Origin of the sequence: Sinorhizobium alkalisoli (assembly GCF_008932245.1) — a bacterium.
In the GTDB taxonomy this organism is placed as follows: domain Bacteria; phylum Pseudomonadota; class Alphaproteobacteria; order Rhizobiales; family Rhizobiaceae; genus Sinorhizobium; species Sinorhizobium alkalisoli.
In genome coordinates this window covers 795,140-852,251 of record NZ_CP034910.1, presented here as the reverse complement: position 1 = coordinate 852,251, position 57,112 = coordinate 795,140, and the positions used below count along the sequence as shown (strand labels likewise).

Sequence of the window (57,112 nt, the reverse complement as noted above, 5' to 3'; positions counted from 1 at the left end):
TGGCGGCTCCTCATGAACAACAGGCTCGCCGCCGCCGGCTTCTTCCTACTGCTGGCGATCGCATTCATCATCCTGCTCGTGCCGCTTTTGCCGCTGCCGGACCCGGATGCGACGGCGCCGGCCAACCGGCTGAAGCCGGTGGCGACCGCCGGCCACCTTCTCGGGACCGACCAGCTCGGCCGCGATATCCTGAGCCGACTGCTGTGGGGCACGCGCGTCTCGCTTGCTCTGGGCTTCACCGCTACGCTGATCGCCGCCGTGATCGGGTCCACGATCGGCATCGTCGCCGGCTATGCCGGCGGGCGCGCGGACAACCTGATGATGCGCGCGATCGACATGCTGATGGCCTTTCCCTATATGCTCCTGGCCCTTGCGATCGTGGCCGCACTCGGGCCGGGGCTGCTGAACGCCCTCTATGCCATCGCCATCGTCAATATCCCATTCTTCGCGCGCAATATCCGTGGCGCGACTGTGGGGCTTGCCCATGCCGAGTTCATCGACGCGGCGCGCCTTTCCGGCAAGGGACAGCTCTCGACCGTCTTGACCGAGGTGCTGCCGAACGTGCTGCCGGTTATCGTCATCACCATATCGACGACCGCAGGCTGGATGATCCTGGAAACTGCGGGCTTGAGCTTCCTTGGCCTTGGCGCCCAGCCGCCGCAGGCCGATCTCGGCTCGATGCTCGGGGAAGGACGTGCCCAGCTCTTCACCGCGCCGCATGTCTCGATCGTGCCAGGCATGACGATCTTCCTCATCGTCATCAGCCTCAACTTGCTTGGCGACGGCATCCGCGACGTGCTCGATCCGCGCCTCAGATCCGGTACTCTCGCCCGCCCCGGCTCGAAGACCGCGATCGCAAAGGATCGACTGGCGCCAGCCAATTCGGCGCCGGATGCCGCGCTCGCGATTGAAGGACTGGAGACGGGCTTTAGCGGGGGAGACGCCTTCACGCCCGCCGTGAACGGCGTGTCGCTTCAACTGGGACGCGGCGAGTGCCTCGGCATCGTCGGCGAAAGCGGCTCCGGCAAGAGCGTGACCGCGCTTTCCATCATGGGCCTCGTCGCCTCGCCGCCGGCCCTTATCCGCAACGGCGCGATCTATCTCCATGGGGAGGACGTGCTCTCCATGTCCGAGGAAAGGCTCAGGTCCTGTCGCGGCGCTCGCGTCGCTTATGTGTTCCAGGATCCTCTCATGTCGCTTCACCCGCTTCTTCCAGTCGGCCGCCAGGTAGAAGAGGCTATTGCGGCGCATCAGCCGATCGGCGCCTCTGAACGGCGGGAAAGGGCGATAGCGCTTCTGGAGAAGGTCGGCCTACCGGACGCGCGTGAACGGGCGGCTCAGTTTCCGCACCAGTTCTCCGGCGGGCAGCGCCAGCGCGTCGGCATTTCGATCGCGCTCGCAAATGATCCGGACATCATCATCGCCGACGAGCCGACCACCGCGCTCGACGTGACCGTTCAGGCGCATATCCTCGACCTCTTGCGCCAGTTGCAGCGCGAGCGCGGCATGGCACTGCTTTTCATCACCCATGATTTCGGCGTAGTCTCGGGACTCTGCGACCGGGTCGCCGTGATGAAGGATGGCGAGATCGTCGAGACGGGAGAGACGCGGCGGGTGCTCTCCAATCCGCAGCACGCCTATACGAAGCGGCTTATCGCCTGCGTGCCGGAACTAGGCACGGGAGCGGACTTCCTCGACCGGGTGTCCGGCCTCTTCGCCGCGCGCCAGCGGGAGGGCACGGCATGAGTGCCGCCGCGATCGAAATAAACGACGTGACCAAGGTCTTCGGTGGCGGACACACGCTTCTCGGGCGGTCGCCTCACGCGGTGACCGCCGTCAACCAGGTCTCGCTTGCGGTCGGCCGCGGCGAAACGCTTGCCGTCGTCGGCGAGAGCGGGTCGGGCAAGAGCACGCTTGCCCGTATGCTCGTCGGCCTGGAGGAGCCGACCTCCGGGACCTTGCGGATCGGTGGTCGCGATGCCGCCGAGCTTCGGCGTGCCGGTGCGCGGGGCTTCGGCAAGATGATCCAATATGTATTCCAGGACCCGATCGCCTCGCTCAATCCCCGCAAGACCATCGGGCAGATCCTCGATACGCCGCTGAAGTTGCTCTGCGGGTATAGTGGCGCGGAGCGACGACACCGCGTGGCGGAACTGCTGGACGCAGTGCAGATGCCCGGCGACACGCTGCGGCGCTATCCGCACGAATTCTCCGGCGGCCAGGCGCAGCGGATCGCGATTGCCCGGGCGCTCGCCGCGGAAGCGGAGATTTTCGTGCTCGACGAACCCGTCAGCGCGCTCGACGTCTCCGTGCAGGCGCAGATCCTGTTGCTGTTGCGTGACCTGAAACGGCGCTTCGGCCTCTCCTATCTCTTCATCAGCCATGATCTCGCCGTCGTCGAGGCGATCGCCGACCGCATTGCGGTCATGTATCGCGGACAGACCGTCGAGATCGGGCCGGCGGCCCGGCTTTTTGCCGATCCGCAACACGCCTATACCAAGCGGCTCATCGCCAGTGCGCCCCGGATCAGGAAAGAATAACGGCATGACCGCCACAATCGAAAAGACGAAACCCATCAGCGAGGACGAAAAGCGCCTCTACGTGCCGGCGGAGCGGACCCGCCGCAGGCCGGAGGCGATCGCCGAGCGGATTAAGGACTTCATCCGCACGGAAAGACTCCTGCCCGGCGATCGACTGCCGCAGGAAAAAACGCTGATCGAAGAATTCAAGGCCGCCAAGGGCACCGTGCGCGAAGCGATGAAGACGCTCGAAACGCAGGGCCTGATCTACACCCGCAGCGGACCCGGCGGCGGGGCCTTCGTCGCCCAGCCTTCGGCCCAGCACGCCATGGAACTGCTTGGTGCCTATTTCTTCTTCGACCAGCCGAACCTTTCCGAGATCTACGCAATCCGCAAGGCGCTAGAGCCGGAAATCGCTGGGCTGCTTGCCGGCCACCTTCGGCCTGCACAGCTTGCGGAACTCGAAAGCACGATCAGAATCTACGACCAAACACCGGAAAATGTCGACGAACAGTATCGCCAGCGCGTCGCAGAGCTCGACTTCCATTCGCAACTCGCACAGCTCTGCCCGAACCGGCTGCTCGGCTTCCTGTGCGGGCTGATGCACAATCTCCTGCGCGATCTGCCGCTCGCACGCCGGATCTATGCGGATCCAAAGCCGACCTCGCGCGAGGAGGGATTGCTCTTCCAGTACCGCCTGATGGCGGCGCTGAAGGACGGGAGAAGCGAGGAGGCCCGCGCGATCGCCCGCGAGCACATGGACTTCGCGGAACGCTACATGCTCGCGCGCGCGGAAGCGCTTGCCAATGAGGAAAACGAATGAGCTCCGATCGGGAACGATCGGCGGCCCCGCGCATTATCAAAGACGTGCGACATCAGGGCCGCGGAGATCACCGCGGCCCTGATCTTGTAAGAGTACCAACAAAGGAGGTTTCGACCCAATTCATGTGTGGAATTTGCGGTGAAGTCAGGTTCGGCGGCGGTTTGCCGTCGGTTTCGGCAGTTTCGGTCATGGCCGACGCGCTCAGCCCGAGAGGGCCGGACGCGGCCGGGCTGGTGGTGCACGCCAATGTCGGGTTGGGGCATCGACGATTGAGGATTCTCGACCTTTCCGACAAATCCCAGCAGCCGATGGTCGACGCCGCACTCGGCCTCTCGATCGTCTTCAACGGCTGCATCTACAACTTCCGCGAACTGAGGGCCGAGCTCGAAGAGAGGGGTTACCGCTTCTTCTCCGACGGCGACACCGAAGTGATGCTGAAAGCCTGGCACGCCTGGGGCGAGGATTGTGTATCGCGCTTCCATGGCATGTTCGCCTTCGTCATCCACGAGCGTGACAGCGGCAGGCTCGTCATGGCGCGAGACCGCTTCGGCATCAAGCCGCTTTATCTCGCCGATGTCGACGGCGCATTGCGCTTCGCCTCGTCGCTGCCGGCGGTCGTCAAGGCGGGTGGCGTCGACACCGCCATCGACCGGGACGCCCTCCACAATTACATGACTTTTCATGCCGTCGTGCCCCCACCGCGCACCATCTTCCGGGGCGTGCGCAAGCTGGCGCCGGCCACAATCCGCGTTTACGAGAAGAACGGCAGCTTCAAGGAGCGCCGCTATTGGGATCCGCCCTACCGGCGCCAGACAGGCGACGCGGCCATCAGTCGCGGGGAATGGCAGGAGCGGCTTCTCTCGGCGCTGCGGCTCGCCGTCAAGCGGCGCATGATCGCCGACGTTCCGGTTGGCGTGCTGCTTTCCGGCGGCGTCGATTCCAGCCTGATCGTCGGACTGCTGGCCGAAGCCGGGCAACGCGGTCTCATGAGCTTCTCCGTCGGCTTCGAGGAGGCGAACGGGGAAAAGGGCGACGAGTTCGTCTATTCCGATCTGATCGCGGAACATTTCGGGACCGATCATCACAAGATCTTCGTGCCCTCCGCCGATCTGATGGAGGCCCTGCCGGGAACCATCGCGGCCATGTCCGAGCCAATGGTCTCCTACGACAATGTGGGCTTCTACCTGCTATCCAAGAAGGTCTCGCAGCACGTCAAGGTGGTGCAGTCGGGACAGGGAGCGGACGAGGTCTTCGGGGGCTATCACTGGTACCCGCCACTGATGAGTTCCAACAATGTCGTCGCCGACTATGCCGGCGCCTTCCGCGACCGTTCGCACGAAACCTTGGCAGCCCAGCTTTCGCACGAGTGGATGCCGGACCGTGACGTTAGTGGCGATCTCCTCGAGGCGCACCTGTTGCGCGACGGCGCCGACACGGCGGTCGACCAGGCGTTGAGACTCGACAGCACCGTCATGCTGGTAGACGACCCGGTCAAACGCGTCGACAATATGACCATGGCCTGGGGATTGGAGGCGCGCGTACCCTTCCTCGATCACGAACTGGTGGAATTGGCGGCGCGCATTCCCCCGGAAGAGAAGCTTCGCGACGAGGGCAAGGGAATCCTGAAGGATGTCGCGCGAAAAGTGATCCCGAGCGCGGTGATCGACCGCAAGAAAGGCTATTTCCCCGTGCCGCAGCTCAAATATATCGCCGGCCCCTATCTCGATATGTTGCGCGACGCGCTGTCTTCGCAGGCGGCCCGCGAACGCGGGCTCTTTCAGCGCGCCTATCTCGAAAGGTTGCTGGACAGTCCGCTCGAGCACATCACGCCGCTCAAGGGATCCGAGCTCTGGCAGGTCGGGCTGCTGGAGATGTGGTTGCAGGCCCAGGAGGTGTGAGATGAAGAAACTCGGCCAAGCCCCTACCCCTCGGCAAAAGCCGAGAGGGAACCGAACCGTCTCCCACCGCCTCACCCGGCCGCGGGCGCCGGTCGGCCCCGAGCCCGGCGTACCGCGCGACCGCAGACAAGAGCCGGCGACGGAAAACCGCAACGTGACGCTCGATTGCGGCTGGGGTCGCCTGCTCTTTGCGCAGACCTTCGACAGCGACGAGGCTCTGGTTGGGGAATTGCGCGAGGAAGCGCCCCAGAGCCGTGACATCGCCTTTTACGTGCGCGACCCGCACGTGCTCCTATCGCTCGCCCCGCAGGAAATCTTCCTCGATCCATCGCACACTTTTCGCCTCCAACTGTCGAACTATCGCGGCGGTGGCGGACGGCGCCTGAGAGGCGTCACCATCCGCCGAGTAGCCTCGGAGGCGGATGCCGAAGGCATCAATGCCGTCTATGCCGCCTGCGGTATGGTGCAGGTGCGCTCGGACTTCTTTTCAAGCGAACGCGACAACCGCGCGGTCACCTATTTCGTCGCGCAGGACGATACGAGCGGCCAGATCGTCGGCGCGGTGACCGGTATCGATCACCGGCATCTCTTCAGCGATCCAGAACATGGAGCATCGCTCTGGTGCCTCGCGGTCCATCCCCAGGCCCGTCAGCCCGGCATCGGCGAGCGGCTGGTTCGCAAGCTAGCCGAACACTTCCAGGTGCGCGGGCTCGCCTATGTGGACCTCTCGGTCATGCACGACAACGAGCATGCGATCAGTCTCTATGAAAAGCTGGGGTTCCGTCGCGTGCCGATCTTCGCTTTGAAGCGCAAGAATGCAATCAACGAGAAGTTCTTTGCCCAGCCGATCCCGTTCTACGAGGGGCTCAATCCCTATGCGCGGCTGATCGTTGACGAGGCACTCAGGCGCGGCATCCATGTTGAGGTGACGGATGCCGAGGGCGGCTTCTTCAGGCTTTCACATGGCGGCCGGACGATCCACTGCCGCGAAAGCCTCTCCGATCTGACATCGGCCGTCGCCATGTCGATCTGCGACGACAAGGCGGTGACGCGCCGCCTCGTATCCACCGCCGGCCTAGTCGTACCCGAGCAGATTTCGGCCGACGTCGGCGACGATGAGAAGCGGGCATTTCTCGAAACGCACGGCAAACTGGTGGTCAAGCCCGCCTGTGGTGAGCAGGGTCGCGGCATCTCGGTCGGCGTGGCGTCGATGAAGACGCTGCACGCGGCGATCGAGCAGGCGAAGACGGTCTCGGAGCGGGTGCTGCTGGAGGCCTATTTCGACGGCGAGGACCTGCGGCTGGTGGTGATCGACTACAAGCTCGCCGCCGCCGCCATACGCAGACCGCCGCGCATTATCGGCGACGGCGAGTCGCCGATCCGCAAGCTCATCGATATCCAGTCGCGCCGCCGCGCGGCGGCCACCGGCGGCGAAAGCCGCATCCCCGTCGACGGAGAGACCGAGCGTTTCCTGGCCGAGCAGAATCTCGATCTCGACACCGTGCCGGCGGAAGGGCGGGAGATCACCGTGCGCAAGGCGGCGAATCTCCATACCGGCGGTACGATCCACGACGTGACGGCCAAGGTGCATCCGGAACTCGTCGCCGCTGCCTGCCGTGCGGCGGAAGCCATCAGAATACCGGTCGTCGGCGTCGACTTCATCGTGCGCGATCCTGAGAAGTCGGACTATGTGTTCATCGAGGCGAACGAACGGCCGGGACTTGCCAACCACGAGCCGCAGCCGACCGCCGAGCGATTCGTGGACCTCTTATTTCCGGGCAGCCGCGCATGGCCTGACGGCCAGTCACGGCCCTGAAACAAGCAACGGCCGGGCGCAAAGCCCGGCCGTTCGAAATTCTGGCGGTGGCTGCCCTATTCCGCGATCGCAAGATTCTTTGCAGCGATGCGACGCTTGGCGCGACGCGAAAGATAGAGGGGCAGGATCGCTACCAGCAGCGCCATGCACCACAGGACGATGCAGATGGTGCTGCTGAACAGGATCGACAGTTCGCCGCCGCTGATCGCCAGCGCATTGCGCAGGTTGACCTCCATGACCCGGCCGAGCACGAAGCCGAGAATGATCGGCGCCATGTCGAAACCGGCCTTGCGCAGAAGCCAGCCAACCAATCCGATACTCATCATCAGATAGATCGAAAAGACCGAGGAGTGGGCGGAGTAGACGCCGACGATCGACAGCACCAGGATGCCCGGCACCAGGAGCCAGTTCGGCACCGTCAGGACGCGGGCGAAGATCTGCACCAGCGGCAGGTTGAGCGCCAGCAGGATCAGGTTGCCGACGAAGAGCGAGGCAACCAGGCCGCCGACGATCTCCGGACGCTCGACAAGCAGCATCGGGCCGGGCTGGATGTTGTAGAGCATCAGCGCACCGAGCATGACGGCGGTCGTGCCGGAGCCCGGAACGCCGAGAGTGAGCATCGGCACGAAGGCGCCGCAGGCGGTCGCGTTGTTGGCTGCCTCGGGTGAAGCAAGCCCGCGCACGTCGCCCTTGCCGAACGTGCCTTCGGTATCGGAAATCCGCTTGGCGGTCGTGTAGGCGATGGCGCTCGAAACCGAAGCGCCCGTTCCCGGGAGCACGCCGACGACGAAGCCGAGCACCGAACTGCGCAACGTGGTGCCGATGCTCTTGACGACATCCGACATCCGCGCCGTCATGCGGCCGAGTTCGCGGATCACGGTCATGCCCCTGCCCTGATGTTCCAGGATGATCAGCGCTTCGGAAATCGAGAAAAGGCCGATGACGAGCACAACGAATTCGATGCCGTCGCCGAGTTCCGGTTCGTTGAAGGTGAAGCGATAGGCCCCCGAAGTCGCGTCGAGGCCGACCGTTGCCAGCATGAGGCCGAGCACGCAGCCGATCAGCGTCTTGGCAGGCTGGCCGCCGACCATGGAACCGAGCGTCGCAAAGGCGAACAACATCAACACGAAATATTCAGCCGGACCGAAGCCGATCGCCAGACCGGAGAGGAGCGGCGCGAAGAGGGCAAGACCGATCGAGCCAAGAATGCCGCCGACGAAGGAAGCGAGCCCCGAAAGCGCAAGCGCCTCACCCGCCCGGCCCTGCCTCGCCATCGGATAGCCGTCGAGAGCCGTCATGACGGCGCCGGCGTCGCCCGGGACGTTTAGCAGGATGGAGGAGATGCGCCCGCCATATTCGGCGCCGCAGTAGATGGCGGCCAGCAGGATCATCGTGCTTTCCGCCGGCAGTCCCATTGTGTAGGCGATCGGAAGCAGAAGCGCGATGCCGTTGATCGGGCCGATCGCCGGCAAGGCACCGACCATGGTGCCGATGAAACAGCCGACGAAACCGATCAGGAGATTTTGCCAGGTCAAGGCGACGGCAAAGCCTTGCCAGAGATATTCGAGATTCATGGACGTGACCTTTCCGGTTTTAGTCTCGCGATCAGCCGAACAGCGCGCCGGCCGGCAGATAGACTTCCAGAAGATAGGAGAAGACGAACCACCATAGGGCGGCGTGACCGACGGCGCCGATCAGCGCCTTTGCCGGCGGGGCGCCGAAAACAATGGCGGCGCCGAGGGTGAGGATGAAGATGGAGGCGGCAAAGCCCGCCGGCTCGAATAGTGCGACGGCAACGACCATCACCACCGGCACGGCGAGGACGCGCGCGAGCAGCGGCCCCGTGGGGAAGCCTTCGGCGAAGCCGGGCGAGAACCAATACCAGACGCTCAGCAGGCCGAGAATGACGGCAAGTGCGGCGGGAAAGACCCTCGGCCCGAGCGGGTCGGACGCGAAGGAGTACTCGATGACGCTGCCCCCGACGCCATAGGCAATGGCGAAGACGAGAAGGCAGATCGCCGAGACGCGTCCAATCAATCGGACGGTCATGGAAGTAGGATGGTGGACTTCGGACATGGATGTCTCTCCCCCCGACGTTTCGTTTGGTCAAGTGAGAGCGGTCGCGCGCTTCTCCGCCCGCATCCCGCATCCCCTGTTGCTTAGATATCATCGTGACCTAAGGCCGGTTTCGCGCACCCTGGTCGTTGCTTCCCTCGCGCCTTCCGCCACCGGTTGGCCGGTGGCGGAAGGGGTCCGCCTCGTTGTCTCGGGAGGATCTTGCGAGGGGAACGCGATTACATGCCGGCTTCCTTGGCGAGGATCTTGAAGCGCTCGACATCGGCCTTCACGCGATCTTCGAAGTCCTTGCCGAGCAGGGTGAATTCGAAAAGCCCGCGCGCTTCAAGCTCCTTGGCGAATTCCGGCGTCTTCGAGGCTGTTTCGAAGGCATTGACCCACCATTGATAGTCGGCATCGGAGACGTCCTTGCCGACGTAATAACCACGCCAGATCGGCCATTCGATATCGAAGCCCTGTTCCTTTGCGGTCGGGACATCGGCAAGCTCACCGGGCAGGCGCTCCGGTGCCATGACGGCAAGGATGCGTACCTTGCCGGCGACGTGGTGCTTGACCATCTCCGCGGCATCGCCGGATCCAACCTTCACGTGGCCGCCCTCGAGCGCGGTCAGCACCGCACCGCCGCCCTCAAGCGCGGCATAGCGCATCTTCTTCGGATCCTGGCCGGCGGCCTTGGCAAGAAGCGAACCCTTCATCCAGTCCTGCGAGCCGACGGCACCGCCACCGCCGATCGCGAAGTCTTCCGGCGAGGCCTTGTAGGCTTCGACCAGTTCGCCGAGCGTCTTGTAGGGGGAATCGGCGGAGACCACGAGAACGCCATAGTCGGCGCCGAGCGCACCAAGCCAATGCACGGCCGTCTCGTCATACTGGCCGAACTTGCCCTGCGCGATGAGCAGTGCCGAGCCGGAGGAAGCGGCGGTGATGACATTGGGGTCGGAACCGCGCTTCGCGATGACGTGGTTGTAGGCGACTGCGCCGACCCCGCCTTCCATGTAGGTGACGGCCATGGGCTTGGAAATCTGCTTGGCCTCGAGCAGGGCATTGGCGGCCAGTCGGCAGGTCAGGTCGAAGCCGCCACCCGGTTTCGCGCCGGCGATGCATTCGGGCTTTGCCGGCTCCGCATGGGCGGAAGCTGACATCATAAGAGCCGCGAAGGCGGCACCACACAGGGTCTTGGTGAACACAGAGTTCATGATCTCTCCCGTTTGTTCTGAAGCTGCCGGTCGGAAGCAGCGACAACGATCACCGGCCGGTCCCGCTCGGGACCAGAGGCGTGACGCAATTTTTTTCGGGCTTCCCTCCCGGGCCGGTCCACAGCTCTCTCCCTTAGACCGACCACGCCACTCTAAGGGACGTTTCTGTCACCATCCTGTCATCCTCCCGCCACATTGATGATCACCCTCAAAGATGCCCGCTTGATCGGCCCGTAAGCGCATGCGATCATTAAAACGTGCGTATTCTCTTGGTCGAAGACACTATCGATGTGGGCGAGGCGATCTGTCGCCGGTTCCAGCTGACGGGTCATACCGTCGACTGGCAGACCGACGGATCGGCGGCAGCGGATATTCTGAGCTTCACCGAATACGACCTCGTCATCCTCGACGTCATGCTGCCGGGCCTCGACGGCTTCGCCATCCTGCGCGAGTTGCGCCAGTCGAAAAGCAATGTGCCCGTTCTCGTGCTGACGGCGCGCTCGGAAATCGACGACCGCGTCGGCGCGCTCGATCTCGGCGCCGATGATTACCTGGTCAAGCCTTTCGATTTCCGCGAGCTCGAAGCGAGAGCCCGCGTGCTCTTGCGCCGCAGGACCGGCGGCGATGCGACGAACATCATCGTCTGCGGCGATGTCAGCCTTGACCGGGCCAATCGCAGCGTCAAGGTCGGCAAGCGCGAGATCCAGCTCAAGCGCCGCGAGATGACGCTGCTCGAGATTCTCGCCTCCCGCCCCGGCAAGGTGTTCAGCAAGGAGGAGCTTCTCGACCAGCTCTTCGGCTTCGAAGAGGCCGCCGGCCCGAACGCGATCGAGCTCTATATCGGCCGCCTTCGCAAGAAGCTCGAGCGCGCAAAGGCTCGCATCGTGACGCTGAGGGGCGTCGGCTATCAGCTGGTGGCGGATGACAACGCATAGAAGCTCGCTTTTCGCGCGCCTCGTGCGCCGCGTGGCGATCGTGCTCATGCTCGGCGCCGCATCGCTGATCACCGCCGCCTGGTTCTATGCCCGTACGGCGGCCGACGAAGCCTATGACAGACTGCTTCTCGGCGCCGCCTTCCAGATGTCGGAGAGCCTGACCGTGGCCGACGGCGCACTCCGCTTCGTCCTGCCTCCCTCCGCCTTCGAACTCCTCGGCCTCGCTCAGCGGGACCGGATTTTCTACCGCGTGATAGACCCGGCCGGTTCGACGCTCACGGGCTATGCCGATCTCGAGCCGAAAACGTCACTCTCGCAAAGCCGCAATGGTCCGGTATTCGGAAATACCGAGTATCGCGGCGCTGCCGTACGCACCGTCACCCTTTCCCGGGCGATGACCCTCAACGATGGCACCGGCTGGACCTATGTCGTCGTCGCCCAGACGGTCGAAGCCCGTCAGGCGCTTGCCTCCGAGTTGACCACGCGCGCCACCTTTCTCGTCACGGTCATGAGCCTGCTCGCACTTGGCGGCACGGCGCTTGCCGTTCGCTACTCGCTGCGACCGGTTGACGTCCTGGGCGATGCCTTGCGCCAGCGCGACCCCCAGGACCTGACGCCGATGAGCGCCGACGTGCCGCGTGAGCTCATCCCCTTCATGACCTCGATAAACCACTTCATCAATCGCCTCGATGAGCGTGTGAAGCTGCTCCAGCGTTATGTGGCCGACAGTGCGCACCAGATTCGTACGCCGCTCACCGCGCTCACCGCTCAGGTGAGCCTGATCAACGAGGACAATCTCACGCCGGACGATCGCCGCCATCTCGAACGGGTGCGCAACCGGACAGCAGAACTTGCGCGTTTCACCAATCAGTTGCTGAACCACGCAATGGTCATCCATCGCTTCGATTCAACCCAGCTTGCGGCCGTTTCCTTGAACGACGTTGCACGCAAGGCCTTCCGCGCGGCGATCCCGATCACCGTCGACCCGGACATGGTCGTTTCCTTCGAAGCGGCGGAAGACGATCCTGTCATCATGGGGGATATGCTCAGCCTGCGCGAGGCGATCGCAAACGTCATCGACAATGCACTGCGTCACGGCGCCTCCTCGCGACTCGATGTGCGCGTCACGCGCGATGGCGGATACGGGCGTATCGAGGTCTCGGACGACGGCCCGGGCATTCCGGTGGAGGAATGGGGAAACGTGACCAAGCGCTTCTATTCGACCCGTCCCGACAAAGGCGCATCGGGTCTCGGCTTTGCCATAGCCTCCGAAGTTGCGTCCGTCTTGGGTGGCCGGATCGGCTTCCGCGAGAAAGCCGAGGGGCAGGACTTCTGCGTCTTCATCGAGGTGCCGCTTGCGACGGAGGAACGGGTATGAGGCTGCTTCTCCGATCGTTCGCAATCTTCGTCTGGCTGCTGCCGTCGGCTGCCGCCGCGCTCGAGGGACAGAGGGCGTTCTTTCCGTCAAGCGGCAAGGAGACGGAACGGCTGACCATCCACGCGGCCACCGATCTCGAAGCCATGCGTCCGCTGATCCGGGATTTCCAGGGACTGAGGCCCGGTGTCGCGGTGGATTTCGTCGACTACGTCACCAACGATCTCTTCCGGCAAGCCGTCGACGCCTGCGCCGGCAAGAGCCGCAGTGCGGACATACTGCTCTCCTCCTCCGTCGACCAGCTGGTGCGGCTTGCCAATGACGGCTGCGCAGAGGCTCACACTTCGTACGAGACATCGGCAGCACCGGCCTGGGCCAACTGGCGCGACGAGATTTTCGGTTTCACCTTCGAGCCCGTGGTCTTCGTCTACGACCGCCGCGCCCTTCCTGCTGAGGAGGTGCCGCGCAGCCACGAAGAACTCGCCGACCTGCTGCGCCGGAAGCCCGAGGAATATCGCAACCGCATCGGCACCTACGACATCGAGGCCTCCGGCGTCGGCTACCTGCTCGCCTTCAACGATTCCCGCCAGGCGCCGACCACCTACGGCCGGCTGATCGAAAGCCTGAGCCGCACCAAAACGGTGATACGCTGCTGCAACAACGAGGTGCTGGGGGAAATCGCGGCCGGCAATGTGCATCTCGCCTACAACGTGCTCGGCTCCTATGCCTATGCCGCGGCCAAGGCAAATCCGGACCTCGGTATCGTGGTGCCCGGCGACTACACGCTGGTGCTTTCGCGCGGTGCGATGATCCCCTCCAATGCCCGCAAACCGGCACTCGGCAAGCAGTTCCTGGATTATCTCCTGTCGCCGCGCGGTCGGGCGGTCGCCCGCGACAATTCCTTCTTCTTCTCCGAAACAGGCCCCCTTCCCGCCGGCGTCGACGGCCCCGCATCGCTGATGGAATCCGGCATCGCCCGCCCGATCCGCATAGGACCCGCCCTGCTCGCAGCGCAAGACGAGATCCAGCGGCGGAGCTTTATTGAGGACTGGAAGAGGTTGATCGAGGGGCGATGAAGGAGGACCGTCAGGGCAGCAATTTCCAAAAAGATTACTCTACGATTCGATGGTGTACTTGCCTCTGCCTTTGACCTGCCACGGGTAATTTCCTCCAGATTGGATTAGAGTCCGGCCTATTGAAGGACGGACGCATGAAGAAGCAGAGATTTACGGAAGAGCAGATTATTGCGGTGCTGAAGGAGCAGGAGGCCGGCGCGAAGGTGGCCGAGCTCTGCCGCAAGCACGGGATTTCGGACGCGACCTTTTACAACTGGAAAGCCAAATACGGCGGCATGGAGGTCTCCGAGGCGAAGCGCCTGAAGGCTCTCGAAGAAGAGAACGCCAAGCTGAAGAAGCTGCTCGCCGAGCAGATGCTGGACGCCGCCGCACTCCGCGAGCTTCTTGCAAAAAATGTATGGTCCGCCCCGTCCGTGCAAGGGGTCGCGACGCCGTAGAGGCGAGCGTGCCGGCGAAGGCGGCAAGCGCCGGCCCGCCGCCGCCGGCGATCTGGCCAGCCTGGGAGAGCAGTCCGGCGGTGTGGCCGGAGAGCCCCTGGACGGCGCCCATCAGCGCCATCGCCATCGGGCCTGTGCCGCCCACCACCGTGTTCATAGAACCGCCGATCTCGTGCTTCTGGTTGCCGCCGACTTCGACGGCGCGGTTGGCGCCGATCGAGGCGACCTCGTGGCGATCGATGCGCTTGGTGCGGTCGTTCAGGACTCGCGTCGTCTGGTCCTTCTGGGCGTGGAAGAACTGGTTCTCGCGGCCGGCCTCGTCCTCGAAGGTGATTTCGTCGAAGCCCTGGCCCTCGTGGGTATTCGAGCGCAGCACCATGCGCGTCTTGTTGGCCGGCAGGTCGTAGGGCACCGGATTGGCCGGGTTCGGCACGACGCCCGTCACCAGCGGCCGGTCCGGTTCGCCGTCGACGAAGGCGACCATCACCTCCATGCCGACGCGGGGGATCACCTGGGCGCCCCAGGTGCCGCCGCCCCAGCTTTGTGCGACGCGCACCCAGCAGGTATCCGAACCGTCTTTCTTCGCCTTGCGGTCCCAGGGGAACCAGAGCTTGATGCGGCCGTATTTGTCCGGGTGGATCTCCTCGCCGGGCGGACCGGCGACGATCGCCACTTGCGTGCCCTCGATGCGCGGCCGCTTCGTCTGGCGGTGCGACGTCAGCGGCACCCGTGCGGGCACCGCCTCGAAGCCATTCATATATTCCGGATCGTTGGAATTCGTCTCATAGGAGCGGTCGACCACCGTCTGGCGCATCGAGACGATGACGTGCTCCTCGTAAGCATGCTCGGGATGGGCGACCTCGTAGGGGGTGAAGCGGCGGCCGACCTCGATGACGCGGGAGGTGGAGTTGCCGAAGACGCGGTCGTGGTCGGCCTCGACGGCCTGCATCCTGAGCTTCTGCGCCCGCTCGGCCTCGGCGACGGTCGAGATTCGGGATATTCGTAGAGCTCGCGCTTCATCGCCTCCGGCATCTGCACGAGCGACGGCGTGGCGTTGCCCGGCACCATACGCGGTGTCTCGAAATTCCAGTCGGCGCCGGCGCGCTGGCCCGGCACATAGGAGAAGCGCCGCGCCCATTCGTTGATGTGGTTGCGGTCGGAGGATCCTTGCGCCAGCCGCACCCGACCCTCCCCTTGCGCCGAGGCGGCGGGCTTCGCCCAGGAGATGGCGCTGTCGGCGACATGGAGGCGATGGCTGCCCTTTTCGTGGCTGAACCAGAAATAAAGCCCGTCCTCTTCGAAGCGGCGCATAAGATAGTTGAGATCGGTCTCGTTCCAACGTGTTTCTGACGCCGCACATTGCCGGCGCCGTCGGGCTTGAGCCCTCGGCGAGATGGCGCTCGACGAGATCGCCCGCTTCGTCGAAGGGCAGCCGCTGCTCTTCGAGGTCCGAAAGGGAGAACTGGAGCGAATGGCGTGACCGGTTTCGAACCGGGGGCTCTGCACCGTCACTTTCCGGAAGCTGCCTGCGGAGCAGATCGTGGCGCTGGCCGCCGGGGCCGGGCTTGTCGCGGTCGAATGGGCCGGCGACATCCATGTCCCCCCGGCGAGGAGCCGATCGCCAGAGAGGTCGCGCGGCTGTCCCAGGTCGCGGGATTTGCAACCTCCTACGGATCCTATGTCGCCCCGCCGACAGACGACATGCCGGGGCTTTTCAAAAGCCCTGCAGAGCGGGATTGCGATTGGCGCCACCAATATCCGTATCTGGTCCGGTACCCGCGGGCGCGATTCAGAGGACTACAGTGCCGCCGAACGGCGCGCGACGGCAGACGCGATCCGCAAGATGCGCGCCGAGGCGGCCCGACACAGGATAGGCGTGTCGCTCGAATATCATCCGCAGTCCTTAACCGACACCACGCAATCGGCGCGCCGCCTGATCGAGGCGATCGCCCATGAAAACGTCTATCTCTATTGGCAGCCGCGGCCCAGGCTTCCGCTTGAAGAAGCGCTCGCCGAGATCGGCGAAATCGGTCCGCATGTTTCCCACGTGCATGTTTTCGCCTGGGACCGCGATCGCAACCGCTTCCCGCTGGCATCGGCCGGACAACTCTCGCCGCCATGCCCGCCTCGCGCTGGAACGGCCGACGCTTTGCGATGCTGGAATTCGTTGCGAATGACGACCCGACAGCGTTTCTCGAAGATGCCGTGACGCTCAGGCATATCCTGAAGGGCTGAGTGTCACGCGGGCAATGCTCTTGTTTCCGCGCCCGCGGTCACTATCTCGACCAGGATCTCGCCTCCGTGATAAGGGGTGGCACTCCGTCCAGCTCGAGCGGACCTTCAGGGGGGAGCCTGACGCAACTTCATTGGTTCTCACCCAAGGAAAGGCAGATGAACCTACCCATGCGCCTCATTCTTCTCGGCCTCGGCTGGGCGATGGTCGGCCTTGGTATCGCCGGCATCTTTCTTCCGCTCTTGCCGACCACGCCCTTTCTGCTATTAGCGGCTTGGCTGTTCTCCCGCTCCTCGCCGCGTCTCGAACAATGGCTGTTCGATCACCCGATGTTCGGGCGTCCGCTCAGGGATTGGCGCGAGTCCGGCGCCATATCGCGGGGCGCCAAGTTCCTTGCAATTGCGCTCATGGCCGTGGGTTTCCTCATCTTCTGGCTCCGGGTGGAGCCGTCCGTGCCGGCGGCAGCCATTGTTGCGATGATGATGATCGCGGCAGGCCTGTTCATCGTCTCGCGGCCGGAACCATTCTGAAATACTATGCCAGCGCAGCCAGGATCAGTGCCGCATAGGTCAGCTGGTGCATCAATTGATCGGCGCCATGCATGGCCCAGTAGGCACGCGTTGTCGCGTCGGCGCGACAACGCCGCGACAAAAGCGCCTTTCCATAGTCGATGAGATAGTGAAGAACGAATTCAGCGAGCACGAGAAGCGCGATGCGCGTCGGGCCGGTGCCGGCGAACATCAATGCCGGCACGGTCCCGACCGCGTGCCCGCCCGCATGAACATAACCGCCGATCCTGCGGAAATCGCCCTTGCCGCGCAGGATCCAGAGCGGCTGCAGCACATAGTCAGCAAGGAAATGCTTGAGCTGCAGGCACGCGAGCATCGCCACCGTCGTGATCGCCATCTCCATCGCTTCCTCCCGTAGACCGAGCTTTTGGCTGGTCGATCGTATGCACGCCGACGGGCCTGGCCTTGCCGCGCACCGTCACAAGCCCGAGCGGCCTCGTCATCGGCTCTGCGCCGAGTTCCCGCGCGGTCGCGTCGCTGAGCACGATCTCGACGCCGCGCTCCTTGGCCACATTCACGAGCCGGCTGGCGAGATTGACCGTATCGCCGATAGCAGTGTAGCTGAGCCGTTCCGCGGAGCCGATATTGCCGATCAGCGCCGTGCCGCTGTTGATGCCTATGCGCACGCGGATCGCACTTTCGCCGACTGCCGCCGTCGGCTCCTCGTGCATCGCGTTCCGGATTGCGATCGCCGTGCGGCAAGCGCGGGCGGCATGATCCGCCTGCCTTCCCGGCGCGTTCCAGATCGCCATGACGGCATCTCCGATAAACTTGTCGACAGTGCCGCCCTCGGCATGGATCGCTGCCACCGCAATCGTCAGGAAGCGCGTCAGATGCGGCTCGACGTCCGGTCCAAGCCTTTCGGTCAGTTCGGTGAAACCGGGCAGGTCGGCGAACATCACCGTCACCTCACAGAGCTCACCGCCGGGCTTCGGCTCGATGCTGCCTTCTACCAGCGGCCGCACGACGTCGAGCGGCATATAGCGGGCGAAAGCGGAAAGTCCGACCGACATGCGCTTCAAAGCCTGGGACAAGTCGTTGAGCTCGGAGAGAAAGGTCGGATGATGGCAAACGCTCCCTAGCGCGAAGCGCTCGATCGCGCGCAATTGCACTGCCAGCCGCGCGAGCGGCTGCGCGAAGAGGAAATTGGCAACCACTACGGCCGTCACTGCCGCAAGCACCGCGATGGCAAGCACGACGATGGCAATGCGCCGGATATTCTTGTCGATGCCGCCGGCGAAGGTCGAGCGGGGCGTGGCAATGATCAGCCGCCAGTTTTCAAATGGCAGCCTTGACGACGATATGAAGACAGGTCCCAGGGCAACGCTTGGCGCCAGGACGCGAAACGCGTCACCGCCGTTCGCCGTCACTGCCTCCGCCGCAGCTCTGGCAATGGCATCGGATGCGGGGAAATCTGAAAAATGCGCCGCCATCACCCCGTCCGACGGCTGCGAGGTCGCAAGTACCCGTCCGCGCTCGTCCAGCACGAAGGCTTTGCTTTCAGCGGGAATGTCGAGCGCCTGCAGCGCCTCGGACAGACGGCGGAGGCTGACGGCCGCCATCACCACACCGGTGAACGTTCCGAAGCTCTCGACGCGCTTCGACAGCACGATTGCCGGCTCGAAACCGTTCGGCAGCACATTGGTGACCGTCCAGACGGATCCTGCGCTTTCCTTGCCCAACCGAAACCAGGGTGCACCGAGCGCCACATAGGCGCTCTCCGCCTTGATGCGCTCTTCGAAAAAGATGTCACCCGGGATCGGTCGGTAGAGGTCGCGCCGCAGCGGGCGGTGTTCACCGGGTTGCGCAGCGCCGATCTCCACCATCTCGATCCGCCCGTCAGCTGTCGCGTGCGAACCGAAGAAGCGCCCGTCGGGAAATCCGAAGCCGATCCAGGCGATCGCCGGCTGCTCACGCAGCAGCGACAGGAAGAGGAACTCGCGCTTGACCTCATCCTCGGGGCTGATCGCTCCCTGGAAGAGGATGGTACGGACGATTTCCGCCGAGCTCGAAACAAGCGCCAGCGTCTGCGACAGGTCGTTCCTGACGGAGCCCGCCGTCTGGGTATCAAGGCTCGCGACGATCTCTTCGATGCTCTCGCCGGCCGCGCGCTGCCAAATGAGATGAATCATCGCCGCAGTGGACAGCACTGCCAGCAACAGGAGAACGGCGACGACTTGGGCCAGCTTCGGGCGATACATCGCTAGGCCTCATGTTGCCCGGTGATCAGCCGCGCGGCGCGATCGTTGCGGAAATAGGCAACCGCCCAGTCGAGAAAGACAACGAGGCGATTGCGGAATCCGACGAGGAACCAGAGATGGGCGAAATTCCAGACGAGCCACGCCGGATAGCCCGAGAGCCGAGCCCTGCCGAAATCCGCGACCGCTGCCTTGCGGCCTATCGTCGCCAGATTGCCGTAGTCGCGATAACGGAAGGGCGCCGATTGCCGTCCTGCCATGTCGTCGAAAATGGCCCGGGCCGCGTAACGACCCATCTGCTTGGCCGCCGGCGCCACGCCCGGTACCGGCCGCCCGGCCCCATCGACCACCGAAGCCGTGTCGCCGATCACGAAAATCTCCCCGTGCCCCGGCGGGTTGAGGCGCGCGTTGACCAGAACCCGCCCGGCCCGGTCGGCGGGCGCGCGGATCCACTTGGCGGCGAGCGAGGCCATGACGCCGGCCGCCCAGACCACGCAAGCAGAACCGATCTCCGTTCCATTCGCGAGCCGCACGCCGCTTTCGTCGCAGTCGGCGACGGCATTGCCGCATACGACCTCGACGCCAAGCTTTTCGAGTTGTCTCTGGGCCTTTTTCGAGAGACATGACGGCATGGTTGGGAGAATCAGCGGCCCCGCTTCCACCAGCACGACACGGGCCGTCGAGGAATCGATGCGCCGGAAGTCGCGCACGACCGTGTTGCGAGCCAGCTCGGCGATCGCTCCGGCAAGCTCAACGCCCGTCGGCCCGCCACCAACGACGACGAAGGTCAGCAAGCGCTTACGTAGGGCGACGTCGTCAGTCACCTCCGCCATCTCGAAGGCGGCGAGAATGCGTCCTCGGATCGCCGTGGCGTCGGCAATCGTCTTGAGGCCCGGCGCATGCTCGGCCCAGGCATCGTTGCCGAAATAGGTGTGGCGGGCTCCAGTCGCGACGATCAGATAATCATAGGCTATGCGCCGAGCGCCGGTTACGACGCATCTTGCCGCCGTGTCCACCGACTCGACCCTGTCCATCAGCACCGTCGCGTTCGAGTGCTGCGACAGTATCCGGCGGATCGGCATGGCGATCTGTGCCGGCGAAAGCCCGGCGGTCGCCACCTGGTAGAGCAGGGGCTGGAAGAGATGATAGTTGCGCCGGTCGACGACTGTGATATCGACCGGCGCGCGGCGAAGCGACATCGCCGCGTTCAAGCCGCCAAAGCCGGCTCCGAGAATGACTACATGCGGTCGACGCTCCGGGTCGCCACGTTGATCTCGCTTCGCGTCCATCGCCTCATCTCCCGGCACGAATACGGCGGGCGACGAGGTGGTCGACGGAGAGGAACCCGGCCCCACGCGACAGAATGAGCAGGAGAAGGCTCGCCCACATCAGATGCTCGGCCCAATGGCCGGGATAGACGAAGATCTGGATTGTGGCTACGACGCCGAGCAGCATCAGAGCCGCCAGCCGCGAGAGCACGCCGAGCGCCACCATCACGGCTCCCGACAGTTCCGCCGCCGTCGCAAGGACCGCCGCAAGACCGGGATCGATCAGCGGCACGCGATATTCGAAGGCGAAGAGCTGAAGCGTTACCGGCCAGGAGGCGAGTTTCGTCTGGGCGGATTGCCAGAACACCTCGGCGACGGCGATGCGGGCGGCCAGCTGAACAATCGACAGTGGGAGGGCGGTCGCCCGCTCCGCAAAAAGGTTGTGGAGCTTGACGATGGATCTGGAGCCACCGGCCCCGGTGATGCGCATTGTAGTCATGACACTCTCTCCTCCTCTTTGGAAAATGCCTTCAGATGATGGTTGACGGCGGTGACGAGCTCGCCGACGAAGAGACCCGTCAGCGCGCGGGCGATTTCGAAGGACGGCGCATGGCGGCAGGCGCGAGAGACCGCGGCCTCCAGTCCAAGCCCGCGCACCAGCGCGCGCCAGAAAGCGAAATTCGCGGGGTCGAGCCGCATGAAGCGGATGGTTTCGCCGTGTCGCCAGAGCGCGATCCGCTCCGCTTTGCGCTGGAGTTCACCGAGCCGGTCGACATCCGCGCCAGGCTGGTGCGAAGCCCATATGTTCAAGGCCGGCCAGCGGCACAGGAGAAGCCGCAGCGACGGCTGCAGGGTCAACCCGATCGAGCTGTTCGAAAGCCCGTCATAGAGCTCGATCAGCCGGCATGGCCGCTGGAGCGGTGCGTCGAGCGCCTCGGCGATCAACCACTCCAGCCGCGCGGTCTCGGCGACAAAGGGCATGCCGGCGGTTGCCTCGAAACCAGCGAGAAAGGCCGGAAAATCTGCCCCGTAACGCGATAGCCGCGGTTCCCTCGGCGGGTTGCTTCGGATGAAGCGACCCGCGACGTAATTGAAGCAGCGTTCATCGATGAGCCGCACCGTCACTGGAAACACGACCTTCAGAGTTGCGATCAACGAAGCGCGCGTATTGTTGCGATAGATGGCGAGTCGCCTTGCGGGATCGAAACGTCCCGGCGCGAGCAGCGGAAGCACATCGGCGGGTTCGGCCGCGAGCACCGCGCGCGCGACAATGCTCTGCATCGTCTCAATGGAGGACATGGCGAGCCCTCCTGCATTCCTCAGCGCCGCAGCCGCGGCAGGCCGCCTGCAGGGCTGCGATCGCGGCAAGTGCCGGAAAGCGGATGCCTGTCGCGTCGTCGCGGCGAGGCAGCGTCATCGCTGCGAAACGGCTGTCGGGCGCGGCTTTTCGCTCCTCCGGGCGGGCGTCGAAGGCGATGCTGCGCGCAAGCATGTCCGCCCACATGGCTTCGCCGAGCAGCACGTCGAGCGGCGGCACGTCCGTATCCCATTCGATCAGCGTCGGCCGGGGCCCGATCCTGCGGATGGCATGGGCATAGAGCGACCAGACGGCGGGTGGTACGCGCGAGCCGTGATCGTCGATGAGAATGACGTCGCCATCGGCCTCGTTCACCGCATGGCCGGCGAGATGAATCTCACCGACCGCATCGGCCGGCAGAGCATCGATAAATGCCGCAGCATCGAAGTCGAGATTGTTCGCCGAGACATAGACATTGTTGACATCGAGCAGCAATCCGCAGCCCGTGCGGCGGACGAGCTCGGCCAGGAACTCGGCCTCGCTCATGATGGAGCCTTCAAAGGAGAGATAGGCGGACAGATTTTCGATATAGACCCGCCATTTCAGCGTTTCCTGCAGCAGCCCGATGTTGCGAGAGACGACGGAAAGGGCCTCCTCGTCATAGCGAAGCGGCAGGAGATCGTTGAGATAAGCGCCGTCGGCGACGCTCCAGGCGAGGTGCTCGGAGACGAGCGCGGGCTGGAAGCGCTGACAGACAAGCCGCAGCCGCTCGAGATGGTCCAGGTCAAGCCCTGATGCACTTCCGAGCGACAGGCCGACGCCGTGCACCGATAGCGGATAGACCTCCCGCAGCTTTTCCAGCGCGTCGACGGCCGCCGACTGACCCATGTAGTTTTCGGCATGCACCTCGAGCCACCCCGCAGACGGTCTGCGGGCGAGCACTTCTGCGATGTGAATGGAACGGAGGCCGATGCCCGCAGCGCACGGCACCGGGTGGGTTGGAAACGTCTTGGGCATCGGTCTACTCCCTTCTAGAGTCTTGCTGAAGACGCCGGCCGTCAGGCCTTCGGCGCGTTGTTGCCGCCGGCGATCTTTGAGCAGGTGCCGGCCGGCAGGTAGATCCAGGCATCGGCCTGATCGTCCATCGTCGAGGTGCCCGCACAGGAATGGGTTGCGGTCTGGCAATCGTTCTGCCCGGCCTTGACGACGCCGTAACATTTCTCGAACGAGAACTCGGGCTGGGCAGCCGGCCCGGCGGATACCGTGGAGGCCGACAGCGATGCGATGGCCGCAAGCGCCGAGCCGATGAGCGTGCGATTGTTGATCATGAAACATCTCCTGGATCTGACATTGTTCAGACCGGGTATCGGCCTGATGCAGACAAGCTTCGCAGACGGCTCGCGCTCTTTGAAATGCTGTTCGGGCATCGTTTCGATAGGTCCGGCCTATCCGTTGAGAGAGGCGGCCACGCGCGGACCCTGCCTACGAAAAAGCCCCCCGGATCGGGGGGCGAGGCTGCCGTGGGAGGGGCATGGAACGGGTTAGTTAGACGCTTGGATCGAGGATGCCGTCAGCTCCGGGCTCACGCCGATCGTCCGGTTCGCGCGGGTCCTGCGCCGTGACATCGGCGCCGTCCGCAACGCCATCGAACTCCCCTGGAGCAACGGCCAGGCAGAAGGCCAGATGATCCGCCTGAAGACGATCAAACGTGAATGGCAGAGCAGGCCCGGAGCTCCACGGAGCACGCTTGCTGCCACTCAACAACTCTCATCACTACGCAGATTGAGGAAGACCCGAATCTAGTCGTCTGGATTGATCGCGGGCGGCATCGCTCCATCAGTTTTACAGAGCACACACAGATGTACGCTCGACAAGTTTGCACGAGATGACACGACGACTCGCGCGCACCTTTTCTTCAGAAATGACGTTGTTCAACCAATCGGCACCCTGGAAACCGAGATCATAGTACGGCAATGCCGCGGTGGTCAGTTCGGGCTTCAGCGACAACGATACCGTTCTGAAATCGTCAAAGCCAACAATGCTGACGTCTTGCGGGATTCTCAGTCCCAACGTCAAAGCTGCAATATAGATCTGGATCGCCATTTCATCATTGCCGCTCATGATCGCGGTCGGACGATCCTTTTGCTGCAGTATTTCGGAGGCTGCCGCAAACACGTAATTTTCCTCCGCTCCGACCGGACCTTCCATTCCAAGACGAATGGAGAGGTCGCTCTCCGCAAGGCCGAATTCCTTTGCAGTGCGGCGGAAGGCATCGAGGCGCAGTTCTGCGCCGAGCAGAATCGGGTTGAGCCTGATGTAGCCTATCCTTCGATGTCCCCGTTCAAGCAAATATCGGGTGAGGTCCCGGGCGCCCTGGAAGTCGTCAGGCTCGATGGATGGCAAGAGTTCGCTCGTCTGCGGCCGGCAGTTGATCATTACTGTCGGTATGCTCACATCGCCGGCCTCGGGATCCACGACGCGATGGTACATCGTCACATAAAGCACCCCGTCGATACGGTGGGACTGGAACATCTTCCAGATTTCCGCCTCCCTTCCCGGTAACCCGCCGGAGTTTGCCATCAGGATGCTTTTTCCATGCGTATTGGCCCAATCCTGGATCCCGCGCACGATATCCACCGAATAGGGCGTCGTGGAAACATAGTCCGTGATGATCCCGAACGTGTTGGAGCGGCTTGAGCGTATTTGGCGCGCGGCCATGTTGGGAATGTAGCCGAGATCCCGAATGGCCTTTTCCACTCTTTCTCGCGTGTCCTCGGTCACATGCGGTTCGCCGTTGATTACACGGGACACGGTCTTGTTCGAGACCCCTGCCGCTTTAGCGACACTGACGATGCTGACCATATGGGAATCCTTCTATCCGAAAGCAGTTTTACACCAAGGGAATGACAACGTCGACAACTTTCATGACAACGTCGACAATCGGCGTTGACAACGTCGTCATGCGCCGATTATGGTGGCCTTCATCGGAGGCTGGAGTGAGAGCCTCACTGAAAGAGAGGAGGATCTCTATGAAGAATTTGCTTTCAGCCAGCGCGCTTGCGCTCATCTTCATGGCGGCGCCGGCGAATGCCGAAACCATCAATATCCTGGTCGAAGGCGGCGGCGAGATGCTGCAGAAGGCCGTAGCCGATAAGTTCACCGCCGAGACCGGCATTGAGGTGAAGTTCACGGTCGTCCCCTACCAGGGCGTATTTGACAAGTTCTCGGCCGAGATCGCCTCCGGTTCATCGGCGTTCGATGTTGTTACGATCGATGTTGTCTGGAATGCCAAATTCGCGGGCCATGTCGAGGATCTCTCACCCCTTTTCACCGACGCGGTTCGCAAGGATCTGCCACCAGCTTTGCTCGCCGACGCCGAGGTTGGAGGCAAAATGATCGGAATGCCCGCGTGGGCGAATGCGGAGATCGTTTTTTTTCGCAAGGACCTCTTTGAAAAACCGGAGGAGCAGAAGGCGTTCCAGGACAAGTATGGCTATCCCCTTGCTCCGCCGAAGACCTGGCAACAATGGCGCGACATGGCAAAGTTCTTCACCCGCGACACGGACGGCGACGGCAAAACCGACTTCTGGGGCACTGACACCATCGGCACCTTTTCCGAAGAGTGGATGGCGCATGTGCTTCAGGCGGGTTCACCCGGTGTGATCCTCGACAAGGATGGCAAAGTCATCATCGACAACGAAGCGCACAAGAAGGCGCTCGAATTCTACATCGCCCCGCGCTGCACCGATCAATCGGTGCCGGCGAATGTGAATGAGATCGGTTGGGGAGAGGCTCAGAACCTGTTCTATCAGGGCAAGACAGCCATGATGAAATTCTGGGCCCACGCCTACAAGATGACGCCTGCGGATTCCAAGGTCAGCGGCAAGGTCAGCGTTGCACCGATGCTGGCGGGCGATGCCGGAATCGCCGCCATTCCGGGGCCCTGGTACAATGTTGTTCCTTCGACGTCGCAGCACAAGGACGCAGCCAAGAAATTCATAGCCTTTGCGATCGCCAACAATGCATTGGGCATCGAAGCGCCACTCGGCCTCGCCGCGACGAACTCCGCCTATCGCAGCTATTCCGGCAAGCCGGGATATGAGCATTTCACGCCGCTGCTCGAGACGTTGAGTGCGCCGGCGACCCAAGGGCGGCCGATGAACGAAAAATATCAGGAAATCGTCGATGAAGCTGTCCTTCCCGCCGTGCAACAGGCCCTGACCTGTAAGGCGGATGTCGGCGAGGTGCTGACGGATGCCAAGGAAACGATCGAGGACATCCTCAACTAACTCTATATCCGCATCGCCGGCGGAGGAGAAAATCCTCCGCCTATCATCAGCTTTCGGAGACAGCCATGTCGGGTGAAGACCGATTTGTGCTCTGCATGCTTGCGCCGGCGTTCGCCATCCTGGGGTTGCTGGTCGCATACCCGGTGGGGCTCCTGGTGTTTGATTCCTTTTTCAAGGTCGACACCATCACCCCCCACATAAGGGAGTGGGTCGGGCTCAAGAACTATATCGACGCGCTAACCTCCAAGCGCGTCGCCGAAAGCGCATTGAGAACGATTCAATATTCGGTCTTTGCCCTGTTCTTCGAGTTTGCCTTCGGGTTTTGCGCCGCTCTCTTGTTTTCGGCACTTCCTGGCCGATCGCGCTGGCATCGCACGGTCTTCACCCTGCCGCTGATGGTGCCGCCGATCGTCGCCGGCCTGCTGTGGCGCTTCCTGCTCGTCGGCAACATTGGCATTCTCAATTATGGGCTCGTTCATCTTGGCATTATCACAGACCCCGATGCGATTGCCTGGCTGTCCGACGAGGACATCGTCATCTATTCCGTTTCCTTCGCCGATATCTGGCTGACGACCTCCTTTGTCGCGCTCGTGTCCTACGCCGGATTGACGAACATTCCGAAAGACTTGCTCGAAGCTGCCCGGATCGATGGCGCGAATGCGTTCAATCGGTTTTGGCACGTCACCTTGCCTCTGATGCGTCCGGTTATCGCCGTCATTGTCATCGTCCGCGCTGTAGATGCGGCCAAGACCTTCGACCTCATCTGGATACAGACGCAAGGGGGCCCCAATCACGCATCGGAGGTGTTCTCGATGAACATCTATCAGCGCATGGTTCGGTTCGGCGATCTTGGCGAGGCATCGGCATCCGCGGCCCTGTTCCTGATCGTCATGATGCTTCTCGCTGCAGCCGCATATTGGAAGATATGGAGGCCGGCTCATGCGTAGGGCACGCCGCTTCAATATCAATGGCATCCTGGTCAACGCGGCAGCCCTCGTGCTCGTTCTGTCCTATGCGCTGCCATACGTCTACCTGCTCATGACCTCGATCAAGCCGGCGGCGGATGTCCAGCAGATTCCGCCGAGCTTCCTGCCTGCCGTGGTCTCGCTCGAAAACTTTCGCGAAGTGCTGCAATCGTCGGCTCTGCCGAAGGCGTTCGCAAGCTCGCTCACGGTGGCGGTGCTCACAACCGTACTGTCGCTGGCGGTGGCAGTCCCCGCAGCCTACGTCGCAACGCAGTACCGGCGTAGGATCACCACCCTGTTCCTGCTGTTTGCGCTGGTCACGCGCATGGTGCCGTCGGTGTCCCTCGGTGTGCCACTGTTTCAGCTACTAAAGTCTCTGGGACTGCTCGATACGATTCCGGGTCTGGTTCTCGCCCACACCTCGGCTGCCGTCCCGCTGGCGTTGTTGCTCATGTCCGCCTTCTTCGAAGGCGTGCCGAAGGAACTCGAAGAAGCAGCACGCATGGATGGCTGCACACGTTTCCAGGCATTCCGGAAGATTGTCCTTCCGGTCATGATCGGTGGGATCGCAGTGACTGCGCTCTTCACCTTCATCACGAGTTGGAACGAGTTCCTCTACGCGTTGCTGCTGACTTCGGAGGCTACAAAAACGGCTCCGATCGTCATCGCCGAATATAACTCGGTCTACGGGCTTGCCTGGGGAGCGATGACCGCAGCCGCGGTGCTCTATTCGCTTCCCGTAATCGTCGTAACGCTCGCACTTCAAAAACAGATCGTCGGCGGCCTGACATTCGGCGCTGTAAAGGGATGAGGGAGGCAGAAGCATGTCCGCCATAGAGCTGTGCAATATCAACAAGGTCTACGGAAACAGCTTTCACGCTCTGCACGATCTGAGCTTCGACATCAGGGATGGCGAGTTCATGGTTTTCGTCGGCCCGTCAGGATGTGGAAAGTCAACGGCGCTCAGGATGATCGCTGGCCTGGAGAGCATTACTAGCGGTGAACTCAGGATTGGTGGCAGGTTAGTTAACGATGTCGATCCCAAGGATCGCGACATCGCCATGGTGTTCCAGTCCTATGCGCTTTATCCCCACAAGACAGTGCGCGAAAATATCGCCTTTCCCCTGCAGATGGCCGGGCTGCCGAAGGCCGAAGTCGCGAGCCGCGTAGACGAAGCCGCACGCACCCTTGAATTGACGACTTTGCTCGACCGTAGGCCGGCACTCCTTTCAGGAGGTCAGCGACAGCGTGTCGCCATGGGACGAGCGATCGTCCGCAAACCGGCGGCCTTCCTCATGGATGAACCGTTGTCGAACCTGGATGCCAAGCTGCGCGTGCAGATGCGCGCCGAGATCGCCAGCCTCCAAAGAAAACTGAATGTCACCACGGTTTACGTGACACACGACCAGGTCGAGGCGATGACGATGGGCGACCGCGTAGCTGTCATGAAAGGCGGCGTGCTGCAGCAAGTCGATACACCGCAAAACCTGTACAAACGCCCTGGCAATGTCTTTGTCGCCGCCTTTATCGGATCCCCCTCGATGAACTTGTACGAGGCCGTTCTGAATGGAAGGACCCTCACGCTGGGCAGCAACAGTTTCGAAGTCCCTGAGCGGGTCTTCGAATATCGCCCCTCTCTCAACGGTGCGTCTAACCGTCAGGTCATTGTCGGAGTCCGGCCCGAGCACATGAACGACGCGGCAATCCGCCCTTCTTCGGCCGAGATCTCGGCCCCAGTCACTCTTGTTGAGGCGTTAGGCTCTGAATCCATGGTGCATCTGAATATCGGCGCACCTTGGGTGGATGCTGGCGACTCGGACGCCGTCGCCGATATTGGCGACGAAAGAGCTGCTGTAGCCCGTTTTTCTCCGAAGAGCACAGTACGCGCAGGTGACATCGCGCGCGTCGCTGTCGATGCCGAAGAACTTCACTTCTTTGAACCGGTCACCCGCACCAGCATCTGGTGATGGAATAGCCGGGAGAAAACAAGAGTGACGAGCCCTGTGTCGCCACCCATCGCCTGTGGCTCCTTCGGGTCTCCAGCTAGGAAACCCAGTGGGAGAGCTGGTTGAACGCGTTACCCGGTCAGTTTGCAAGTAACAAGCCGATCAAGAACATCAGTCTACTACCGCTCTGGAGTAAGAAATGTCCGAGAAGACATTAACAATACTTAGCGAAAACTGTTACGACGTGACAAAGTATCCGGTGGGTAATCCCTATGAGGATATTGGAGCGGTCATCAATAGCATCATTGCGGATATTAAAAGCAGGCAAACTGTTTCCGATCAAAATGACGGCGGGAAACCTGGAGCAGTAATCTATGTACCGCCGGGCGATTACCGTCTTGCCACTCAAGTCGTTATAGACGTGAGCTATCTGAAAATTGTGGGCTCCGGACACGGTTTTACGTCTTCGAGCATCCGTTTCAACACACCCGCACACGAGGCGGCACGCTGGCACGAAGTGTGGCCGGGCGGAAGTCGCATGCTTGTGGACATTTCTCCAGATGCCGCCGACGGTGAGGCTGCCGGAGCTGCATTTTATGTCAAGCGAACTGGGAATCCTCGCATAAGCTCTGTGGAGTTTGCCGACTTTTGCATCGATGGCTTGCACTTCATTAGTGATGGTTCGGAGCAAAATGATCCGGAAAATACATACAAGAATGGCAAAACGGGAATATATGTAGGTAGCGCCAATGACTCATTCCGAATAACGGGAATGGGTCTCATCTATCTGGAGCATGGAGTTATTGTTTATGATGCAGATGCGCTGGCGATAGACAACAACTTCATTGCCGAGTGCGGGAACTGTATCGAACTGAAAGGTATGGGGCAGGCCTCAAGAATTGCGAATAATTTTGTCGGAGCCGGATATAGAGGACATTCCATTTATGCCGAAAATTACGGAGGCATTCTAGTATCCTCAAACAACGTATTCCCTCGAGGTGCCAGCAGTGTCTATTTTTCCGGCGTGGTGCGTTCCTCGCTCACAGGAAATAGATTCCATTCGTTTTATCCCGGAATGTTGGTTTTTGCTGCCAACTGTTGCGAAAATTTGGTTTCCTCAAATCACTTTTTGCGAGATCGCGAGCCGTGGGCACCGATGCAGAAGTACGATAACGGCTTGGATGATCTGTTCGGACTTTTGCAAATCGACGGCAGCAACAATTCGATAATTGCGAACCACATCTCGGAAACAATAGATACCGAATATGTCAAGCCTGCCGGCGTAAAGCCGGTGATAATCAACGTTGTCTCCGGTATCGGCAATTACATAGCCAATAATCATATCGTGGCCACAACCGAAATATCGCACACCATTGATGCACCAAACAGTGCCTGTTTTTCAACACAAGTGGGAGCGTTGCTTTCAATTAGCAATTTGAAGGAGCTTGAAGTAACGTCTGTACTAGTTCAAAAAGGCTCTGTACGTAATATAGTCCTAGATTCAGGGAATGACGAACAGGTTGAGATGGACAAAACAAAGAATGCATTTAGGGGCACCCCAGTTCCCGGGAAAAATGGGGAACTTTCAATATAAATCAAACGCTGACTCTCGAAATTCAGTGTCGGAAAAAATCATCAATAAGGCCATCGAATGAAGAACAGGGCGCAATTGGATGCTGAGCGCGGCGTGCGGTTCGAGATCTGGGCTCGGAAGAAGCCTGGAAAATCAGCTCCGGAGGATGACGCCGATGCCTTCGTTCTGCGTGCCGGCGATCGGGTCGTTTACCGGATCGCGCGGCTGCCGCCCTATTTTCAATTCTATTCCTATACTCATTATGCGGCCGGTCCGCTCACGCTAGAATGGGACCATGGCGCCATTGAAATTCCACTGCTTTACAGCTTCAACCCGGACGACGTTGCTGAGAAAGGCGTGACTTTCTTGGAGTTGCGCGATGGCCGCGTCATCGCTCGACCGAGGACATCCTGGCCGGAGTGGTACGAGAGCGATGCAAATCGCCCGCAGCTCAGATTCTCGCCGTTTCAGGCCTGGATGAACGATCCGAACGGGCTGTGTTTCGTCGACGGCCGCTATCACCTCTTTTACCAGTTCCACCCCGTTGAATCCGAATGGGGACCCATGCACTGGGGCCATGCCGTCAGCGATGATCTCTACCGTTGGATCCATCTGCCGATCTTCCTGCATCCGGAACAGAATCTTTGGTCGCTAGGCGCCACCGGCGGCGCCTTCTCGGGAAGTGCCTTCGTTGGCCCCGAGGGCAAGCTCAGCTTCTACTACACAGAACGACTGCCGGCCTATGACCTGTTCAAGGACTACAAGGAGGTGCAGAAGCGAGTGCTGCCATCGGCCGATCTCCTGCGTCCGGATGCCGATAAGTTGGTGCTTGTCAACGGTCCCGATGGTAGTGCCCACGACTTCCGTGACCCCAAGGTGTGGTACGATGCGGCCCGCGGCACATTTCGGATGGTCCTCGGCGCGGCGATCGACGGTGATCCGGCCGTCCTGCTCTATGGGTCCGAGGACGGCGAGGACTGGAAATTCTTGTCCGTCCTCTATCGCGCTCCCGAGCATTTTCGCCGGCACGGCGCACGCTGCGTGGAGTGCCCGGATTTTTTCGAGCTCGATTGTCATCATGTGCTGGTGATGGGCTTTGTAGGATACACTGAGCCGGAAACCGGCCGTCATAACCTGCTTTACGCACAGGTCGGCACGTTCGAGGGCGACCGCTTCATGCCCGCGACTCCCACTTTGCAGGAGTTGGATTTCGGCACGGATTTTTACGCGATGCAGAGCTTCCTGGCAAAGGACCGCCAGATCGCTTTTGCCTGGCTCTTCAATTGGGAATTCCGCAAGCCAGGAGGTTCGCCGTATAGCGGGGAGCTGTCGCTCCCGCGCGTGCTCGGCCTCGACGCCCAACGCAATTTGACAATGATGCCGGAGAAGGGTTGCCAGCGCCTGCGCGCCCGCACTCTTGCCCAGTCTGCACCTTTTCAATTCGCATGCGAACCGGGGCGTCCCATCGAGTTGTCTTTGGCAGGCGATCTGGATGGAGTTCAGATCATCGCGCGGGGCAGCGACGGGGAGAGCTTTAGGTTGGCTCACAGCGCCCGCCGGCTTGAGCTGGCCGTGGCGGAGGATAATGGTGACATCGAGTACCGCTCAGCGCCGCTGACGCTCGAACGGTTGACGTTGTTCTTCGATCGCGGCGTCGTCGAGGTCTTCGCCAATGGGGGCGCGGTCTGCGGGACGCGCCGTACCTATAAGATCACAGACCTGACCTCGCTTGAAGTGAAGTCCACCGACGGGGGCCGTATCGAAACGTATGAGGCATGGAGCTATGATTCCGCTTGGAGCAACTAGCTTTAGCTTAAGTTAGAGCATGATCCGACCGGAGTGAAACGAGGATCGATAAGATCATGCCTCAAGCGTTAGAGCGCCGATCTGATCCAGTCAGATCGAAACGCGCTCTAGAGATAGCGCGTGCTGATGTCGACGCTGGAGCGATTGCCGATCGCGTCATAGTTTTCCTCGAGCCACGCCTCGGCGCATTCTCGGCCGCGGTCGCGCAGGTCGACGAGGGCGCCCCATTCGGCATTGAGCTTGCTCGAGACGCTTAAGTTTCTCATCGTCTCGTCGTCGGAAATGCCGTGCACGAAGATGCGCTTCAGATCGAGGCCATCGCCGGCCTTGGAATCGATCAGTTGCGTCACGAAGGCAATCGCCCGCATCTCGCGGAGCAGCGAGGAGTTGAAGCTGATTTCGTTGATCCTGTTGAGGATCTCCCCTGCCGTTCGCGGCAGTTCCGTTCGCTCCAGGGGATTGATATGGACCACCAGCACGTCCGGCGTGTCGCAGCTATAGATCAACGGAAAGATCGCGGGATTCCCCATATAGCCGCCGTCCCAATAGGCCTCGCCGTCGATCTCGACGGCCTGGAACAGGAAGGGCAGACAGGCTGATGCCATGACGGCATCGATCGAAATCTCGTCATTCGAAAACACCTTGACCTTGCCGGTACGCACATTGGTTGCGCAGATATTGAGCTTGACCGGACAACGCGCCATGCGGATCGCATCGAGCTCGATGGACTGCTCAAGCACCCGACGCAGCGGATTGTAGTTCAACGGATTGAACTGGTAGGGCGACAGCAGTCGCGTCACCATGTCGAAGATGACGAAGGCTGGCGAGTGCTCCAATGATTTCGAGCCCGTCATGCGATCGAGAAAGCTCGGCTGAAGCGGGCTGAAGGCGGCTGCATGGCTGATACGGCGCCAGAAATTGGCAAGCGCCTTCTGCGCGCCGCTGCGCCCTCCCTCTGCCAGCCCATAGGCAAGGACCGCGGCATTCATGGCTCCGGCGCTCGTTGCGACGACGCCTTCGAAGGAAAGGCTCGGCTCGTCGAGCAGCCGGTCGAGCACGCCCCAGGTGAAAGCGCCGTGCGCGCCACCTCCCTGCAGCGCCAGATTGAGGGTTCGCGGCGGTCGCGCCGCAACCCTGGAGGATATCTCCTCGTCCTGAACTACGGGCATGTTCATGGTGGCGTGCTTGTTCATCGCTCTCTTCCTCTCGCTCAGTGGGCCGTCCAGCCACCGTCGACCGGGATGGCAGTCCCGGTAATCGACGCGGCTGCGCTGCTGCAGAGAAAGACGCTGAGCGCGCCCATCTCCTCGACCGTTGCGAAGCGCTTCGTGGGCTGGTTCTTCAAGAACACGTCGCGGATGACCGCATCGCGAGCGATGCCATGCGATTTTGCCTGGTCTTCGATCTGTTGTTCGACGAGCGGCGTCCAGACATAACCGGGACAGATCGCATTGGCGGTAATACCGAATTCCGCGCCCTCGAGAGCCACCACCTTGGTGAATCCGACGAGGCCGTGCTTGGCAGCAACATAAGCCGATTTGAAGGGCGAGGCGACGAGGCCGTGGGCCGAGGCGACGTTGATGATGCGCCCGAAACCACGGGCGCGCATCTCGCCATAGGTCGCCTGGACGAGATGGAAGGCGGCGGACAGATTGATCGAGAGGATCGCGTCCCACTTCCCCGCCGGGAATTCGGCAATCGGTGCGACGTGCTGGATGCCGGCATTGTTTACAACGATATCCACCTGCCCGAAGCGGGCGCTGGCGCGCTCGACCATCATCCGGATTGCCGCGGAGCTCGACATGTCGGCGCTGTCATAGGCAATGTCGACATCGTTTTCCTCCGCCATTTCGGCCCGCTGCCGTTCGATCTCGGCCGGGTCGCCGAAGCCATTGAGCATCACCGCCGCGCCCGCCTTGGCAAGCGCCTGAGCGATGCCAAGACCAATGCCGCTGGTGGAACCGGTGACGATGGCGCTGCGGCCCTCGAGCGCTCTGCGCCCGAGCATCGAGTCGATTTCTGCGGTACTTTTCAGCATGTCCACGTCTCCTCACATTTGGGCCGAAGGGCCTTTTTCCGGGGAAGAGAATGGCGCTCTATTCATTTCAACTGAAATGCCACTGTGCTATGAATTCGATAGGTGAATTGCATTGGCGAAGGCGGCGCGCACAAAGGAAATTCATCGCCTCGACTGCGGCGCTTCGCATTAATCGAGACTCAAGGGCGGATCGCCACAGTATCTGAAATCATACATTTTGGACCGGATCCGATCCGAAGAACATGCCAAAAAGGCTTTTCGGGGGGCAGGTATGGACATTCACCACGTTCGTTATTTCCTGGCGGTATGCGATACCCGCAACTTCACGCGCGCGGCGGAGAAATGCAATGTCACCCAGCCGGCCTTGAGCCGCGCCATTCAGCAACTCGAGGACGAGGTCGGCGGCCTTTTGTTCCGACGCGAGCGCAACCTTACCCATCTGACCGATCTTGGAAACCTGCTGAGGCCGCGCTTCCAGTCGATTCTGGACGAATTGTCCGGCGTCCGGCAGGAGGCTACGCGTTTTCTCTGTCTCGAAGATGCACATGTCAAAGTCGGAATCATGTGCACGATCGGGCCGCGCCGCTTTACCGGCCTGCTCACCGACTTCAACATGCGCCACCGCGGCATTCAGCTTCAGCTTGTGGAAGGCGTGCCCGCCCGGCTGTCGGAACTGCTCGAGTCCGGTGAAATCGACGTCGCCATCATGGCGAGCAGCGACCGCTTCCCCGAACGTTTCGACGTGACGCCGCTTTTCCGCGAGAGATTCATGCTGGCGTTTCCCCCCGGCCATCGCCTTTGCCAGTACGATGCCATACCAATTACGGCTATAGACGGCGAAATCTATCTCCGGCGTGTGAATTGCGAATACTGGGATTATCTTACCGATCTTTGCGAGTCCGTTGGTGTCAAGACGCGGATATCCTATTCGAGCGAGCGGGAGGACTGGATCCAGAATATGGTCGCCGGTGGCCTGGGCATCTGCTTCATCCCCGAATACAGTGCGGTCATTCCAGGGCTGCAGGTGCGACCGGTTACCGATCCCGAAGTGACGCGCGATGTGTGTCTCGTGACTGTTGCCGGTCGGCGGTTTTCGCCGGCCGTCGCGACCTTCGTCGGATCGGTGAAGTCCTATGGCTGGGCCGCCCCGCACTCCGGGATCGATATGCGGCGTATCGCCTGATCCTACCGGAACACGATCAGTTCTTCGGCCGCAAAAGCGGCTGCGCGCCCTCTCTTCTGCGATAGCCCTGGGCTATGGAATTCAAAAACAGGCGGCATTTCTTTGTCGGCGAAATCTCCCGCACTCTTCTCGTGCCGCCGGAATATCTCCGGCGATCCCACAAAGGAGAATCCGACATGACCTTGAAGTTCACCGCAGGCCGCCTGACCCTCCTTGCTGTAACGCTTGGCCTTTTCGCCCCGACCTTCACCACAATGCCAGCCTTCGCCGGGGATTGCCCGGCCGACCAGGTCGCGACCGATGCCATGGCTCCGGGTGCAACCGCACCGGAAGGCGTCACCGACGACGTCCTCGCCTCGATCGACCTTTCGCCAAAGGGCGGTGATTGGAAGGGCAGCACCTTGCGTCTGCGCAAGCTCGTCGTCCAGCCGGGCGGCGTGGTGCCATGGCATTCGCATGAGGCACGTCCAGCCAACATTCTGATCGTCGAGGGCTCGATCACCGAATATCGCAGCAGCTGCAAGGTCCCGATCGAACACAAGGCTGGCGAAACAACTGCCGAGTTCGGCGAACTTGCCCATTGGTGGAAGAACAACGGCTCGAAGCCGGCCCTCCTTTACTCGGCCGACATCCTCCCGCCAATGCAGGACGACGACCACACCATGTGAGCCGCAGCCGGATCACGATGATTTCAGGATGAGCTGAAACATACACGTGATCGGTTTTGAGGGCGTTAGTTCGGCATGCGGGCGGGGACTGCGCACACTTCTCTTCGTCCGCCGTTCTCGGCCCGAGATTGGAACCGATGCGCCAAGTCAAAGACCTACAGCGATCTTTGCGCGTCTTAAAAGACGCGGCGCTGTAGGTCGCAACGCACCCACCCAGGACGTTTCCGGCCGCTGGCGGGAAGCGTCCGTTTCCAAGGAGCATAGGTGATGGAGAAGCTCGATCGCGTCTCGCTGCCGACATCCGAGTCCGTCTTGGCAAGCCCGGCGGCCGACCGCTGGCATTTCGGCATAATTGCCCTCATCGCATTCCTGACCCTCGTCGACCTCTTCGCCGCGCAGGCGATCCTGCCGTCGCTGCAGCGCGAGTTCGGGGTCAGCCGGGCCACCATGGGCTTCGCGGTCAATGCCAGCACCTTCGGCATGGCGGTCGCCAGCCTCGTCGTCGGCCTTTTCGGGCGCACCCTGGACCGGCGAAACGGCATCTGGATCAGTCTCGCACTGCTTGCCGTCCCGACCGCGCTACTTTCGACAACCCGGGACATCGCTCTCTTTGCCGGGCTGCGTGTGGCACAGGGCCTTTGCATGGCGACCGCCTTCACCCTCACCATGGCCTATCTTGCGGAGCGCTTCCCGGCGGAGCGGATAACGGGCGCGCTTGCGGCCTATGTCACCGGCAATGTCGCCAGCAACCTCTTTGGACGCATTCTCTCGGCTGCGGTTGCCGATCTCGGCGGATTGTCGATCAACTTCCAGACCTTCGCGCTTCTCAACCTCGCCGGCGCGGCCCTCGTATGGACCACCTTGAAGCGAACGGAGCGGATGATGCCGGACCAGCGCGGGAGGGCGATAAACGGGAGTTGGCCCTCGGTGCTCGGCAACCGACGCCTTCAGAGCGTGCTCGCCATCGGCTTCCTGATCCTCTTCGTGTTTATAGGGACATACACCTATGTCAACTTCCGTCTCGTCGAGCTCGGACTTTCGCCGATGCAGCTCGGCCTCATTTATTTCGTTTTCCTGCCGTCCCTGTTCACCACATCGCTCGGCGGTTTGATCGCGCGTCGGCTCGGCGCCGGAGTTGGCATTATCGTCACCCTCTTCTTCGCCGTCCTCGGACTCATTGCCCTCCTGAGCAACAGCCTCGGCGTGGTGCTCGTTGGCCTTGCCATGATCGCCATCGGCACCTTTCTCGCTCAGGCGCTTGCAACCAGCCAGGTCGGTCGCATTGCCGGCACGGAGAAGGCGGCAGCCAGCGGCGCCTATCTCGCCTCCTATTACACCGGCGGACTCTTCGGCAGTCTGCTGGTGGGGCAGCTCTATGATCATTTTGGATGGAACGCCTGCGTGTTGGCGCTCGTCGCCACCCTAGCGCTCGCCATGCTGTTTGCCTCGGCCCTGCGCGCCGAACCGGTCGCCATAAGGTCCGATTATCGAAACGGACAAGAGACGGCATTATCAAAATCAGCCGGCCAACCGCATGTTTGAGATGCACCACCACTGCATGGCTTCGGACACAACATGCAGCAATTCAAATCGCTACAGCGACCCGGCACCAAAGAATGCGCGGTCTCGTGGCAACAAAGAGGAGCTTCTGATGATGAAGGTCAGCAATGCAATCCGATCGGCCGCCCTGATCGCTACCGCAATCGCGGCGTCGGCTCACTTCTCGACGGCTGATGCCGGAGACAGAGACGGAATCGTCACGGTTAAAAGTCGCTACACCGTGAGCGAGACGGTGAACCGGATCAAGCGCAGCGTCGAAGAAAAGGGCATCACCTTCTTCGGCGTCATCGACCAGGCGCGCCTCGGCAACGACGCCGGCAACAAGGTGCGGCCGTCGCGCCTTGTGTTGTTCGGCAATCCGGCGCTCGGCACGACGTTCATCACCGCCAATCCGCTCGCCGGCCTCGACTGGCCCGTGCGCGTTCTCGTCTATCAGGCGAAGGATGGCTCGGTCTATGCCGCCTATACGGACTTCGGCTGGATCGCAAAACGCCATCGCATCCAGAACAGGGGCCGGGAATTCGCCATGGCCACGCAGGTCATCGAAGCCGTCACCGATGGCGTGAGAAAGTAGCAACAGCAAGATCTGTCAGCGCTCGCCGGTTCCTTGCGGATTCGGCGAGCGCTACTGCGGCACAAGCTCGCCCGTTCCGCCGACCCATCCGCACCGACAAAATGGCAAGAAAGAGGCACTCGACAGGAGTGTTCGGGGCGCTATGTTTGACCAGCGGTGGTTTGGATACTTGACCACTTTAGAAGTAGGTCCGCCGCTCACGGGAGGAGCGGCAGGGTGTCGGCGCGTATCGCATCCATTCGGGTCCGGCCGCGTCAAGGGAGGAGATTTCCATGCGATTGATTTCCGTTTCCACGACTGTCGTTGCCATTTTCGGCGCCGTCACGTCGCAGGCCCAGGCTGCCACGGAGTTGCAGTGGTGGCATGCAATGACAGGCGCCAACAATGAAATGGTCGAAGAACTCGCCAAGGAGTTCAACGATAGCCAGAGCGACTACAAGGTCGTGCCAGTATTCAAAGGCAGTTATCCGGAGACGTTAAATGCAGGGATCGCGGCTTTCCGCGCGAAGCAGCCGCCGGCGATCATTCAGGTTTTCGATGCCGGCAGCGGCACGATGATGGCGGCCGAGGGCGCGATCGTGCCGGCCATGGAGGTCCTCGAGAAAGGCGGCTACACCTTCGACAAGTCGCAGTATCTGCCTGGGATCGTCGCCTATTATTCCAAGCCGGACGGGACGATGCTGTCCTTCCCCTACAATTCGTCTTCGCCGATCCTTTATTACAACAAGGATGCCTTCCAGAAGGCGGGTCTCGATGTCGACAATCCGCCCAAGACCTGGCCGGAAGTGTTCGAGGCGGCAAAGAAGATCAAGGAGAGCGAGGCTGCGCCTTGCGGTCTGACCTCGACCTGGCTCACGTGGATCCAGACCGAGAATTTCGCCGCGTGGAACGACGTGCCCTACGGCACCAATGAAAACGGCCTCGCCGGCCTGGACGTCCAGCTCCAGATCAATGTACCCCTTTATGTGGAGCATTTTCAGGCTATCGCCGATCTCGCCAAGGACGGCGTGTTCCGCTATGGCGGGCGCACGTCGGAAGCCAAGCAGCTCTTCACCTCCGGTGAATGCGCCATCATGACGGAATCGTCAGGTGGCCTCGGCGATATCGTCAAGAGCGGCATCAACTACGGCATCGGCCAACTTCCCTATTACGAGGGACATGGCCCCCAGAACACGATCCCGGGCGGGGCAAGCCTCTGGGTCTTCGGGGGCAAGTCCGACGAGGAATACAAGGGCGTCGCCGAATTCTTCAACTTCCTCTCCCAGACGAATATTCAGGCCAAGCTACACCAGATCTCCGGCTACCTGCCGGTGACGATGGCGGCCTACGAAGAAACCAAGAAGTCGGACTTCTACGAGAAGAACCCGGGCCGGGAAACGCCGATCCTGCAGATGATGGGCAAGGCGCCGACCGAGAATTCGAAGGGCGTTCGCCTCGTCAACCTGCCGCAAGTGCGCGACATCCTCAATGAGGAGTTCGAGGCGATGCTGGCGGGACAGCAGGATGCCAAGACGACCCTCGACAAAGCCGTCGAGCGCGGCAACGCTGCCATCGCGGCAGCAATCAGCAACTGACTGATCATGGCCGGTTCGCGATCGCGAGCCGGCCAACGTTCTGGAGATTGCTTTGCAGCGCGTCACTTTCCCCAACAGGATCCTTCCCTATCTCCTCGTCGCCCCACAGATCGTACTGACGATCGTCTTCTTCTTCTGGCCGGCCAGCCAGGCCCTCTACCAGTCGGTCATGCGCGAGGATCCCTTCGGCCTGAAGAGCGGCTTCGTCGGGATTGCCAATTTCAGCACGGTGCTCTCGGACCCGAGCTATCTGAACTCGCTGAAGGTCACGGTGATCTTCAGTCTGCTGACGGCGCTGGTGTCGATGGGAGCCGCCCTGCTCCTGGCGACAGCCGCCGATCGGGTCGTGCGCGGCCAGACGTTCTACCGGACCCTGCTGATCTGGCCCTATGCCGTCGCGCCGGCGGTCGCCGGCATGCTGTGGCTGTTCATGTTCAGTCCGGCGATGGGGACCTTTGCCTTTCTCCTGCGGCGAAACGGCTTTCACTGGGATCCGCTGCTCAACGGCAATCACGCTATGACGCTGATCGTCATTGCCGCGGCCTGGAAGCAGATCAGCTACAATTTCATCTTCTTCGTTGCCGGCCTCCAGGCTATTCCGAGATCCCTGATCGAAGCAGCCGCGATAGACGGCGCGCGCGGAACGCGGCGCTTCTGGACGATCGTGTTTCCCCTGCTCGCGCCGACGACGTTCTTCCTGCTGGTGGTCAACACCGTCTACGCCTTTTTCGATACGTTCGGCATCATCCACTCGGTCACCGGAGGCGGTCCGGCAAAGGCGACCGAAACGCTCGTCTACAAGGTCTATAATGACGGTTTCGTCAATCTGAACCTCGGCTCGTCGGCCGCGCAGTCGGTCATCCTGATGGCCATCGTCGTCGCCCTCACCGCGTTCCAGTTCCGCTTCGTGGAACGCCGGGTCCACTATGGTTGATGTCGCCGATGATTGAAAAGCGCCCCATCTCCAATCTGATCGGACACTTGATGCTGATTCTCGGCATCATCGTCGTCGTCTTTCCGATCTACTACACCTTTGTTGCCTCGAGCATGACGTCAGCCGAGATCGTCCGGCCTCCGATGCCACTTGCCCCGGGCGGGCGTCTGACGGAGAACTATGGCGAGTCTCTTTCGGGCGGCGTCGAACGCGTGGTCGGCGTCAGCCTCGAGCGGCTCCTGTTCAATACCTTCGTCGTCGCCATAGCGATCGCGGTCGGCAAGATCGTCATTTCCTTTCTCTCGGCCTTCGCGATCGTGTTTTTCCGGTTTCCGCTGCGCATGGCTTTCTTCTGGATGATCTTCATCACCCTCATGCTGCCGGTGGAGGTCCGGATCCTGCCGACTTACAAGGTGATCGTCGATCTCGGCCTGATCGATACCTATGCCGGGCTCACGCTGCCCTTGATGGCGTCGGCAACGGCGACCTTCCTCTTCCGGCAGTTTTTCCTGACAATTCCGGGCGAACTCGTGGAGGCCGCCCGCATCGACAATGCTGGGCCCCTCCGCTTCATGCGCGATATCCTGCTGCCGCTTTCGAAGACCAACATCGCCGCCCTGTTCGTCATCCTCTTCATCTATGGCTGGACCCAATATCTCTGGCCGCTCCTGGTCACCAACGACAGCCGGATGAATACCATCATCATCGGCCTCAGGAAGATGGTGGACTTCGCGGATGCATCCACCCCCTGGAACTACGTGATGGTGACCGCAATCCTTGCAATCATCCCTCCCGTCGTGGTGGTGGTGGTGATGCAGCGGTGGTTCGTCAAAGGCCTGGTTGAGACGGAGAAATAATGGCAACGATCACTCTCAATGAGGTTCGGAAAACCTATCACGGCAATATCGACGCCATTCGTGGCGTTTCGCTCGACATCGCCGACGGCGAGTTCATCGTCCTCGTGGGGCCCTCCGGCTGCGGGAAATCGACGCTGCTCAGGATGATCGCCGGGCTGGAGAGCATCACATCCGGCGAGATCGCGATCGGGAACCGCGTCGTCAATGCGCTGGAGCCTTCCGAGCGCGACATAGCCATGGTTTTCCAGAACTACGCCCTCTATCCGCACATGACCGTCCGGCAGAATCTTGCCTATGGGCTGAAGAACCGGAACACACCGAAAGAGGAAATAGAGAGTCGGATTGCCAAGGCGGCGCAGTCGCTGGAGATCGAGGCCTTTCTGGATCGCAAGCCGCGGCAGCTTTCCGGCGGTCAGCGCCAGCGCGTCGCCATGGGTCGGGCCATCGTTCGCGAACCGGCAGCATTCCTGTTCGACGAACCGCTCTCGAATCTCGACGCAAAACTCAGGGTGCAGATGCGCGTGGAAATCAAGCGCCTGCAGCGCACCCTCGGCACGACGAGCGTCTATGTCACCCACGACCAACTGGAAGCCATGACGCTTGCCGACCGGCTCGTCGTTCTGAACGGCGGCAGGATCGAACAGGTCGGCACGCCGATCGAGCTTTACGAGAAGCCGGCGACCGCTTTCGTCGCCACCTTCATCGGCTCGCCCTCAATGAATCTGCTCGAGATGGCCGACGACCATGTGGTCTGGTCGGCACCGGACGCTGTCGTCGGACGTCCCGACATTGCGACACTCGGCATTCGGCCGGAGGATATCACGCTCGCCGATGAGAGGGCGGGCGGCGACCATTTCCGGGGAAAGGTGCGCGTAGGGGCCGTCGAGCTCGTCGGCGCAGAGAGCTACGTTCACGGCACTCTGGCCAATGGCGAGCCACTCATTTTCCGCGTACCCGGCCGCTCGCGCATGGCCATAGACGATGAGGTCGAAGTCGTCGCAAGACCGGAAACCCTGCATGGTTTCGACAAGCAAGGCCGGCGGCTGTAGTTTGCAGCCGGATGGCATCGCCGCCCATTGGCAAACACCCAAGAAACGAACCGGCTCCGCTCGGAAGTCCGCACGCTATGAGGGCATTCCTTCCGCACATTACAGCCGTTTTCTCGACATGATGATGGTGCAGACAGCCCTGAAGTCTCGCCGCCAGTCTAACGCTTGCATAACGAAGATCGGTTAAAGTCGGGCCATGGAGAAGGACATCAGCCGGCTATACGAATTGTTCGAATCTTCCCCTGTCCTCGTCGCCGCCTATGACGAGTTCGACAGGCTGCGCTACGCCAATCCGGCCTTTCGCTCGGCCTACTTCATCGAGCCGGACGAGACGCCGCTCTGGCCGGACCTGATGCGGCGGAATTTCCATGCGCGCCGCGGCACCGTGATCAATGCGACCGATTTCGAAGAGTGGCTGCGATCCACGCAGTCGCGCCGCGGCAAGGTTGGCTTCAGGGCTATGGAAACCGATCTTCACGACGGCCGGTGGCTATGGATGACCGAAACGATGCGGAAGGACGGCTGGATGCTGTGCGTCGCCACCGACGTGACCGGCCTCAAGGCGAAGACCCGGGCGGTCCGGCAGGACCGGGACCTGGCGATCAAGGCCTCCTATACCGACGAACTCACCGGGGTCGCCAACCGCCGCTTCGTGACCGCCCGGGTCGAGGACATGTTGCAGCCCCAAGGTAGCAAGGAGGCGTCTTTCGGTTGCCTCTGCGTTCTCGACATCGACCGCTTCAAGTCCATCAACGATCAGTTCGGCCATCAGGTCGGCGATGTGGTGCTGCGGGATTTCGCGAAGCGGATCCACGACCTGGTCCGGCGCACGGACTGCTTCGGTCGGGTCGGCGGCGAGGAGTTCGTGCTCACCCTTCCCGCCACCTCGCTCGAGCAGGCGCAGTTGATCGTCGAAAGGATGCTCGCCTCCGTGCGTATGTCCAGGCCTCTGCAGGAGCATCCGGACTTTCGCTACACCTTCTCTGCCGGCATCGCCTCGGCCCGGGCGAGCGATACCGCCCTTAGCCTCTATGCCCGCGCCGACGCCGCTCTCTACCGGGCGAAGCTTGCGGGCCGCGATCGAATTCATTTGGAGGAGTCGTCGTCCGATCGCTCGGCCCTCGCCGGCTGAGCCACCCGGCACGACAAAAGCCGAGAATCAGTTCCGATTGTCGGACCGATGCGCTGATTGGAGAGAAGGGCCGGAAAAGAGCTCCACGTCCTTTCCCAGCCGATCGACGATCCATCGATAGGGTTCCGCCGACCTCGGCAGCAGGAACGCGCCGGTTGCCTCGCCCGTGACCGGATCGGTTCCGCGATAGGCCAAGACCGGCTGCCGCGGGATGTAGCGAGCGAAGCGGAGGGCCACGTCTCGACCGTAGACACGCCAGTGACCATGCTTTTCCGGTTTGGGAAAGCCCCAATCCCGCGTCACCTCCTCGGCAAACGGATCCGGAATATTGAGATAGACGAAACCGCGCGGGGAGGTGATCCGTAACAGCTCGCAGAGCGCCGCCCGGTCGTCGCCGACATGCTCGAGGACATGCGAGCAGCCGACGTAGTCATAAGCGCCGTCGGGGCGGTCGATCTGTTGGATGTCGATCCCATCCGGGGGGCCATAGACCGACAGTTCGAAGGAGCCGAACCATGCCGGATCGACCGTTGGATCGGGACTGAACTGGATTGCCGACCAGCCGGCGAAACGTGCGGGGCCGAGCCTGTCAAACAGGACGCGGGCTGCACGGTGGCGTTCCAGCGATTTGCATCCGCTGCAGCGGGGCAGGACGCCGGTTAGGGCCATGCGGCCGCGCGGCCCCGGCTCGAAGCTCGTGCCGCCGCAGATTGGACAGCGCGGGTGCCGCTCGGCTTCCGTCATGTCTTCTCTCATCGGTCCTTCACGGTTTCCTTCGTCACAGCGGCCAGAAGATCGGGATCACGATCGTTGCCGTCACCCACATCACCAGGTTCAACGGGACCCCGATCCGGAGGAAATCGGCGAACCGATACCCGCCGGCATTGTAGACGAAGGTGTTCGTCTGATAACCGATTGGCGTGGCAAAGCTGGCGCTTGCCGCAAACATAACCGCCACGACGAAAGGTCTCGGATCGACGCCGAGCGCCTGGGCAAGCCCCACGGCGATAGGCGTCAGCAAGATCGCGGCCGCGTTATTGCTCATCATCTCGGTTAGAAGCGACGTGATCAGGTAGACAGCAGAAAGCACCGCCAGCGGTCCGAAAGAGCTGATGAGACCGGCAAAGGCATCGACGACGAGGCGTGCAGCCCCCGTTCGCTCCATCGCGATACCAAGAGCCAGCATACCGAAGATCAGGAACAGGATGTTCCAGCGGATCGAGGTATAGGCGTCCTCGGCCTCGAGGCATCCGAAAGCCACGACGATGATCGCCGCCATCAGGGCGAGCGCAGCGATTGGAAGGACCTCGAAAGCCGCCAGCCCCATCACCAGCAGGACGGCGCCGATCGCGATGGGAGCCTTGTTGCGCCTGAGCGGCTTCTCACTCGGCTGGATGAGGTTGACCAGTTCCCGATAGTCGAACATTCGGCGCATGCTCTCAGCCGGCCCTTCGAGCAGGATCGTATCGCCCATCTGCAGCCGTACGTCGTTGAAGTTTCCCCTGATGTTTTCGCCCTGGCGATGCAAGGCAAGCACGTAGGCGCCATAAAGGCGCCGCAGGTTGAGGTCAGCTGCTCGGCGGCCGATAAAGCGTGATTGCGGCCCCACCACGCCTTCCATGACGACGGTTTCCTGGGTACCGATCGGTTCCACGGCATGGATCGCACCACCGCCAAAGGCGACGTCACTTGCTTCGCGCAGGGCGAGCATGTCGCCGATCTTGCTGCGCACCACGACCCGATCGCCCGCTTTCAGCTCGACAGTGTCGAGGCTCCAGCGGTAGGAAACGTCGTTTCGCACCAGGTCGACGACCCGAAAGCCACGCTCCGCCGTGAATCCGGCCTCTTTCAGCTTCTTCCCGGTGAGCGTCGACCCGACCGGCACGAGCACTTCGGCCAGGAACTTCCGATCCTCCGATTTTGGAAGCAGCGCGGCGAGGCTGTCGCGGTCCGGCAGGAGCCATCGCCCGGCAACAACCAGGTAGACGACACCGACGACGGCCATGATGAGGCCGGCGGCCGTGATTTCAAACATCCCGAAAGGTGCGAGCCCCTGCTTCTGCGCGACGCCGTCGACGAGGATGTTCGTCGACGTGCCGATAAGAGTCGTCGTGCCTCCGAAGATGCTGGCGAAAGACAGCGGAATCAGGAACTTGGAGGCGGGCAGCTGGACCGTGGTAGCCAGACCGATCACCACCGGGGTGAGAATGACGACAACAGGCGTGTTGTTGATGAAGGCGGACATGAGCATTACGCTCACCATCATCGTCCCGAGTGCCACCAGCGGCGACCACTTTGCCGCACGGGAGACGACGCGTCCCAAACCGTCGATGACGCCGGTCCTCTCCAAGGCCGCACTGAGGACGAACATGGCCCCGACCGTCACCGGCGCGCTGTTGCCGAAAACGCCCAGGATGTCGTCAGTGTTGAGAATGCCGAGCGCGAGTAAGAGAGCCACAGCGCTCATCGCGACCACGTCGGGCGGTACCAACTCCCGGATAAAGCCGAAGAACACCACGGCGACGAGGACCAGGACGATAGCGATCTGTACCGAGTTCCAATCCATCTTTCCCAACACGAGTTGTCGAAGTTGCTGGAAACGCACCCATCCTTTTTTAACGTAGCGTATGTGACGGTGCCAGCATATGGGAGGGGCGCAGGCTGGGGACGAAAATGAATTGGTTTTCCGACGCCAGGTCGCGTCGATAGGTCCCGGTCAGCCGTCCGAAAGCGGCCGGGATGGATCGACGACGGGTGACAGCAATGTTCTCAGTGCCGACCGATCGGAGAGGCCAAGCTTCAGGAAGATGTTGTGGAGGTGGACCTTGACCGTTCCTTCGGTGATGTCCAGGGCTTTCGCAATCTCCTTGTTGGACATGCGCTTCGCCGCCATTGTCGCGATGGCCGTTTCCCGGGGACTCAACCGCGGTAGCAGTTGATCCATTCTCTCGCGCTGTTGCCGTTGCCGATCGACCGCAGCTGCTATGCTTTCATCGGGAAAGCAGCGGTTCCCCACCGCCACCTTGTGAATACAGTCGAGCAGATTTTCGGGCGCCGACCGCTTGAACAGGATGCTATCGACCCCGAGCGACACCGCGTCACAAATCTCCTCATCGTTCATTTCGGCCGTGAAAAGGATGACCCGCACCGGCAGGTTCCGACTTCGGACCTCTTCGAGAAATTTCAGTCCGGAAAGACCAGGCATCCTCATGTCGACCACCGCCACGTCCGGCGCCTCCTTCTCGAGGGCCGAAATGGCCGCCAGACCATCGCAGACGAAATGGATCGGTCGCAGCGTCTCGTCGGCGCCAACCAGCCCCTTCAGCGCATTGAGGACGAGTGGATGGTCGTCCGCAAACAGGATCGTCGTCGGCCGGCTGTCCGCCATTCTCCTCTTCTCCATAGCCGCTCCGCTCATTCCAGGGCTCCCCTGATCGTCACCGACAAGCCCCGAGGGGAATTGTCAAGCGAGAGCCGCCAGCCGAGTGCCTGCACGCGCCGACTGAGCGAGATCGACCCGATCTCCTCGGTAAGAACGGCTTCATATTCGAATATGCTCGCAGGCTCCTGGAGCCCCACCCCATCGTCCCGGATCGTCAACGTAAACAGCGTGCGCGTGCTTTCGAGGTGCACTTCAAAACGACTGGCGCGACCGTGCCGAACCCCATTGGCGATCGCCTCGGAGACCAGCATGAAAACACCTTTCATCGCCTTCTCCGACATAACGAGATCGAGAGGCGCAACCGAAAGGGCGATGCTGCAGGCCCATTGCGCCTGCAACTCCACAAGCAATTTCCTAAGACGCCCAGCAACGCGGCATGTCTTCTGCGCCGACCGCTCGCCGATAGCCTCTCGTACGAGGGTTCTGAGCTTGTCCTGCTGCTCGCCGATAATGGCGCGTATCTGGGCGAGCCCCTCCGTTTCGCCCCCGCTCTTCTTCGGTAGCGAGGCCAATTGTATCGCCACGGCCGCCATGCTTTGCAGCAGGTCGTCGTGGATGTCCCGTGCCAGCTTTTCGCGTTCCTCGGCCTTCGCGGCCTCGATCAGCTGATGCCTCAAGTCCTGCTCTGCGATTTCATAGCCGATGCGTGCTGCCGCGACGCCTGCCAGCGGCAGCAGGTCCTCTCCCGTTTCCTCGCAGTCGACGAAGAGCACAAAGCCTTCCGCCGAGCCGCCGGGAAGCGGAGCCATGACCATGCTTTCCGCCTTGCCACCAATGAGCCAGTCCGGCAGCTTCTGTGAGCCGCCGCGCCAGAATTCGGCACCGGTACGCACCTTTCCGTCCACAGCCGGCAGCTTGTTTGCGCTTTCGCTGTACTTGATGACACCACGGTCCAACTCAACGACCCTGAGGACCGACCCCGCTTCGTCCCGCCACACGGCCAGTGCCCGTGTAGCTCTGGTGATCGCGGCTGCCCGGCGCAGGACGGAGGCGATCGGCGTGTCACCCCCGAGCCAAGCCTGCGCCGACGATCCTGCCAGGCTGGCGACGTTGTGCCGCATGCGTTCGATAATGCCGCCGAAATAGGCGAACAGGACACCCGCCACGACCAAATAGATGCCGCGCATTACCACGCGGTTCAGGTCGTCCATCAGGTCCTCGGACGAGACAGCCAGGATGCCGTAAATGGCGACTGTCGCCATCGTCGTGAAAACGGCCCCGCGCCAGCCCCAGCGAATGGTCGCGGCAAACAGCGCAAAGGTGAGGAGTACGAAGAAAGGACTGGTCGGCCCATCGGTCAGGTGGAGCACCACGCCGAAGGTGAGAATGTCGATGCCATGGACCAGATGCGCGGCCGGGCGGCTCACCACAAATCGCTCCAGGATCACCGCCAGCGCGCCCGAATAGATGACGTAGGCCGCTAAAATGAAGTAGGCAAGCTCGCTGCTGCGGGCCGGCTGCGTCGGATCGACATAGATTGCCAGCAGCGCAAACATCGCCAGGACAAGGCGCGAGACGGCCACCAGTCTCCATGCACTAATTGCCTTCATCCGATGAGGCCAAGATGCCTGGTCAAAATATTTGTTCGCCGCTTCCGCATACGAAGCGCGCTCTATATTTTGCATATAGTTCATTTAAATCCCCCTACCCAGGCCAGAGCGGCCGGATGTTAATAGCTTTGATGAAAATTCCTGCTGAAATTATCCAGAAAAAACTGAAACTTGAACTTCGTGACGATCGCCAGAGCAAACCGATCGCCTTAAGTATTCCTCATTATTCCTACCTACAAAGGAGTAGAGAGCGCCTTAAACAGTTACAACTTGAGATTATATCTTCGCGGCATATGGAATCAACTGTTATTTCACAGCATATTTAACATCACAACGGTAAGGCCAGATCGCGGAAGAACAGTTGCAGCGCTTCTTCTATTCCCCCGGCGAAGCACCAGTGTCGCGCCGGCGCGGCACCGGTGCTTCGCCAGGTAGATATCTCGCGAACGCCCGTGCTTGAAAGTGACGGCTCTTCGGCAATCGGGCGCGATCCGATCGCATCGGCATCGAACCGCAGTTTTTTAACGTTTGGTTAAGGGCAACACTGCGCTCATCGCACAGCCGTCCTGCTGACCGCCATTTTGCGACATACAATTGAAATAAATGCCATTTTTAAGTTTTCACTGCCTCTCCGGCCGCTTCTTCACGACGCCTGAACCCTGAGGAAATCGGCACATGGTTAAGGAATGGTATATCTCCGAGATATATTGAATTTCCCGCTCCGCGAGCACAGAGGTGTCTCAACACGGCAGCGGATGGGGCACTCAGGCCGTAGATGCTGTGGGGGCGCGGCGCCAATGCCGCGAGTGAGATGTACCGCATCGATAGGAGATATTTAATGCGTAAAATTGCGATTTTGACAGCTGCGACCGTGATGGGAATGACCTCGGGTGCTTTTGCTGCGGTCGTCGATGGCTCTGACATCTGCGGCGAACTGCCGAATGCAAAGTGGAGCTGGGCCATCAGCTACAGCCAACCCGTGATTTCGGGCGGCGAGCAGACCACGACGCTCGGTGACGTCAGCTACAACTCTGCAGGCAACGTCGGGAAGGCCGACGTGACGATCACTACCGCTCCGACGATCTCGACCGTCACGGTCGCCTGCACGGCTCTGAATCCGGCCGGAAAGGTCAATGCTGACCACTCGACGACAGTCGAGCAAGTCACGACCCTTGATCCGGGCGGCAGCAGCACCACGAATGAGGTCGTGTGCAATCCGGGCAGCAGCCTGCCGAACTGCCCGCTCTAAGGCGTGCTGATAGGGAGGCGGACAACGTCCCCCTCCCGCCTTTTTCTACCGCGTGTGATGTGAATACGTTCTGCGAGCACTTGGAAATAGGCCCGTGCAAAAGATCCGGTTTTGGTTGTTGTCATCGGCTGCCCTGGCACTCCTCTGCTGGTTCACGGTCGAGTGGGGGTTGGGGAATAGGCTGAATATTGCCGGAACTGGCGAGGCGCATGGCATGTCCAACGGGGCCAGCTACCGGATCGCCGCCGTCGAACGACGCCAGATCGTCGAGAGCGTCCAGGTCACCGGTTCCGTCGTTCCCGTCGCGCTTGTTTCGGTCAGCTCCCAGGTCTCGGGACAGATCAAGGAAATCTATGCGGACTTCAATGGCGAGGTCAGTCGTGGCGACGCGATTGCGCTGATCGACCCGCTCTCCTTTGAAATCGCCGTCGAGCAGGCGGAAGCGCAGGTGGGCATTGCCAGGGCCGGAGTGCAGAAGGCCGAAGTGGCCCTGCGCGACGCGGAAGCCGATCTTGAACGCAAGCACGCGCTCGCCATAAATGGGACTGGCTCCAAGCTGGAGGAGAGCAAGGCCACGGCCGTGCGCGACCTCGCCTCTGCCGAACTCGACAACGCCACGCACGCCTTGCTCGGGGCCGAGGCCACGCTGAAGCAGGCGCGCGCCGATCTCGATCGTACCGTCATCCGCTCGCCGGTCGACGGCACGATCATTCAGCGCGGCATCGAAGTCGGCCAGACCGTGGCGGTCAGCCTTCAGGCCCCGGTTCTGTTCACGATCGCACAGAACCTCCGCGAGATGCAGGTCAATGCCTCGATCCCCGAGGCGGAAATCGGCCGCATCCGTGTGGGACAGCGGCTGGAGTTCACGGTGGATTCCTATCCCGGCAATGTCTTTCGCGGCGAAGTCGTCCAGATCCGAAAGCAGCCGCAGATGACCCAGAATGTGGTGACATATACGGTCGTTGCCAGCGCGCCGAATCTCGAACTTCGACTGCTGCCAGGGATGACCGCCACGGCCCGAATCATCATTGATGACAGTGGCGAGAAGCTCTCAGTGCCCACAGCGGCACTGCGTTTTCGCCCGCCCGGTGAACCGAGAAGCCTCGAAACCAGGATCTTCGTCGAGCGAGACGGCCTGCCGGTCGCGATTCATGTGCGCCCGGGTGCAACCGACGGCTCGTTCACGGCGATCACGAGCGATGGGCTCAAGGAGGGCGATAGGGCGATAACCGGATTGGCGATCGCAGGCGGACAGGCTGCGGTGTCCGGCCGGCCCCGCCAGCCCGAGATGTAATGATGCCGCTCATCCGCCTCGATCGGATCGGCAGGTGCTACGGCGGGAGTGACGCGCCCGTCCAGGCGCTAAGCGACGTCTCCCTCGAGATCGTCGCTGGCGACTCCGTCGCGATCATGGGACCCTCGGGGTCCGGAAAGTCGACGCTGCTTGGTATTCTGGGCTGTCTCGATACCCCGAGCAGTGGCAGCTACTTCCTGCGGGAGGAAGAGGTCGGCAGAATGTCGAAGCCGGAGCTCGCGGAGCTGCGCTGTCGCCGCTTCGGCTTCGTCTTCCAGAACTTCAACCTGCTGCCGCGGCTGACGGCGTTGGAAAACGTCGAATTGCCGCTCGCCTATGCCCGGCAACGGCCCGGCCTTCGGCGCGCGAAGGCCACCACCGCGCTTCGGCGCGTCGGACTGACCGACCGAATGTCGCACTATCCGAACCAATTGTCCGGCGGGCAGCAGCAGCGTGTGGCAATTGCGCGGGCGCTCGTCAATGAACCGGACCTGATCCTCGCGGACGAGCCGACCGGCGCATTGGACACCATGACGGGCCGCGAAATACTTTCTCTTCTTGATGAGGTCAACGCCGCCGGCACGACCGTTGTCATCGTCACCCACGACCGCGACATTGCTGAAACGATGCGCCGTACGATCACCCTCACCGACGGCCGGATCACATCGGATCTACGAGCCGAACCCCACCCGGACAGCAAATCACCTATCTGGGCGGGTTTCCCATGAGAGCGCCGGATATCTTGCGTACCGCCGCGAGGGCTTTGCGCGGCAATCAACTGAGGAGCGCGCTCACCACGCTCGGGATCATTATCGGCGTGGCCTCGGTCGTGGTGATGGTTGCGGTCGGTACGGGAACGCAGGCGGCTATCAAGGACGAAATCGAGAAGCTCGGCGCGAGCGTCATCATGGTCATCCCGGGATCGGCCAATGCGGCGGGCGCCCGGCTCGGTGCCGGAACGCGTCCGACCCTCTCCGACGAGGACGCCGCGGCGATCAGGGGCGATGCGAGCGGCATCGTCGCGGCGGCTCCGAGCGTCGCCGGTGTCGCGCACTTGGCGACGGCGATCGACAATTGGTCGTCCGGCGTCTACGGCATCACCGAGGACTATCTCGTCGCTCGCGACTGGCAATTGGCTGCTGGTCGCCTGATCGACGATCAGGATGTCGCGACCGGAGCCAAGGTCGTGGTGCTCGGCGCTACCACAGCGGAAAAGGTCTTCGGCGGGACCGATCCGATTGGTCAGATGATCCGGGTTAATCAATTGCCCATGGAGGTGATCGGCTTGCTGGCACGGAAGGGGCAGACGATGGACGGCTCCGATCTCGACGACGTCGGCCTCGTCCCCCTGAGCACGGCGCGCGATCAGCTCTTCGGGCGCAGTACCGCGAAGGCACGCTCTGTATCGATGATCACCGTTAAAGCTGAAACCGAGCAACAAATAGAAGAAGCGATAGCCGAAGTCCGCGAGGTGCTGCGGTTTCAGCATCGCCTTACGCCCGGGCAAGCCGACGATTTCAGGATCAACAATGTGGCCGAGAGCGCGAGGCTCCAGGAAGAGTCATCCGCGGCCCTGACACAGCTCCTCGCCGCAATCGCCTCCATCTCGCTCCTCGTCGGCGGCATCGGCATCATGAACATAATGCTCGTTTCGGTGACCGAGCGCACCCGCGAGATCGGCGTCCGCATGGCGATCGGCGCGAGGCCCTCGACGGTCCTGGCTCAATTCCTCGCCGAGGCGACGATCCTTTCGGTCGCCGGCGGCATTGCCGGGGCCGCGGCGGGCTTCGCCGGCGCCATCGTCGCCGAATCCTATTTCGAGATGCGCGTCGAATTGACCGGTGAACCGGTCGTCCTCGCCTTTGTCTTTTCCGCGCTCGTTGGACTTGTCTTCGGCCTCTACCCGGCCATGCGCGCGGCGCAGAAGTCGCCCATGGAGGCCTTGCGCTACGAGTAATCCCGGCGCGGACCAGCCGCGCCGGGATCAGGAAATGGCGTTCGTCCCGGTTTACTGCAGGGCTGCGGCAAGGGCTGCGTCGAGGCGCTCCCGCGCTTTCTTCGGCAACTTCACTGCATTCACCTTCTCGACATTGGCGGGGGCATCGCCGACGACAACCACGCCGACCATGCCCATGCCCACATGCGGGGTGCACTTGACGCCGTAGACGCCCGGCACGTCGAAGCTCACCTTATAGGTCTCGCTCATTTTGCTCTTGAACGGCTCGGCGCCGTCGGGGATCATGTCCTTGATCGTCTCGACATTATGCCCCTTGTCGGTGGGAATGAAAGTCACGGTATCGCCGGGGTTGAGCTTGACGAAGGCCGGCTCGAAAACCATCACGCCATCGGCGCCCTTGTTCAGCATGTGGACCTCGAAATCGGCGGCGAAGGCGGTCCCGCCAAGGGCGGTGAGGATGGCTGCGACGGCGAGGCTCTTTACGGTTGTGCGCACTGAAATTCTCCTTACGTTTCGGAACCCTGTCCGGTTCGATAAGGAGATAGGCCAGAAACGGCACCGTCTCTTTGATGCCTGTCAAACAAAACCGCTAAGCACTGGCCCGAAAATCACACTCGATTTTCAGAAAGCTCGATGCGCGCAGAGTCAAAGAGTTACTGCGGCCCTTGCGCGTCTGAAATGACGCGCGGCGCTGCAAGGTCGGCTCAGCCGTCAATCCTTGCCGGCCTCGGCAAGCTGCGTCAGGCCGGCGAGGTCGCAGATCATGAGCTTCTGGCGCCCGCCCTCTACCAGCCCCTTGGCCTCCCACGCGCTCAGGATGCGCGAGACAGTGTGAAGCGTGGTTCCGGTCATCTCGGCGATATCCTGGCGGGAAATAGGAAAATCGATACGGATGCCGCCCTCCTCCTTCTTCCCCGCCTGGCTCGACAGCCGCAGCACGGCATGCGCAACGCGGCGTTCGACCTCCTGCGTCGACATTTCGCGGATGCGCGTGTGCGCCTCTTCGAGACGCTTGCCGATCGTCTGCATGGCGCCGACGGCCAGCAAGGGGTTCTGCTCGACGAAGTGTGGCCAAAGATCCGTCGGCCAGGAGAGTGCAACACTCTCCGCCACCGCCATCGCGGTGCCCGGATAGTCGGAGCGCTGCAGCGCCTTTGCAAAACCAAAGAGGTCGCCCGGATGGACGACGCGCACGATGATCTGCTGCCCGTCCTCCGTCACCTGGGTGACCTTCAGCCGTCCGTGCAGGAGGAGGAAGAAATGAGTGGCCGACTGGCCCTGCTCAAAGACGCTGTCGCCCGGCGCCACGCGCCGCGATGTGGCGTGGCCGAGCAGCCTGTCCAGATCCCCGTCACTCATCCTGTCGAACAGGGAGAGCGACCGTACGACACTCCGGTCGATCTTCATTCCAGCTTCCTTCGCAGGCGGCGCTTCATGCGTCCATCGCCGCCGGACTCCTAGCATGCCGCGAAGAAGGAAAAAAGCCGATGAGGCCTGCCAAACGCGTCAAACGCTGAACCCTTTGGCTCTGAGCCTTTGCAGAAGCGGCGCGTACCAGCGCGTGTCCTTCACCAGGCGGAAGCCGACATTGTCCGGCGGTGCCCCGACGGCGCAACCGCCACCCTTCGGATTGCGGACGAAGGAGCTGAGCGCGGCGCGGTGCTTTCCGGTGGCGATGTAGATTCCGCAGGATGAGGCGTCGTTCACCACCGCTCCGGACCGGTCGAGGCTGACCCGGCGGCTGCAGGTCGTCGTCCACTCCCAGACATTGCCGGCGAAATCGGCAAGCCCGGACTCGCTCTCGCCGAAAGCGCCTTGCGGTTGCGGCTCGGGTACCCGGGAGGCCTTGCGCGCCGTCTCGCGGTAATAGTCGGCAAGCCAGCGCACGGCCGGATTGTCGCTGTCCTCGTCGACGCCGAGCGCATCGTCGGGAAAGCGGCTGCCGGCGGCAAAGGCAAGTTGCTCATCGGTCGGCAGCACCCAAACCGCGCCAGTCCGCCGGCTCAGCCAGGAAGCATAGGCCTGCGCGTCATCGTAACTGATGCCCGTTGCGGGCATGCGTTCGGGGTCGGCGGGTGGGTGTTCCGGTTCGGCGGGTGGACAGACCCCCTCTCCGACACAGCGGGCATAATCCGCGGCAGTCACCTGGTATTTCATGATCGCGAGAGGGCCATCCATGTGAAGCGAAACCATCGGCCCGTCGACGGCATAGCCGCCCTTGAAGAATTCTCCGGAGACACGGTAGCTGAATTCCCGCGGCGTGACGAGAACGATTGGCGGTTCGTCGAGCGCGGCGCCCGCCGCCGTGTCGCCGACAAGCCCCGTCTCCCGTGCGAGGAGACCTGCAAGGAGAAGGAAAAGCACCGACGGGAGCGCAAGCGAAACGGCAGTCTGACTCTTTTCTGAAAGCGCGGCCATTACGGCCTCCTTGCGATCCACTTTTGCGGAACCTGCTTAAGCAGCGGCCCGACCGGCGGAAATCGCCGGCCGGGCCGCTCATGGCTCAGCTGCCCGAAGGCGCCCTGACCGAGGTCATCAAATCGTTGTTCCACTCGCCGGTGACGGCGAAATGGGCGGCCGCGCCAAGCTCGAAGGCTTCGATCAGATTATGGTTCACATAGGCATAGATGCCGGGCTGCTCGAAGGTGTAGAAGGCCGCGCCTGCCGTGCCGCCGGGGATGAACCAGGTTTCCTGGTCGACATCCGGGGCGTTGCGGAACTTGCCGGTCGCCCAGACATAGTCGCCGTGACCGCCGATCAGATGCGGGCGGGTGTCGCGGTTCGCCTGCGAATGGACGATCAGCACCTTGTCGCCAACCTGCGCCTTCAGCGCATTCTCACCGGTGAGGGCGCCGACCGCACCGTTGAAGACGATGTGGCTCGGGGTCAAAGTGCGCATCACTTCGAGCGTATCGGCATAGGAATCGCCAGCGCTCTCGTATTTCTTGAAGTTACCGTTCTCGTCGCGAGGGACATAAAAGTCCTGCTCGCCGATGTAATAAACCTTGTCATAGGTGAGCGCATTGCCCTTGCCGTCGCTCAGACCCTCGCGCGGCAGAACCATGATCGCGCCGTTCATGCCGGAGGTGACGTGCCACGGCACCATGCCGGGAGGTGCGCAATGGTATACGAAGACGCCCGCCTTCGTCGCCTTGAAGCGCAACACCGCGCTTTCGCCCGGGTTGACAACTGTCAACGCACCGCCGCCGAGCCCGCCAGTCGCCGAATGAAAGTCGATATTGTGCTGCAGCTGGTTGGTTTCCGGATTGTTGAGCGTCACCTCGACATAGTCGTCCTGGTGGACCACCATCAAAGGACCGGGGACCGATCCGTCGAAGGTCATTGCGTGGAGCTCGGTGCCCTGGTCGTCGATGACCAGCTTCTTCTCCTCGATCGTCAGCGTGAATTCGACGATCTTCGGCCCACCCTCGGCCTTTTGCGTGTGGGCGTGAACGAAGGGCGGCCTGACCAGATCGACCTTCACCCGCGGCAGCGATGCGAGATCGACGGGCGCGGCCGTGTGCAGGGCGGAGGGGACGGCCTCTTCGGCATGGGCGGACATCGCGCCGACAAGCGGCGTCAGCGCGCCCGCGATCGCGGCGCCGGCCAACATGCTGCGGCGGGTCATTTGAAATTTCTCTGTCATCGAACCTCTCCTTGAAAGAACGGAACGAACATCGCCCGGTCGTTTTCATCCTAGGAGGGTCGGTGCGGTACTCTTTGAGGTGGAACAAACAGACAGATTGCACTCGGTGCGAC

General features: G+C 61.8%; 49 protein-coding genes and 5 pseudogenes (1 of these 54 only partly in view). 32 read left to right on the top strand and 22 right to left on the bottom strand.

Features of this window, described 5'->3' with window-relative positions; genetic code table 11:
- From EKH55_RS21640 to ngg, 5 genes are all read left to right on the top strand, one after another.
- Window positions 1-1,746, top strand: the 3' portion of a protein-coding gene (locus tag EKH55_RS21640) for a dipeptide/oligopeptide/nickel ABC transporter permease/ATP-binding protein (protein WP_151613084.1). 57 nt of this gene lie to the left of the window's left edge; 1,746 of the gene's 1,803 nt are visible here — the last part of the coding sequence; the start codon falls outside the window, past its left edge; its stop codon occupies window positions 1,744-1,746.
- The gene (locus tag EKH55_RS21635; RefSeq protein ID WP_151613083.1) at window positions 1,743-2,540 is read left to right on the top strand and encodes an ATP-binding cassette domain-containing protein; all 798 of its coding nucleotides are present in this window, start codon (window positions 1,743-1,745) and stop codon (window positions 2,538-2,540) included. The genes EKH55_RS21640 and EKH55_RS21635 overlap by 4 nt, the downstream gene beginning before the upstream one ends.
- A gap of 4 nt (window positions 2,541-2,544) precedes the next feature.
- The gene (locus EKH55_RS21630) at window positions 2,545-3,342 is read left to right on the top strand and encodes a FadR/GntR family transcriptional regulator (protein ID WP_151613082.1); all 798 of its coding nucleotides are present in this window, start codon (window positions 2,545-2,547) and stop codon (window positions 3,340-3,342) included.
- A 122-nt stretch (window positions 3,343-3,464) separates the two neighbouring features.
- Complete coding sequence (locus EKH55_RS21625) at window positions 3,465-5,240, top strand: N-acetylglutaminylglutamine amidotransferase (protein WP_151613081.1); 1,776 nt, start codon at window positions 3,465-3,467, stop codon at window positions 5,238-5,240.
- A gap of 1 nt (window position 5,241) precedes the next feature.
- Window positions 5,242-7,056: an N-acetylglutaminylglutamine synthetase gene (ngg, locus tag EKH55_RS21620; protein ID WP_151613080.1), complete on the top strand. Its 1,815-nt coding sequence runs from the start codon at window positions 5,242-5,244 to the stop codon at window positions 7,054-7,056.
- Window positions 7,057-7,112: 56 nt separating this feature from the next.
- Here ngg and EKH55_RS21615 read toward each other — a convergent pair whose 3' ends face one another.
- The 3 genes from EKH55_RS21615 to EKH55_RS21605 all read right to left on the bottom strand — a co-directional run bounded on the left by EKH55_RS21615 (window position 7,113) and on the right by EKH55_RS21605 (window position 10,325).
- Window positions 7,113-8,630 (bottom strand): tripartite tricarboxylate transporter permease, encoded by a 1,518-nt coding sequence (locus EKH55_RS21615; protein ID WP_151613079.1) that lies wholly within the window; start codon window positions 8,628-8,630, stop codon window positions 7,113-7,115.
- A 31-nt stretch (window positions 8,631-8,661) separates the two neighbouring features.
- A complete protein-coding gene (locus tag EKH55_RS21610; protein WP_151613078.1) occupies window positions 8,662-9,132 on the bottom strand; it encodes a tripartite tricarboxylate transporter TctB family protein in 471 nt (156 codons plus the stop codon).
- Window positions 9,133-9,350: 218 nt separating this feature from the next.
- Entirely contained in the window at window positions 9,351-10,325 is a 975-nt protein-coding gene (locus EKH55_RS21605; RefSeq protein WP_246231969.1) for a Bug family tripartite tricarboxylate transporter substrate binding protein, read from the bottom strand.
- A gap of 257 nt (window positions 10,326-10,582) precedes the next feature.
- On the opposite strand from EKH55_RS21605, the gene EKH55_RS21600 reads away from it, so the two are divergent.
- From EKH55_RS21600 to EKH55_RS21585, 4 genes and pseudogenes are all read left to right on the top strand, one after another.
- Window positions 10,583-11,260, top strand: coding sequence for a response regulator transcription factor (locus tag EKH55_RS21600; RefSeq protein ID WP_069457012.1), 678 nt, complete (start codon window positions 10,583-10,585; stop codon window positions 11,258-11,260).
- Window positions 11,247-12,638 (top strand): sensor histidine kinase, encoded by a 1,392-nt coding sequence (locus tag EKH55_RS21595; protein ID WP_151613077.1) that lies wholly within the window; start codon window positions 11,247-11,249, stop codon window positions 12,636-12,638. Before EKH55_RS21600 ends, EKH55_RS21595 begins: the two co-directional genes overlap by 14 nt.
- Window positions 12,635-13,711: an ABC transporter substrate-binding protein gene (locus tag EKH55_RS21590; protein ID WP_151613076.1), complete on the top strand. Its 1,077-nt coding sequence runs from the start codon at window positions 12,635-12,637 to the stop codon at window positions 13,709-13,711. Before EKH55_RS21595 ends, EKH55_RS21590 begins: the two co-directional genes overlap by 4 nt.
- Before the next feature lie 134 nt (window positions 13,712-13,845).
- Window positions 13,846-14,109, top strand: a pseudogene (locus EKH55_RS21585) (transposase); the annotation flags it as partial.
- A 235-nt stretch (window positions 14,110-14,344) separates the two neighbouring features.
- Here EKH55_RS21585 and tssI read toward each other — a convergent pair.
- A pseudogene (tssI, locus tag EKH55_RS21580) lies at window positions 14,345-15,468 on the bottom strand (type VI secretion system tip protein TssI/VgrG); the annotation flags it as partial.
- Between the two features lie 17 nt (window positions 15,469-15,485).
- On the opposite strand from tssI, the pseudogene EKH55_RS21575 reads away from it, so the two are divergent.
- The 3 genes and pseudogenes from EKH55_RS21575 to EKH55_RS21565 all read left to right on the top strand — a co-directional run.
- Window positions 15,486-15,628, top strand: a pseudogene (locus EKH55_RS21575) (hydroxyacid dehydrogenase); the annotation flags it as partial.
- Window positions 15,625-16,383, top strand: a pseudogene (locus EKH55_RS21570) (sugar phosphate isomerase/epimerase family protein). The pseudogenes EKH55_RS21575 and EKH55_RS21570, both read left to right, overlap by 4 nt.
- Window positions 16,384-16,539: 156 nt before the next feature.
- Window positions 16,540-16,911, top strand: a complete 372-nt coding sequence (locus tag EKH55_RS21565; RefSeq protein ID WP_151613074.1) for a YbaN family protein — start codon at window positions 16,540-16,542, stop codon at window positions 16,909-16,911.
- A 4-nt stretch (window positions 16,912-16,915) separates the two neighbouring features.
- Here the strand turns inward: EKH55_RS21565 and EKH55_RS21560 are convergent, their stop codons facing one another.
- From EKH55_RS21560 to EKH55_RS21530, 7 genes are read right to left on the bottom strand one after another with little or no spacing between them, the layout of a single operon-like run.
- The gene (locus EKH55_RS21560) at window positions 16,916-17,293 is read right to left on the bottom strand and encodes a DUF3307 domain-containing protein (RefSeq protein WP_151613073.1); all 378 of its coding nucleotides are present in this window, start codon (window positions 17,291-17,293) and stop codon (window positions 16,916-16,918) included.
- The gene (locus EKH55_RS21555) at window positions 17,229-19,151 is read right to left on the bottom strand and encodes an adenylate/guanylate cyclase domain-containing protein (protein WP_151613072.1); all 1,923 of its coding nucleotides are present in this window, start codon (window positions 19,149-19,151) and stop codon (window positions 17,229-17,231) included. Before EKH55_RS21555 ends, EKH55_RS21560 begins: the two co-directional genes overlap by 65 nt.
- Window positions 19,152-19,153: 2 nt before the next feature.
- Window positions 19,154-20,437, bottom strand: a complete 1,284-nt coding sequence (locus EKH55_RS21550) for an NAD(P)/FAD-dependent oxidoreductase (RefSeq protein ID WP_151613071.1) — start codon at window positions 20,435-20,437, stop codon at window positions 19,154-19,156.
- 4 nt (window positions 20,438-20,441) lie between these two features.
- The gene (locus EKH55_RS21545; RefSeq protein WP_151613070.1) at window positions 20,442-20,915 is read right to left on the bottom strand and encodes a DoxX family protein; all 474 of its coding nucleotides are present in this window, start codon (window positions 20,913-20,915) and stop codon (window positions 20,442-20,444) included.
- Window positions 20,912-21,715, bottom strand: a complete 804-nt coding sequence (locus tag EKH55_RS21540; protein ID WP_151613069.1) for an HvfC/BufC family peptide modification chaperone — start codon at window positions 21,713-21,715, stop codon at window positions 20,912-20,914. Before EKH55_RS21540 ends, EKH55_RS21545 begins: the two co-directional genes overlap by 4 nt.
- Window positions 21,702-22,730, bottom strand: a complete 1,029-nt coding sequence (gene bufB, locus EKH55_RS21535) for an MNIO family bufferin maturase (RefSeq protein ID WP_151613068.1) — start codon at window positions 22,728-22,730, stop codon at window positions 21,702-21,704. Before bufB ends, EKH55_RS21540 begins: the two co-directional genes overlap by 14 nt.
- Window positions 22,731-22,771: 41 nt before the next feature.
- Window positions 22,772-23,041 (bottom strand): BufA1 family periplasmic bufferin-type metallophore, encoded by a 270-nt coding sequence (locus EKH55_RS21530; protein WP_069457002.1) that lies wholly within the window; start codon window positions 23,039-23,041, stop codon window positions 22,772-22,774.
- Between the two features lie 217 nt (window positions 23,042-23,258).
- On the opposite strand from EKH55_RS21530, the pseudogene EKH55_RS21525 reads away from it, so the two are divergent.
- Window positions 23,259-23,499: pseudogene (locus tag EKH55_RS21525) on the top strand (transposase); the annotation flags it as partial.
- Window positions 23,500-23,555: 56 nt separating this feature from the next.
- Here the strand turns inward: EKH55_RS21525 and EKH55_RS21520 are convergent.
- A complete protein-coding gene (locus EKH55_RS21520) occupies window positions 23,556-24,575 on the bottom strand; it encodes a LacI family DNA-binding transcriptional regulator (RefSeq protein WP_151613067.1) in 1,020 nt (339 codons plus the stop codon).
- A gap of 167 nt (window positions 24,576-24,742) precedes the next feature.
- Here EKH55_RS21520 and EKH55_RS21515 point away from each other — a divergent pair, with 167 nt between their 5' ends.
- From EKH55_RS21515 to EKH55_RS21490, 6 genes are all read left to right on the top strand, one after another.
- Window positions 24,743-26,002, top strand: a complete 1,260-nt coding sequence (locus tag EKH55_RS21515) for an ABC transporter substrate-binding protein (RefSeq protein ID WP_151613066.1) — start codon at window positions 24,743-24,745, stop codon at window positions 26,000-26,002.
- Between the two features lie 65 nt (window positions 26,003-26,067).
- The gene (locus EKH55_RS21510; RefSeq protein ID WP_151613065.1) at window positions 26,068-26,949 is read left to right on the top strand and encodes a carbohydrate ABC transporter permease; all 882 of its coding nucleotides are present in this window, start codon (window positions 26,068-26,070) and stop codon (window positions 26,947-26,949) included.
- Window positions 26,942-27,778: a carbohydrate ABC transporter permease gene (locus EKH55_RS21505; RefSeq protein ID WP_151613064.1), complete on the top strand. Its 837-nt coding sequence runs from the start codon at window positions 26,942-26,944 to the stop codon at window positions 27,776-27,778. Before EKH55_RS21510 ends, EKH55_RS21505 begins: the two co-directional genes overlap by 8 nt.
- Before the next feature lie 13 nt (window positions 27,779-27,791).
- A complete protein-coding gene (locus EKH55_RS21500) occupies window positions 27,792-28,934 on the top strand; it encodes an ABC transporter ATP-binding protein (protein WP_151613063.1) in 1,143 nt (380 codons plus the stop codon).
- Window positions 28,935-29,133: 199 nt separating this feature from the next.
- Entirely contained in the window at window positions 29,134-30,507 is a 1,374-nt protein-coding gene (locus EKH55_RS21495) for a NosD domain-containing protein (RefSeq protein WP_192803878.1), read from the top strand.
- 57 nt (window positions 30,508-30,564) lie between these two features.
- A complete protein-coding gene (locus tag EKH55_RS21490) occupies window positions 30,565-32,292 on the top strand; it encodes a GH32 C-terminal domain-containing protein (RefSeq protein ID WP_151613061.1) in 1,728 nt (575 codons plus the stop codon).
- A 107-nt stretch (window positions 32,293-32,399) separates the two neighbouring features.
- Here EKH55_RS21490 and EKH55_RS21485 read toward each other — a convergent pair whose 3' ends face one another.
- Window positions 32,400-33,485 carry a patatin-like phospholipase family protein gene (locus EKH55_RS21485; RefSeq protein WP_151613060.1) on the bottom strand — a complete coding sequence of 362 codons (1,086 nt, stop codon included), beginning with the start codon at window positions 33,483-33,485 and terminating at the stop codon, window positions 32,400-32,402.
- A gap of 17 nt (window positions 33,486-33,502) precedes the next feature.
- Entirely contained in the window at window positions 33,503-34,330 is an 828-nt protein-coding gene (locus EKH55_RS21480; RefSeq protein WP_151613059.1) for a 3-hydroxybutyrate dehydrogenase, read from the bottom strand.
- A gap of 271 nt (window positions 34,331-34,601) precedes the next feature.
- Here EKH55_RS21480 and EKH55_RS21475 point away from each other — a divergent pair, with 271 nt between their 5' ends.
- From EKH55_RS21475 to EKH55_RS21435, 9 genes are all read left to right on the top strand, one after another.
- Window positions 34,602-35,513, top strand: a complete 912-nt coding sequence (locus tag EKH55_RS21475) for a LysR family transcriptional regulator (RefSeq protein ID WP_151613058.1) — start codon at window positions 34,602-34,604, stop codon at window positions 35,511-35,513.
- Window positions 35,514-35,689: 176 nt separating this feature from the next.
- Entirely contained in the window at window positions 35,690-36,181 is a 492-nt protein-coding gene (locus EKH55_RS21470; RefSeq protein ID WP_151613057.1) for a cupin domain-containing protein, read from the top strand.
- A 267-nt stretch (window positions 36,182-36,448) separates the two neighbouring features.
- Window positions 36,449-37,723, top strand: a complete 1,275-nt coding sequence (locus tag EKH55_RS21465) for an MFS transporter (protein WP_151613056.1) — start codon at window positions 36,449-36,451, stop codon at window positions 37,721-37,723.
- 109 nt (window positions 37,724-37,832) lie between these two features.
- The gene (locus tag EKH55_RS21460) at window positions 37,833-38,315 is read left to right on the top strand and encodes a DUF302 domain-containing protein (protein ID WP_151613055.1); all 483 of its coding nucleotides are present in this window, start codon (window positions 37,833-37,835) and stop codon (window positions 38,313-38,315) included.
- Between the two features lie 266 nt (window positions 38,316-38,581).
- The gene (gene ugpB / locus EKH55_RS21455; protein ID WP_427915871.1) at window positions 38,582-39,889 is read left to right on the top strand and encodes a sn-glycerol-3-phosphate ABC transporter substrate-binding protein UgpB; all 1,308 of its coding nucleotides are present in this window, start codon (window positions 38,582-38,584) and stop codon (window positions 39,887-39,889) included.
- A gap of 52 nt (window positions 39,890-39,941) precedes the next feature.
- Window positions 39,942-40,823, top strand: coding sequence for a sn-glycerol-3-phosphate ABC transporter permease UgpA (gene ugpA, locus EKH55_RS21450; RefSeq protein ID WP_069459380.1), 882 nt, complete (start codon window positions 39,942-39,944; stop codon window positions 40,821-40,823).
- An 8-nt stretch (window positions 40,824-40,831) separates the two neighbouring features.
- Window positions 40,832-41,680 (top strand): sn-glycerol-3-phosphate ABC transporter permease UgpE, encoded by an 849-nt coding sequence (gene ugpE, locus EKH55_RS21445; RefSeq protein WP_151613053.1) that lies wholly within the window; start codon window positions 40,832-40,834, stop codon window positions 41,678-41,680.
- Window positions 41,680-42,729 carry a sn-glycerol-3-phosphate import ATP-binding protein UgpC gene (locus tag EKH55_RS21440; protein WP_151613052.1) on the top strand — a complete coding sequence of 350 codons (1,050 nt, stop codon included), beginning with the start codon at window positions 41,680-41,682 and terminating at the stop codon, window positions 42,727-42,729. Before ugpE ends, EKH55_RS21440 begins: the two co-directional genes overlap by 1 nt.
- A 196-nt stretch (window positions 42,730-42,925) precedes the next feature.
- Complete coding sequence (locus EKH55_RS21435; RefSeq protein ID WP_151613051.1) at window positions 42,926-43,861, top strand: sensor domain-containing diguanylate cyclase; 936 nt, start codon at window positions 42,926-42,928, stop codon at window positions 43,859-43,861.
- A gap of 27 nt (window positions 43,862-43,888) precedes the next feature.
- Here EKH55_RS21435 and EKH55_RS21430 read toward each other — a convergent pair whose 3' ends face one another.
- The 4 genes from EKH55_RS21430 to EKH55_RS21415 form a co-directional block, all read right to left on the bottom strand.
- Window positions 43,889-44,605 (bottom strand): class I SAM-dependent methyltransferase, encoded by a 717-nt coding sequence (locus tag EKH55_RS21430; RefSeq protein ID WP_192803861.1) that lies wholly within the window; start codon window positions 44,603-44,605, stop codon window positions 43,889-43,891.
- Window positions 44,606-44,639: 34 nt separating this feature from the next.
- Window positions 44,640-46,427, bottom strand: coding sequence for an SLC13 family permease (locus EKH55_RS21425; RefSeq protein WP_151613049.1), 1,788 nt, complete (start codon window positions 46,425-46,427; stop codon window positions 44,640-44,642).
- Window positions 46,428-46,577: 150 nt separating this feature from the next.
- Window positions 46,578-47,279, bottom strand: coding sequence for a response regulator (locus EKH55_RS21420; RefSeq protein ID WP_151613048.1), 702 nt, complete (start codon window positions 47,277-47,279; stop codon window positions 46,578-46,580).
- The gene (locus EKH55_RS21415; protein ID WP_192803860.1) at window positions 47,276-48,853 is read right to left on the bottom strand and encodes a sensor histidine kinase; all 1,578 of its coding nucleotides are present in this window, start codon (window positions 48,851-48,853) and stop codon (window positions 47,276-47,278) included. The genes EKH55_RS21420 and EKH55_RS21415 overlap by 4 nt, the downstream gene beginning before the upstream one ends.
- Window positions 48,854-49,691: 838 nt before the next feature.
- Between EKH55_RS21415 and EKH55_RS21410 the strand changes: the two genes are divergently transcribed.
- From EKH55_RS21410 to EKH55_RS21395, 4 genes are all read left to right on the top strand, one after another.
- Window positions 49,692-50,102: a hypothetical protein gene (locus EKH55_RS21410; RefSeq protein WP_151613046.1), complete on the top strand. Its 411-nt coding sequence runs from the start codon at window positions 49,692-49,694 to the stop codon at window positions 50,100-50,102.
- A gap of 214 nt (window positions 50,103-50,316) precedes the next feature.
- Entirely contained in the window at window positions 50,317-51,396 is a 1,080-nt protein-coding gene (locus EKH55_RS21405; RefSeq protein ID WP_151613045.1) for an efflux RND transporter periplasmic adaptor subunit, read from the top strand.
- Entirely contained in the window at window positions 51,396-52,124 is a 729-nt protein-coding gene (locus EKH55_RS21400; protein ID WP_151613044.1) for an ABC transporter ATP-binding protein, read from the top strand. The genes EKH55_RS21405 and EKH55_RS21400 overlap by 1 nt, the downstream gene beginning before the upstream one ends.
- Window positions 52,121-53,353: an ABC transporter permease gene (locus EKH55_RS21395; RefSeq protein WP_151613043.1), complete on the top strand. Its 1,233-nt coding sequence runs from the start codon at window positions 52,121-52,123 to the stop codon at window positions 53,351-53,353. Before EKH55_RS21400 ends, EKH55_RS21395 begins: the two co-directional genes overlap by 4 nt.
- A gap of 51 nt (window positions 53,354-53,404) precedes the next feature.
- Here the strand turns inward: EKH55_RS21395 and EKH55_RS21390 are convergent, their stop codons facing one another.
- From EKH55_RS21390 to nirK, 4 genes are all read right to left on the bottom strand, one after another.
- Window positions 53,405-53,848: a pseudoazurin gene (locus tag EKH55_RS21390; protein WP_151613042.1), complete on the bottom strand. Its 444-nt coding sequence runs from the start codon at window positions 53,846-53,848 to the stop codon at window positions 53,405-53,407.
- A 216-nt stretch (window positions 53,849-54,064) separates the two neighbouring features.
- The gene (locus EKH55_RS21385; RefSeq protein WP_151613041.1) at window positions 54,065-54,760 is read right to left on the bottom strand and encodes a Crp/Fnr family transcriptional regulator; all 696 of its coding nucleotides are present in this window, start codon (window positions 54,758-54,760) and stop codon (window positions 54,065-54,067) included.
- Window positions 54,761-54,859: 99 nt separating this feature from the next.
- Window positions 54,860-55,771: an SUMF1/EgtB/PvdO family nonheme iron enzyme gene (locus EKH55_RS21380; protein WP_151613040.1), complete on the bottom strand. Its 912-nt coding sequence runs from the start codon at window positions 55,769-55,771 to the stop codon at window positions 54,860-54,862.
- 85 nt (window positions 55,772-55,856) lie between these two features.
- Window positions 55,857-56,999, bottom strand: a complete 1,143-nt coding sequence (gene nirK / locus EKH55_RS21375; protein WP_151613039.1) for a copper-containing nitrite reductase — start codon at window positions 56,997-56,999, stop codon at window positions 55,857-55,859.
- Between the last annotated feature and the right edge of the window lie 113 nt (window positions 57,000-57,112).

Bases quoted from the DNA above. Each gene is read 5' to 3' on its own strand.
- EKH55_RS21475 (WP_151613058.1), top strand. From the start codon at position 34,602: ATGGACATTCACCACGTTCGTTATTTCCTGGCGGTATGCGATACCCGC.
- EKH55_RS21395 (WP_151613043.1), top strand. From the start codon at position 52,121: ATGAGAGCGCCGGATATCTTGCGTACCGCCGCGAGGGCTTTGCGCGGC.
- EKH55_RS21540 (WP_151613069.1), bottom strand. From the start codon at position 21,715: ATGTCCTCCATTGAGACGATGCAGAGCATTGTCGCGCGCGCGGTGCTC.
- EKH55_RS21385 (WP_151613041.1), bottom strand. From the start codon at position 54,760: ATGAAGATCGACCGGAGTGTCGTACGGTCGCTCTCCCTGTTCGACAGG.
- EKH55_RS21605 (WP_246231969.1), bottom strand. From the start codon at position 10,325: ATGAACTCTGTGTTCACCAAGACCCTGTGTGGTGCCGCCTTCGCGGCT.
- EKH55_RS21610 (WP_151613078.1), bottom strand. From the start codon at position 9,132: ATGTCCGAAGTCCACCATCCTACTTCCATGACCGTCCGATTGATTGGA.
- EKH55_RS21470 (WP_151613057.1), top strand. From the start codon at position 35,690: ATGACCTTGAAGTTCACCGCAGGCCGCCTGACCCTCCTTGCTGTAACG.
- EKH55_RS21460 (WP_151613055.1), top strand. From the start codon at position 37,833: ATGATGAAGGTCAGCAATGCAATCCGATCGGCCGCCCTGATCGCTACC.
- EKH55_RS21635 (WP_151613083.1), top strand. From the start codon at position 1,743: ATGAGTGCCGCCGCGATCGAAATAAACGACGTGACCAAGGTCTTCGGT.
- EKH55_RS21625 (WP_151613081.1), top strand. From the start codon at position 3,465: ATGTGTGGAATTTGCGGTGAAGTCAGGTTCGGCGGCGGTTTGCCGTCG.
- EKH55_RS21510 (WP_151613065.1), top strand. From the start codon at position 26,068: ATGTCGGGTGAAGACCGATTTGTGCTCTGCATGCTTGCGCCGGCGTTC.
- EKH55_RS21430 (WP_192803861.1), bottom strand. From the start codon at position 44,605: ATGACGGAAGCCGAGCGGCACCCGCGCTGTCCAATCTGCGGCGGCACG.
- EKH55_RS21545 (WP_151613070.1), bottom strand. From the start codon at position 20,915: ATGACTACAATGCGCATCACCGGGGCCGGTGGCTCCAGATCCATCGTC.
- EKH55_RS21465 (WP_151613056.1), top strand. From the start codon at position 36,449: ATGGAGAAGCTCGATCGCGTCTCGCTGCCGACATCCGAGTCCGTCTTG.
- EKH55_RS21560 (WP_151613073.1), bottom strand. From the start codon at position 17,293: ATGGAGATGGCGATCACGACGGTGGCGATGCTCGCGTGCCTGCAGCTC.
- EKH55_RS21505 (WP_151613064.1), top strand. From the start codon at position 26,942: ATGCGTAGGGCACGCCGCTTCAATATCAATGGCATCCTGGTCAACGCG.
- EKH55_RS21630 (WP_151613082.1), top strand. From the start codon at position 2,545: ATGACCGCCACAATCGAAAAGACGAAACCCATCAGCGAGGACGAAAAG.
- ngg (WP_151613080.1), top strand. From the start codon at position 5,242: ATGAAGAAACTCGGCCAAGCCCCTACCCCTCGGCAAAAGCCGAGAGGG.
- EKH55_RS21550 (WP_151613071.1), bottom strand. From the start codon at position 20,437: ATGGACGCGAAGCGAGATCAACGTGGCGACCCGGAGCGTCGACCGCAT.
- EKH55_RS21420 (WP_151613048.1), bottom strand. From the start codon at position 47,279: ATGAGCGGAGCGGCTATGGAGAAGAGGAGAATGGCGGACAGCCGGCCG.
- EKH55_RS21590 (WP_151613076.1), top strand. From the start codon at position 12,635: ATGAGGCTGCTTCTCCGATCGTTCGCAATCTTCGTCTGGCTGCTGCCG.
- EKH55_RS21490 (WP_151613061.1), top strand. From the start codon at position 30,565: ATGAAGAACAGGGCGCAATTGGATGCTGAGCGCGGCGTGCGGTTCGAG.
- EKH55_RS21380 (WP_151613040.1), bottom strand. From the start codon at position 55,771: ATGGCCGCGCTTTCAGAAAAGAGTCAGACTGCCGTTTCGCTTGCGCTC.
- EKH55_RS21435 (WP_151613051.1), top strand. From the start codon at position 42,926: ATGGAGAAGGACATCAGCCGGCTATACGAATTGTTCGAATCTTCCCCT.
- EKH55_RS21480 (WP_151613059.1), bottom strand. From the start codon at position 34,330: ATGCTGAAAAGTACCGCAGAAATCGACTCGATGCTCGGGCGCAGAGCG.
- EKH55_RS21415 (WP_192803860.1), bottom strand. From the start codon at position 48,853: ATGAAGGCAATTAGTGCATGGAGACTGGTGGCCGTCTCGCGCCTTGTC.
- EKH55_RS21565 (WP_151613074.1), top strand. From the start codon at position 16,540: ATGAACCTACCCATGCGCCTCATTCTTCTCGGCCTCGGCTGGGCGATG.
- EKH55_RS21405 (WP_151613045.1), top strand. From the start codon at position 50,317: ATGTCCAACGGGGCCAGCTACCGGATCGCCGCCGTCGAACGACGCCAG.
- EKH55_RS21615 (WP_151613079.1), bottom strand. From the start codon at position 8,630: ATGAATCTCGAATATCTCTGGCAAGGCTTTGCCGTCGCCTTGACCTGG.
- EKH55_RS21440 (WP_151613052.1), top strand. From the start codon at position 41,680: ATGGCAACGATCACTCTCAATGAGGTTCGGAAAACCTATCACGGCAAT.
- bufB (WP_151613068.1), bottom strand. From the start codon at position 22,730: ATGCCCAAGACGTTTCCAACCCACCCGGTGCCGTGCGCTGCGGGCATC.
- EKH55_RS21555 (WP_151613072.1), bottom strand. From the start codon at position 19,151: ATGTATCGCCCGAAGCTGGCCCAAGTCGTCGCCGTTCTCCTGTTGCTG.
- EKH55_RS21400 (WP_151613044.1), top strand. From the start codon at position 51,396: ATGATGCCGCTCATCCGCCTCGATCGGATCGGCAGGTGCTACGGCGGG.
- EKH55_RS21530 (WP_069457002.1), bottom strand. From the start codon at position 23,041: ATGATCAACAATCGCACGCTCATCGGCTCGGCGCTTGCGGCCATCGCA.
- EKH55_RS21485 (WP_151613060.1), bottom strand. From the start codon at position 33,485: ATGAACAAGCACGCCACCATGAACATGCCCGTAGTTCAGGACGAGGAG.
- EKH55_RS21520 (WP_151613067.1), bottom strand. From the start codon at position 24,575: ATGGTCAGCATCGTCAGTGTCGCTAAAGCGGCAGGGGTCTCGAACAAG.
- nirK (WP_151613039.1), bottom strand. From the start codon at position 56,999: ATGACAGAGAAATTTCAAATGACCCGCCGCAGCATGTTGGCCGGCGCC.
- EKH55_RS21410 (WP_151613046.1), top strand. From the start codon at position 49,692: ATGCGTAAAATTGCGATTTTGACAGCTGCGACCGTGATGGGAATGACC.
- EKH55_RS21595 (WP_151613077.1), top strand. From the start codon at position 11,247: ATGACAACGCATAGAAGCTCGCTTTTCGCGCGCCTCGTGCGCCGCGTG.
- ugpE (WP_151613053.1), top strand. From the start codon at position 40,832: ATGATTGAAAAGCGCCCCATCTCCAATCTGATCGGACACTTGATGCTG.
- EKH55_RS21500 (WP_151613063.1), top strand. From the start codon at position 27,792: ATGTCCGCCATAGAGCTGTGCAATATCAACAAGGTCTACGGAAACAGC.
- EKH55_RS21425 (WP_151613049.1), bottom strand. From the start codon at position 46,427: ATGGATTGGAACTCGGTACAGATCGCTATCGTCCTGGTCCTCGTCGCC.
- EKH55_RS21515 (WP_151613066.1), top strand. From the start codon at position 24,743: ATGAAGAATTTGCTTTCAGCCAGCGCGCTTGCGCTCATCTTCATGGCG.